The organism is Kitasatospora sp. GP82 (assembly GCF_029892105.1).
GTDB lineage: Bacteria > Actinomycetota > Actinomycetes > Streptomycetales > Streptomycetaceae > Kitasatospora.
Map to the genome: position 1 here is coordinate 1 of NZ_JARZAJ010000038.1, position 56,877 is coordinate 56,877.

The 56,877-nt window shown below is 71.5% G+C and carries 48 protein-coding genes and 2 pseudogenes; 27 read left to right on the top strand and 23 right to left on the bottom strand.

Annotated elements, in window-relative coordinates; translation table 11 throughout:
* Both P3T39_RS28870 and P3T39_RS28875 read right to left on the bottom strand, forming a co-directional pair.
* Nucleotides 1-1,128, bottom strand: a pseudogene (locus P3T39_RS28870) (hypothetical protein); the annotation flags it as partial.
* A 142-nt stretch (nt 1,129-1,270) separates the two neighbouring features.
* The gene (locus tag P3T39_RS28875; RefSeq protein ID WP_280702189.1) at nt 1,271-1,873 is read right to left on the bottom strand and encodes an AAA family ATPase; all 603 of its coding nucleotides are present in this window, start codon (nt 1,871-1,873) and stop codon (nt 1,271-1,273) included.
* Between the two features lie 520 nt (nt 1,874-2,393).
* Here P3T39_RS28875 and P3T39_RS28880 point away from each other — a divergent pair.
* Nucleotides 2,394-3,278: a hypothetical protein gene (locus P3T39_RS28880; RefSeq protein WP_280702142.1), complete on the top strand. Its 885-nt coding sequence runs from the start codon at nt 2,394-2,396 to the stop codon at nt 3,276-3,278.
* Nucleotides 3,275-4,102, top strand: coding sequence for an alpha-L-glutamate ligase (locus P3T39_RS28885; RefSeq protein WP_280702144.1), 828 nt, complete (start codon nt 3,275-3,277; stop codon nt 4,100-4,102). Before P3T39_RS28880 ends, P3T39_RS28885 begins: the two co-directional genes overlap by 4 nt.
* Before the next feature lie 94 nt (nt 4,103-4,196).
* On the opposite strand, the gene P3T39_RS28890 is transcribed toward P3T39_RS28885, so the two are convergent.
* From P3T39_RS28890 to P3T39_RS28900, 3 genes are all read right to left on the bottom strand, one after another.
* The gene (locus tag P3T39_RS28890) at nt 4,197-4,436 is read right to left on the bottom strand and encodes a ferredoxin (RefSeq protein ID WP_280702146.1); all 240 of its coding nucleotides are present in this window, start codon (nt 4,434-4,436) and stop codon (nt 4,197-4,199) included.
* Nucleotides 4,433-5,641: a cytochrome P450 gene (locus tag P3T39_RS28895; RefSeq protein WP_280702147.1), complete on the bottom strand. Its 1,209-nt coding sequence runs from the start codon at nt 5,639-5,641 to the stop codon at nt 4,433-4,435. The genes P3T39_RS28890 and P3T39_RS28895 overlap by 4 nt, the downstream gene beginning before the upstream one ends.
* 200 nt (nt 5,642-5,841) lie before the next feature.
* Nucleotides 5,842-7,209 carry a DUF2252 domain-containing protein gene (locus tag P3T39_RS28900; protein ID WP_280702190.1) on the bottom strand — a complete coding sequence of 456 codons (1,368 nt, stop codon included), beginning with the start codon at nt 7,207-7,209 and terminating at the stop codon, nt 5,842-5,844.
* A gap of 233 nt (nt 7,210-7,442) precedes the next feature.
* On the opposite strand from P3T39_RS28900, the gene P3T39_RS28905 reads away from it, so the two are divergent.
* Both P3T39_RS28905 and P3T39_RS28910 read left to right on the top strand, forming a co-directional pair.
* Nucleotides 7,443-7,844: a TIGR03618 family F420-dependent PPOX class oxidoreductase gene (locus tag P3T39_RS28905; protein ID WP_280702148.1), complete on the top strand. Its 402-nt coding sequence runs from the start codon at nt 7,443-7,445 to the stop codon at nt 7,842-7,844.
* Nucleotides 7,845-7,963: 119 nt separating this feature from the next.
* Entirely contained in the window at nt 7,964-8,122 is a 159-nt protein-coding gene (locus P3T39_RS28910; protein ID WP_280702149.1) for a hypothetical protein, read from the top strand.
* On the opposite strand, the gene P3T39_RS28915 is transcribed toward P3T39_RS28910, so the two are convergent.
* On the bottom strand, nt 8,094-8,606 hold the full coding sequence (locus P3T39_RS28915) for an FBP domain-containing protein (RefSeq protein ID WP_280702150.1): 513 nt from the start codon (nt 8,604-8,606) through the stop codon (nt 8,094-8,096). The two genes, P3T39_RS28910 and P3T39_RS28915, sit on opposite strands and share 29 nt — an antisense overlap.
* 202 nt (nt 8,607-8,808) lie before the next feature.
* Between P3T39_RS28915 and P3T39_RS28920 the strand changes: the two genes are divergently transcribed.
* The 5 genes from P3T39_RS28920 to P3T39_RS28940 all read left to right on the top strand — a co-directional run bounded on the left by P3T39_RS28920 (nt 8,809) and on the right by P3T39_RS28940 (nt 13,022).
* Nucleotides 8,809-9,645 carry an SDR family oxidoreductase gene (locus P3T39_RS28920; RefSeq protein ID WP_280702151.1) on the top strand — a complete coding sequence of 279 codons (837 nt, stop codon included), beginning with the start codon at nt 8,809-8,811 and terminating at the stop codon, nt 9,643-9,645.
* Between the two features lie 177 nt (nt 9,646-9,822).
* On the top strand, nt 9,823-11,088 hold the full coding sequence (locus tag P3T39_RS28925; RefSeq protein ID WP_280702152.1) for an aminotransferase class I/II-fold pyridoxal phosphate-dependent enzyme: 1,266 nt from the start codon (nt 9,823-9,825) through the stop codon (nt 11,086-11,088).
* 102 nt (nt 11,089-11,190) lie between these two features.
* Nucleotides 11,191-11,415 carry a hypothetical protein gene (locus P3T39_RS28930; RefSeq protein WP_280702153.1) on the top strand — a complete coding sequence of 75 codons (225 nt, stop codon included), beginning with the start codon at nt 11,191-11,193 and terminating at the stop codon, nt 11,413-11,415.
* A 162-nt stretch (nt 11,416-11,577) separates the two neighbouring features.
* Nucleotides 11,578-11,787 carry a tyrosine-protein phosphatase gene (locus P3T39_RS28935; protein WP_280702191.1) on the top strand — a complete coding sequence of 70 codons (210 nt, stop codon included), beginning with the start codon at nt 11,578-11,580 and terminating at the stop codon, nt 11,785-11,787.
* A gap of 260 nt (nt 11,788-12,047) precedes the next feature.
* Nucleotides 12,048-13,022: an AEC family transporter gene (locus tag P3T39_RS28940; protein WP_280702154.1), complete on the top strand. Its 975-nt coding sequence runs from the start codon at nt 12,048-12,050 to the stop codon at nt 13,020-13,022.
* Between the two features lie 27 nt (nt 13,023-13,049).
* On the opposite strand, the gene P3T39_RS28945 is transcribed toward P3T39_RS28940, so the two are convergent.
* Nucleotides 13,050-14,111 carry an NAD-dependent epimerase/dehydratase family protein gene (locus tag P3T39_RS28945; RefSeq protein WP_280702155.1) on the bottom strand — a complete coding sequence of 354 codons (1,062 nt, stop codon included), beginning with the start codon at nt 14,109-14,111 and terminating at the stop codon, nt 13,050-13,052.
* 175 nt (nt 14,112-14,286) lie between these two features.
* Nucleotides 14,287-14,922, bottom strand: coding sequence for a uridine kinase (locus P3T39_RS28950; protein ID WP_280702156.1), 636 nt, complete (start codon nt 14,920-14,922; stop codon nt 14,287-14,289).
* Nucleotides 14,923-15,012: 90 nt separating this feature from the next.
* Here P3T39_RS28950 and P3T39_RS28955 point away from each other — a divergent pair, with 90 nt between their 5' ends.
* The 3 genes from P3T39_RS28955 (at nt 15,013) to P3T39_RS28965 (ending at nt 16,158) form a co-directional block, all read left to right on the top strand.
* Nucleotides 15,013-15,540 (top strand): phosphohydrolase, encoded by a 528-nt coding sequence (locus P3T39_RS28955; RefSeq protein WP_280702192.1) that lies wholly within the window; start codon nt 15,013-15,015, stop codon nt 15,538-15,540.
* Nucleotides 15,541-15,661: 121 nt separating this feature from the next.
* Nucleotides 15,662-15,832 carry a hypothetical protein gene (locus P3T39_RS28960; protein ID WP_280702157.1) on the top strand — a complete coding sequence of 57 codons (171 nt, stop codon included), beginning with the start codon at nt 15,662-15,664 and terminating at the stop codon, nt 15,830-15,832.
* The gene (locus tag P3T39_RS28965; RefSeq protein WP_280702158.1) at nt 15,829-16,158 is read left to right on the top strand and encodes a dsRBD fold-containing protein; all 330 of its coding nucleotides are present in this window, start codon (nt 15,829-15,831) and stop codon (nt 16,156-16,158) included. The genes P3T39_RS28960 and P3T39_RS28965 overlap by 4 nt, the downstream gene beginning before the upstream one ends.
* A 74-nt stretch (nt 16,159-16,232) precedes the next feature.
* Here P3T39_RS28965 and P3T39_RS28970 read toward each other — a convergent pair whose 3' ends face one another.
* Entirely contained in the window at nt 16,233-16,376 is a 144-nt protein-coding gene (locus tag P3T39_RS28970) for a hypothetical protein (RefSeq protein ID WP_280702159.1), read from the bottom strand.
* A gap of 167 nt (nt 16,377-16,543) precedes the next feature.
* Complete coding sequence (locus P3T39_RS28975; RefSeq protein ID WP_348534397.1) at nt 16,544-19,780, bottom strand: BTAD domain-containing putative transcriptional regulator; 3,237 nt, start codon at nt 19,778-19,780, stop codon at nt 16,544-16,546.
* A gap of 68 nt (nt 19,781-19,848) precedes the next feature.
* On the opposite strand from P3T39_RS28975, the gene P3T39_RS28980 reads away from it, so the two are divergent.
* On the top strand, nt 19,849-20,859 hold the full coding sequence (locus P3T39_RS28980; protein ID WP_280702161.1) for a hypothetical protein: 1,011 nt from the start codon (nt 19,849-19,851) through the stop codon (nt 20,857-20,859).
* Between the two features lie 120 nt (nt 20,860-20,979).
* On the opposite strand, the gene P3T39_RS28985 is transcribed toward P3T39_RS28980, so the two are convergent.
* The 4 genes from P3T39_RS28985 to P3T39_RS29000 all read right to left on the bottom strand — a co-directional run bounded on the left by P3T39_RS28985 (nt 20,980) and on the right by P3T39_RS29000 (nt 25,339).
* The gene (locus P3T39_RS28985; protein ID WP_280702162.1) at nt 20,980-21,483 is read right to left on the bottom strand and encodes a hypothetical protein; all 504 of its coding nucleotides are present in this window, start codon (nt 21,481-21,483) and stop codon (nt 20,980-20,982) included.
* Complete coding sequence (locus tag P3T39_RS28990; protein ID WP_280702163.1) at nt 21,471-22,709, bottom strand: hypothetical protein; 1,239 nt, start codon at nt 22,707-22,709, stop codon at nt 21,471-21,473. Before P3T39_RS28990 ends, P3T39_RS28985 begins: the two co-directional genes overlap by 13 nt.
* A 289-nt stretch (nt 22,710-22,998) precedes the next feature.
* Nucleotides 22,999-24,621 (bottom strand): D-alanyl-D-alanine carboxypeptidase/D-alanyl-D-alanine-endopeptidase, encoded by a 1,623-nt coding sequence (gene dacB, locus P3T39_RS28995; RefSeq protein ID WP_280702164.1) that lies wholly within the window; start codon nt 24,619-24,621, stop codon nt 22,999-23,001.
* Nucleotides 24,622-25,030: 409 nt separating this feature from the next.
* On the bottom strand, nt 25,031-25,339 hold the full coding sequence (locus P3T39_RS29000; RefSeq protein WP_280702165.1) for a hypothetical protein: 309 nt from the start codon (nt 25,337-25,339) through the stop codon (nt 25,031-25,033).
* A gap of 111 nt (nt 25,340-25,450) precedes the next feature.
* Between P3T39_RS29000 and P3T39_RS29005 the strand changes: the two genes are divergently transcribed.
* From P3T39_RS29005 to P3T39_RS29015, 3 genes are all read left to right on the top strand, one after another.
* Entirely contained in the window at nt 25,451-27,796 is a 2,346-nt protein-coding gene (locus tag P3T39_RS29005; protein WP_280702166.1) for an FHA domain-containing protein, read from the top strand.
* Between the two features lie 12 nt (nt 27,797-27,808).
* A complete protein-coding gene (locus tag P3T39_RS29010; protein WP_280702167.1) occupies nt 27,809-28,345 on the top strand; it encodes a hypothetical protein in 537 nt (178 codons plus the stop codon).
* Between the two features lie 78 nt (nt 28,346-28,423).
* Nucleotides 28,424-29,386 (top strand): serine/threonine-protein kinase, encoded by a 963-nt coding sequence (locus P3T39_RS29015; RefSeq protein WP_280702168.1) that lies wholly within the window; start codon nt 28,424-28,426, stop codon nt 29,384-29,386.
* A gap of 22 nt (nt 29,387-29,408) precedes the next feature.
* Here the strand turns inward: P3T39_RS29015 and P3T39_RS29020 are convergent, their stop codons facing one another.
* On the bottom strand, nt 29,409-30,689 hold the full coding sequence (locus tag P3T39_RS29020) for a streptophobe family protein (RefSeq protein ID WP_280702169.1): 1,281 nt from the start codon (nt 30,687-30,689) through the stop codon (nt 29,409-29,411).
* A 1,406-nt stretch (nt 30,690-32,095) separates the two neighbouring features.
* On the bottom strand, nt 32,096-32,632 hold the full coding sequence (locus P3T39_RS29025) for a hypothetical protein (protein WP_280702170.1): 537 nt from the start codon (nt 32,630-32,632) through the stop codon (nt 32,096-32,098).
* A gap of 185 nt (nt 32,633-32,817) precedes the next feature.
* On the opposite strand from P3T39_RS29025, the gene P3T39_RS29030 reads away from it, so the two are divergent.
* A complete protein-coding gene (locus P3T39_RS29030; RefSeq protein WP_280702171.1) occupies nt 32,818-33,036 on the top strand; it encodes a DUF2277 domain-containing protein in 219 nt (72 codons plus the stop codon).
* A gap of 19 nt (nt 33,037-33,055) precedes the next feature.
* On the opposite strand, the gene P3T39_RS29035 is transcribed toward P3T39_RS29030, so the two are convergent.
* Nucleotides 33,056-33,814, bottom strand: a complete 759-nt coding sequence (locus tag P3T39_RS29035; RefSeq protein WP_280702172.1) for a GntR family transcriptional regulator — start codon at nt 33,812-33,814, stop codon at nt 33,056-33,058.
* Nucleotides 33,815-33,997: 183 nt separating this feature from the next.
* Between P3T39_RS29035 and P3T39_RS29040 the strand changes: the two genes are divergently transcribed.
* From P3T39_RS29040 to P3T39_RS29060, 5 genes are all read left to right on the top strand, one after another.
* Nucleotides 33,998-35,557 carry an amino acid permease gene (locus P3T39_RS29040; protein ID WP_280702173.1) on the top strand — a complete coding sequence of 520 codons (1,560 nt, stop codon included), beginning with the start codon at nt 33,998-34,000 and terminating at the stop codon, nt 35,555-35,557.
* Entirely contained in the window at nt 35,554-36,912 is a 1,359-nt protein-coding gene (locus P3T39_RS29045) for a glutamine synthetase family protein (RefSeq protein WP_280702174.1), read from the top strand. Before P3T39_RS29040 ends, P3T39_RS29045 begins: the two co-directional genes overlap by 4 nt.
* The gene (locus P3T39_RS29050; RefSeq protein ID WP_280702175.1) at nt 36,909-37,655 is read left to right on the top strand and encodes a gamma-glutamyl-gamma-aminobutyrate hydrolase family protein; all 747 of its coding nucleotides are present in this window, start codon (nt 36,909-36,911) and stop codon (nt 37,653-37,655) included. The genes P3T39_RS29045 and P3T39_RS29050 overlap by 4 nt, the downstream gene beginning before the upstream one ends.
* A 90-nt stretch (nt 37,656-37,745) precedes the next feature.
* A complete protein-coding gene (locus P3T39_RS29055) occupies nt 37,746-39,119 on the top strand; it encodes an aldehyde dehydrogenase family protein (RefSeq protein WP_280702176.1) in 1,374 nt (457 codons plus the stop codon).
* A gap of 5 nt (nt 39,120-39,124) precedes the next feature.
* Nucleotides 39,125-39,892 (top strand): 3-oxoacyl-ACP reductase, encoded by a 768-nt coding sequence (locus tag P3T39_RS29060; RefSeq protein WP_280702177.1) that lies wholly within the window; start codon nt 39,125-39,127, stop codon nt 39,890-39,892.
* Between the two features lie 100 nt (nt 39,893-39,992).
* On the opposite strand, the gene P3T39_RS29065 is transcribed toward P3T39_RS29060, so the two are convergent.
* The 3 genes from P3T39_RS29065 to P3T39_RS29075 form a co-directional block, all read right to left on the bottom strand.
* Nucleotides 39,993-43,622, bottom strand: a complete 3,630-nt coding sequence (locus P3T39_RS29065; RefSeq protein ID WP_280702178.1) for a SpoIIE family protein phosphatase — start codon at nt 43,620-43,622, stop codon at nt 39,993-39,995.
* 228 nt (nt 43,623-43,850) lie between these two features.
* Entirely contained in the window at nt 43,851-44,795 is a 945-nt protein-coding gene (locus P3T39_RS29070) for an ROK family protein (protein ID WP_280702179.1), read from the bottom strand.
* 107 nt (nt 44,796-44,902) lie between these two features.
* Nucleotides 44,903-45,346 (bottom strand): MarR family transcriptional regulator, encoded by a 444-nt coding sequence (locus P3T39_RS29075; RefSeq protein ID WP_280702180.1) that lies wholly within the window; start codon nt 45,344-45,346, stop codon nt 44,903-44,905.
* 193 nt (nt 45,347-45,539) lie between these two features.
* Between P3T39_RS29075 and P3T39_RS29080 the strand changes: the two are divergent.
* The 5 genes and pseudogenes from P3T39_RS29080 to P3T39_RS29100 form a co-directional block, all read left to right on the top strand.
* Nucleotides 45,540-46,232 (top strand): annotated as a pseudogene (locus P3T39_RS29080) (type 1 glutamine amidotransferase domain-containing protein); the annotation flags it as partial.
* On the top strand, nt 46,230-47,537 hold the full coding sequence (locus P3T39_RS29085; RefSeq protein ID WP_280702193.1) for an aldehyde dehydrogenase family protein: 1,308 nt from the start codon (nt 46,230-46,232) through the stop codon (nt 47,535-47,537). The pseudogene P3T39_RS29080 and the gene P3T39_RS29085, both read left to right, overlap by 3 nt.
* A 138-nt stretch (nt 47,538-47,675) precedes the next feature.
* Nucleotides 47,676-48,482 carry a maleylpyruvate isomerase family mycothiol-dependent enzyme gene (locus tag P3T39_RS29090; RefSeq protein ID WP_280702181.1) on the top strand — a complete coding sequence of 269 codons (807 nt, stop codon included), beginning with the start codon at nt 47,676-47,678 and terminating at the stop codon, nt 48,480-48,482.
* A 346-nt stretch (nt 48,483-48,828) separates the two neighbouring features.
* Nucleotides 48,829-49,731, top strand: coding sequence for a hypothetical protein (locus tag P3T39_RS29095; RefSeq protein ID WP_280702182.1), 903 nt, complete (start codon nt 48,829-48,831; stop codon nt 49,729-49,731).
* A 304-nt stretch (nt 49,732-50,035) separates the two neighbouring features.
* Nucleotides 50,036-50,986 carry a diiron oxygenase gene (locus P3T39_RS29100; RefSeq protein ID WP_280702183.1) on the top strand — a complete coding sequence of 317 codons (951 nt, stop codon included), beginning with the start codon at nt 50,036-50,038 and terminating at the stop codon, nt 50,984-50,986.
* A 77-nt stretch (nt 50,987-51,063) separates the two neighbouring features.
* Here P3T39_RS29100 and P3T39_RS29105 read toward each other — a convergent pair whose 3' ends face one another.
* The 3 genes from P3T39_RS29105 to P3T39_RS29115 form a co-directional block, all read right to left on the bottom strand.
* Entirely contained in the window at nt 51,064-51,513 is a 450-nt protein-coding gene (locus P3T39_RS29105; protein ID WP_280702184.1) for a hypothetical protein, read from the bottom strand.
* Nucleotides 51,514-51,581: 68 nt separating this feature from the next.
* Nucleotides 51,582-52,454 carry an NlpC/P60 family protein gene (locus tag P3T39_RS29110; protein WP_348534398.1) on the bottom strand — a complete coding sequence of 291 codons (873 nt, stop codon included), beginning with the start codon at nt 52,452-52,454 and terminating at the stop codon, nt 51,582-51,584.
* Nucleotides 52,455-52,763: 309 nt separating this feature from the next.
* A complete protein-coding gene (locus tag P3T39_RS29115) occupies nt 52,764-56,771 on the bottom strand; it encodes a helix-turn-helix domain-containing protein (RefSeq protein WP_280702185.1) in 4,008 nt (1,335 codons plus the stop codon).
* Between the last annotated feature and the right edge of the window lie 106 nt (nt 56,772-56,877).

Consider the following 56,877-nt stretch of genomic DNA (forward strand, 5'->3'; position numbering starts at 1 on the left):
GCCGTCGGGGAGGGCGGCGGCGGTGATGTTGTTGATGGTGCTGTTGTTGTCGATGTTCTTGGCGTGGGCTTGCCAGGTGCCGTCGGGGTTGCGGGTGCGGTCCCAGACGGTGCCGTTGGTGAGGGTGAGGACGTGGAGGGTGCCGTCGGGGAGGGCGGCGGCGGTGATGTTGTTGATGGTGCTGTTGTTGTCGATGTTCTTGGCGTGGGCTTGCCAGGTGCCGTCGGGGTTGCGGGCCCGGTCCCAGACGGTGCCGTTGGTCAGGGTGATGGCATGCAGGGTGTCATCGGGGAGGGCGGCAGCGGCAACACCGTTGAGGTTGTAGTTGGCATCGACGAGCCGCGCGTGGACCTGCCATGAACCGTTCGTGGAACGCTCCCGATGCCACAGGGCGCCGTGCCGCGGCGGTGGCGGAGGGGGCGGCGGTGGTGGCGGCGGTGCGTCGAGGATGTTGTCGTACCGGAAGGGCAGGAAGTTGTTCTGCGTCAGATAGTCGCGGCTGTACGTCGACTGCCGGGCGTTCGTGCCAGGGTGTGCCAACTCCAGGACCATGGCCCTGGTGTGGCCCGCATCAGCCCAATCCTTGAAGAGGACGACATGCTGATCAGTCTTGTCGATGATGTCGCCGGCCCGGAGATCGTCCAGACTGCCGAGACGCGTGGCGAAGTTCGGCAGCGTCCAGGTCGTCTCGCCCCAGTTGTCGGCGTCGCTCGACGGCAGGTTCCAGGCCATCGAGACATAGCCGGAACAGTCCGTTCGGTACGTGCCGTTGCTGTCCGTGTAGTACGCGGTCTGGCTGTACGGAACCCCCTGCGCGATCCAGCTCTCGGCCCTGGCGATCACCTCGTCGCGGGTGATCGGCTGACCGGCCTGGCCCAGCGGGTCGATGATCGGACCGGTCGGCAGGCCCGCCGCAGTGGCGCCCGCGGCGAGCTGTTCGGCCGTCGCGGTGTCCGGATTGGGGACCGTCGGCGTGAAGGGGGTGATGGTGCCCGAGGGCGAACGCCTGGGCTGTGGTAAGTCGGTTGTGGACCGGTCGGAGGCGGCGTACGAGGCGCTGGGCGTGCCCAGGCCGAGACAGACGGCGATGGCGACCGACAGGGTGGCGGCCTTACGGGGCGTGGGCATGCGCATAGGAATGGTCTCCATGACTCCCGATCGGAATCACGATGATCGGAGGAGGATGTGGTGGGCTCCGTCTGCCGCGCCGTTCGGCCGTCGATTCACCCTGCGCTTTGACCCGTACGAACGAAGGAGAGCTGATGCAACATCAGATCGGCGGCGGGAGCGACCGCCCCGGAGGGCCGCCGCTGAACTCGATCTCGCGCAGCCCGCGCGCCGCAGCGCGATCGAGCACCACCATGGACGCGCAGCCCTTGATCTGTGCCCCCGGCCTGCCGCCGAGCAGCCGGGCGTGCAGCCGAAGGGTGGCGCGGCGGTGCCGCGCGAAGGCATAGGCGGAGACCGTGCGGCCGCGGGCCTCCTGGCCCTGCCGAGCCTCGGCCGGGGTGCTGTCGAGCAGGATCAGGTGCAGCCGCCTGCCCTGGCGCCGGGCCGCCCGGGCCAGCCAGTTGCGCACCCAGGGGAGCGCCCCGCAGTCGTGCACCACCAGGGGGCCGCCGGCTAAGAGCGCCCGGCGCAGCCGACGGTAGTGGCGGAGCCGGACGAGCGGACGGTACAAGGCGTACGGCAGCCAGCGCGGGAGGAGGCGGGCGTAGTGCTCGCGGCTCGACTGGGAGTCGACGATCGGTGCGTGGGCGCAGCGCCGCATCAAGGTGCTCTTCCCGCTGCCGGGCAGGCCGGTGACGATCAGCAGATCGGCGGCCGGGTAGCTCAGTACGGCCGGACCGACGGGCGTGGCACCGCGGCGCAGGTCGTGCAGGCCGTGCGGGCGCAGGACGAGTGGCGAGCCGGCGACGGCCCGGGCCGATGCTGTGGGCCGGGTGCCGACGCGCACGACGGCGGGCCGGGTGGCGCCGACTCTGACGGTGTTTCGCACAGCCCCTCCTCGTCCTCCCGGTTCTGCTGCCCCTTGGGTGACTCACGCGTTCACCAAGAGATGGTAATGCCGGGGTCTGACAGTGGCGAGGGAGAAGGCCGCTGAGGCTGGGTCGGGGCGGCTTCCGGGCCCTCCTGTGACGTTCTACCGCCTTGCTGCGTTGATCGCCAGGAATGCGGGTGCGCGGAGATGGCGGATGGTCATGGGCGGGCGGCACGGGGTCGGTGGGCCGGCTCGTTGGACCCCGTCAGGTCCGTCTAAATCCTTCCGTGGCGGGCTTGTTGCCGTTTCATTACCATGCGGGTGATCTTGTGGGGGCAATTCATGGCATCCTGGGGCGCTATGGTCGGCCGAACCTGGTCGACCGGCAAACGGGGGGACAGGGGTAGTACGCATGAGAATCTGCTTCCTGGTGGAGGAGCAGTACCGCAACGACGGCATGCCGCTGGACGTCGTGTGCCGGTTGAGGGCCTGGGGCCACCGGGTGGACGTCCTGCGGCCGGGCAGTTCGCTGCTCGACCTCGGCGCGCTGATCCGGGGCGGCGACCACGACGCCTGGGTGCTCAAGACCGTCTCCGGCGGCCCCGGCCTCGGCCTCCTGGAGGCCGCCGCCGCCACCGGGCTGACCACGATCAACGACGCCCGAGCGATCCGCGGTGTGCGCGACAAGGCGCAGGCGGCGGTCCTGGCGGAGGTCGCCGGCCTGCCCGTCCCGGCCACCTGGGCGGCCGCCAGAACCGAGGACCTGGCCCGAATACCGGAAGACCGCTACCCGCTGGTGGTGAAGCCGGCCGACGGCAGCTCCGGCCGGGCCGTCCACCGGATCGACCGGCCCGAGCAGTTGGCCTCGCTGACGGGTCTGAGGGAGCACCCCGGGGGAGAGGGCCTGCTGCTTGCGCAGCCGTACGTACCCAATGCGGGCGTGGACCTGAAGGTCTACTGCGCCGCCGGTGAGCTGTTCGGGACCGAGCGGACCTCCCCGCTGGTCGCGGGCGGCGGGCCGGTGCGGGAGCGGCCCGTGAAGCTCGGCGCCGAGGTCGCGGCGATCGCGACGGCGGTCGGCGAGGTCTACGGACTCGACCTGTACGGGGTGGACATCCTGCTCGGCCCCGACGGCCCGGTGGTGGTGGACGTGAACGACTTCCCGAGCTTCCGGCAGGTCCCCGACGCCGTGGACAGGGTGTCACGGGCGATCCTCCGGCTGGCGCGGAACGGATCCTCCTGGCCGTCGGCCGTCCCGCGCGGGGTGCGGATCCCCGAGCAGGCGGCCGCCCTGTGAGGATCTGCCTGCTGACCGCGGCACCGGATCATCCGCTGCTTGCCGCAACCGCGGCCCTGCTGGCCGAAGACGGCCACATCGTCGAGCAGCTGACACCTGATCAGCAGGCCGATGCCTCCTCGCTCGCCGACGTCTATCTGCTCAAGTCCCGCACCCCCGCCGCGCTCGCGCTCGCCGGGCGGCTGGAGGCGCTCGGTGCACCGGTCGTCAACTCGGCAGCCTCGACCGGATTCTGCCAGGACCGGGTACGGATGGCCGGACTCGCCGATCGGGCCGGGCTTCCCTTCGTCGCCACCACCGAACTGCCCGATCTCGACGCCCTGTTGGCCCAAGGGCCGGTGAGGAGTCCGCTGGTGGTGAAGAGCCGCCACAGCCGGCGGGGCGACCTGGTCGCCCGCGTCGCCGACGAGGTGCGGCTGCGCGAACTCGCCGCCCGGTGGCCCGGTGAGCCGGTCGTCGTCCAGGATCTGGCGCCGGGTTCCGGCTGGGACCACAAGCTCTGGGTGGTCGCCGGTGAGGTCTTCGCCGAGCTGCGCCACTCCGAACTGGCCCCGGGGGAGCGGCTCCCGTCCCGTTCGATTGATGAACTTCCCCTCGGATGGGATGAGTTGGCACTGGACGTGGGCGAGGTCTTCGGGCTGGACGTGTACGGGGTGGACATCCTGGACATCGGTGGCGCACCGCTGATCGTGGACGTGAACGCCTTCCCGGGCATCCGGGGTCAGCGGGGAGCCACAACCGCCCTGGCCCGGCTGGCACTTGAGGCCGCCACCGGACGGCACCGGCCACGCGTGATCGTGCCGGAAGCCCGGACGGCAGGATGAGCGACGAGACGGGCAGTGCGGAGAGCCCACCCCGGTCGGAGTGACGGAGCGGGCTCTCCCGGGTACCGGCATGAAGGGTCGCAGGGTGGTGTTCTCAGTAGAGCGGGGCGACCTGTTCGCCGCTGTGGGCGAAGTGGACGGTGATGGCCTCGACCGGGCACATCTCCGCGGCCTCGGTGAGCTCGTCCCTGGCGGTGGATGCCGGACGCAGCGCTCTGGCCCGGCCGTCCGGGCCCAGTTCGAGATCGTCGGGCGCCGTGCCGGTGCAGGCGCCGGTCCCCACACAGCGGGTGCGGTCCACTGTGACGATCAGCTCCGGCTCGGCGGCGCTCACCAGGCCACCGACAGCGACGCCGGACTGCGGGTGAGCAGGCCCTCCCGCCAGTGGATCGCCTCGACCGGGTCGGTCAGCCGCAGGCCCGGCAGACGGTTGGCCAGCCGGTGCAGGCCCAGCTCCAGTTCCATCCGGGCCAGCCAGGCGCCGAGGCAGTGGTGCGGTCCGGCGCCGAAGGTGAGGCTGGGGGCGCCCAGAGGTGCGAAGTGGTCGAGGCGGCTCCCCGCCGGGTAGACCTCCGGGTCGTGGTTGGCGGCGCCGGTGTCGGCGGCCACCACGCTGCCGGCCGGGATCGTCACCCCGCCGATCTCCAGCTCGGCGACGGCGCGACGCAGCAGCCCGGGGAACACCTTGGAGTCGCCGAGCGGGACGGCCCGCAGGATCTGCTCGGTGGCGGCGGTCGCGCTCTGCGGGTCGGCGCCGATCCGGGCCCATGCCTGAGGGGCCTCGGAGAGCAGCTGGACCAGTGCGTTGCCGAACGAGGTCATCGTGGTCTCGTGTCCTGCCACCACCAAGCCGCAGACCAGTGCGGTGAGTTGCTTCTCGGTCACACCGTCGGTCTCGTCCGCCGCCTGGAGCAGGCTGCTGACCAGGTCGTCCCCCGGGTTCTTCCGCCGCTCGGCGATCAGCGCCTCGGAGAAGGCGTAGAATTCCCCCATCGCCTGTCGGACTTCATCGGCCGGGTAGGCGGTGGCCGACAGCGCGTGGTCGCTCCAGCGGCCGAGCCGCTCCAGGGCGAGGTCGCCCAGGTCCATCAGACGGCTGATCACCGCGACCGGCAGTGAACGGGTGAGCCCGGCAACCACGTCGACCGGCGAGCCCGCGGCCTCCAGATCGTCGATCAGCCGTTCTATCACCGAGGCCACCCACGGCCGCCAGCGGGCTATCGCCCTTGGCGTGAAGGCACGTTGGACGGTACGGCGCAGCCGCTGGTGCTCGGGGCCGTCGATGTTGAGCAGGCCGTCCGGGTCGTCCAGGATGTTCGGGGTGGTCGAGATCGGCGGGGCGTCCGGGGCGTAGAGGGTGGCCCGGTCCAGCCGTGGATCGGTGAGCACCTGGCGGACGTCCGTGTGCCGGGTCACCAGCCAGACCGGTGTGCCCGTGGGAAGTGCGGTGAGTCTGGGCGGACCGGGCTCCGCCTGGCGCAGGCAGTGCAGGGGGATCAGTGGTCCTTCGGTTGATGCCCCGCTGTACTCGACGGTCATCGCGTCCTCCTCGCGCTCGGAAGAGAGCACGCCGTGTCGACGCGCCGTTACCGACGGTATGTCGTCGAATCCCCGGCGAGAAGAGCATGAACCGGCCAATGGATCACCGAAAACGGGCCAACCGGCGGCGATACGACCGTTGTTCCGGGCCGCGGGGCCCGCCACCTGGGCGGCAGGCCCCGCTCGCCGGACGTTGTGCCTCAGACACCCGTCTCGGCGGGCAGCCGGCCGGAGCGCACGGCCGCCAGCAGTGCCGAGTGGTCGGCCTCGCTCCGGTCCGCGTACGCCACGGCGAAGGCGGCGATGGCCTCGTCCAGGGCCTCGCTCCTGCCGCAGTAGCCGGAGATCACGGCGGCGTCGGCGGTGTGCGCATGCGCCCGCGCGAGCAGTGCGCCCGTCATCCGGCCGTAGTCGTCCAGCTGGCCAGGCAGCAGTGCCGCCGGATCGACGCTGCCCTTGCGGTTGCGGAACTGCCGTACCTGGTAGGGGAGTCCGTCCACGGTCGTCCAGCCCATCAGAACATCGCTGACCACCTGCATCCGCTTCTGGCCGAGCACCACCCGCCGGCCCTCGTGCTCGACGGGAGGCACCGCATACCCGGCCCGCGCCAGGTGCGGCAGCAGCGCGGAGGGCCGGGCCTCCTTGACCTGAAGCACCAGCGGCTCCTGGCGCTGGTCGAGCAGGAGGACGACGTACGAACGAGTGCCGACGCTGCCGGTGCCGACCACCCGGAAGGCCACGTCGTGCACGCTGTAGCGGGACAGCAGCGGATGCAGCTCGGCAGGCACCGTCTCCAGGTACACCGCAAGGGAGTTGGCGACCGCCTGTGCCTGCCGGTCGGTCACCTCGCTCAGGACGGGCGGCGCTGCGGTGAACCGCCACTGGCCGTCGGAGCCCCGGACGGTGGACTTGGCGGCGAACTTGGCGCTGGTGTTGCGCAGCGCCTTCGCACCCACGCCACGCAGTACGTCGGTCAGCTCGTGGGCATCGGCGAAGGTGACCAACTGCCCGTCGGCGACGGCGTTCCAGGCGTCCTGCGCGGGCAACTTGGCCAGCAGGCGCATCGTCCGCCGGTACGAGCCGGCGGCGTCGAAGGCGGCCCGGCGGCAGGCGTCCTCGTCCGCACCGGACTGCCGGCCCGCCAGTACCAGGCTGGCGGCCAGCCGTTTCACGTCCCACTCCCAGGGGCCGGGAACGGTCTCGTCGAAGTCGTTGATGTCCATCACCAGCCGGCCTCTGGCATCGCCGTAGAGGCCGAAGTTGGCGGCATGGGCATCACCGCACAGCTGCGCGGTCACTCCGCAGGCGGGCCCTGCGGCCAGGTCGCAGGCCATCAGAGCGGCGGAGCCGCGCAGGAAGGCGAAGGGGGAGGCGGACATCCGGCCGATCCTGATCGGTATGAGACCGGCGAGCCGTCCGGTATTGGCGCCCTCGACGGCCTGTACGACGCTCGGGCGGTCGTCGGGGAGGACGAGGTGCGCCTGCGACTCGCGGGGTACCCGCTCGCGCAGTCGTTTTCCGCGCCGCCGCTCACCTCCGGGCGGTGGCCAGGGTGCGAAGCCCGCCACGGCGAAGCTGCGGCCGCCCTCGTGCCCGGCCTGTCCCTCGGTCCCCGTTCTCGGCTCGACCAACCCCGCCACTGCCGGACTCCGTTCCGTCATGCGTCATCAGCTGACGCCGCCACAGGTAGGAACGCTACCTGTTGTGGCCGGTGGGCGGGTGTGAGAGCGCTCGGAACGGCAGGGGCGGGGGTTGTGCACGGGACGTCCGGTGAGCGGAGTCGAGGTCGTAGCATTCCGGTATGGCTCATGACCCGCGTGCATTGGACGAGACGTTTCTCAGCTTCTGGCGCGAGTACCACCTGTGTACTCTCACCACCCTCCGGCCGGACGGCACCCCGCACGTCGTCCCGGTCGGCGCGACCTTCGACGCGGCCACCGGCATAGCGCGGGTGATCAGCGGCCGCCACAGCCACAAGGTCCGCAACGTGCTGGCCGCCGGTGGGGACGGCCTGCGGGTGGCGCTCTGCCAGGTGGACCGGGCACGGTGGTGCACCCTGGAGGGCATCGCGATGGTGCGCGACGAGCCGGAGCGGGTCGCCGATGCGGTGCGACGGTACGCCGAGCGCTACCGGCAGCCGAGGGAGAACCCCGAGCGCGTGGCCATCGAGATCACGGTGGACCGGGTCCTCGGCCGGGCCTGAGGTCGCAGGGCAGGCCGCAGCGGGGGCTGTTACTGATCGTTTATCGGCCGTTGACGGCCGGACGCGAGCATGGCGGAGTCAGTCCACCTCACCCGCACTGCCAGGAGAGCCCCCGCACCATGCCGTCCACCGACTCCGCCGCCGCCCTCGACCCCGCAGATGTCGACATCGATGCCGATGTCGAGAACTTCCGTACGCTGCTGAGCAGGCTCGTCAGCTCCCTGGAGGCCGACCGGCGGGAACTTGCCCTCAACCCTCTTGCAGCACCTGGTCGATGAAGGCGTCGAGGTTGACCTGGGTGCGGAGAATCTGCTCCTCAAGAGTCAGCGACTCGGTCACCCGCTCCGCCAGCTGCGAGCGCTTCTTCCCCCGGACATACAGCGAGCAGGCGAGGTCGGCGCAGATGTACGTGCCCACCGTGCTGCCCTCCCGCCCGGCCAGACCTGCTCGGCGCGCCGCCAGCAGCGCTACACCGGAGCCGGAGTGCGAGGTGATGCAGATGGAGCAGAGGTTGCTCCTGAGAAGGCTGCGCCGGATCCCGGTCGTGGCGCGCAGGGTGATGCCGATCAGCCCGTCGGGGCGATCGGGCCGCTCGGCGACCAGATAGGCACGGTCGGGGGCACCCGGGTCGCGCCAGCCGAGAAAGTCCAAGTCCTCCCACGCCAAGTGGGCCAGCCCCCGCGGCAGGTTGAGCCTGCGGGCCTCCCCTTTGGTGCAGTTCGCGAAGGAAGCACGGATTTGTTCGTCGGTGACCGGTTTCATGTGATCGGAAGCTAGCACGGTGGCCTGTCGGCGTCTCCTGGTTTTCTTCGGAGCTATCGCTATGCTCATGCCGATGCGATGATCAGTCGTCCTTGGACCCACTCCCGATTGCCGGAGGGTCTTGACCGAACTGCCCGTCCGGGCAGGCGGATCTCGCTGCGTGCCTGCTCCGCGCGGACCGCAGCCGAGCCCGAGGGGGCGTATGGAACAGCGGAATGTCCTGATCACCGGCGGCTCGGCCGGCATCGGACGCGCGTGCGTGGAACGGTTCGCCGCCGACGGCGACCGGGTCTGGTTCACCTACCACTCGGGGCACGAGCGGGCCGCCGCCCTCGCCGAGGAGCTGAACCGGAAGCGGCCTGGGGCCGTCCAGGCCTTCCCCTTCCGGCAGGGCGAGTGGGAGGACCACGAGCGCCTGGTGCGCGAACTCCCCGGCCCGGTCGACATCCTGGTCAACAACGCCGGCGCGGGCTCCGCCACCGTCGGGCGCTACGCCGACGGGCCCGAGCACGAGCAGGACGCCGCGCTGCTGCGGATCAACGCGGTCGGACCGCTCTGGCTGATCCAGCAACTGCTGCCCGGCATGCTGGAACGCGGCTTCGGCAAGATCGTCAATGTCTCCAGCGTCGGCGGCGGAGTCTCCCAGTTCCCGGGCTTCCGGCTGGCCGACGGAATGAGCAAGGCCGCCATCGGCCACCTCACCCGGCAGCTCGCCGCCGAACTCGCCCACGAGAACGTGGATGTCTTCGCGATCTGCCCCGGGGCCACCGCGACAGGCATGTTCGAGGCAAGTACCCTGACCGGCCTGTCGGTCGACGAGCGCGCCGGGCTGCTCGCCCGGCTGCCGCGCGGACGGCTCATCGAACCGGCCGAGGTCGCCGAGCTCGTGCGGTGGCTGGCCGGGCCGCAGTCCGCGCTGCTGCACGGCGCGGTCATCGACGCCTCGATGGGTCTGGGCGTCCACCCCGGTCTGATCACCGGAACGCCGGCCGCGCCACCCGCCTCCGGGTCGCAGGCCGCACCCACCGCCGGGGCCTGAGTCCCAGGACCCGACCGCAGAGCATCCCCGGGCCCTCGGTCCACGGTGGTTTCCAGTGCCTGACCCGGAGCGACCCGACGGAGCCGGCTCCGGATCCGCACCGCCCCTCTTCGCAGCCGACCCCGCTGCCGCCGCACCTCCCGACCCCGCTGTCACCTCTACTCCCGGAGACCGCTGATGGTGTCACCGACCGCCGCCGCCCTCGTCGCCGCCTCACCGGCCATCGCCGACGCCCACTTCCGCGCCGAGGCGTACCCCTACCACCCCGAGCTGCGCCCGGACGGCTACCTCAACCTCGGCACCGCCGAGAACCGCCTGGTCGGCGACCTCATCACCGAGCGGCTGAGCCGACCGCACGTCTTCACCGAGGCCGAAACCCGCTACGCCGAGCTGCACGGCACCCCGGTGCTGCGTGAGCGGGTCGCCGAACTCCTCACCCGCACCGGCAACTCCCCGGTCGACCCGGAGAACCTGGTGGTGGTCAGCGGCGCAACGGCCGCCCTGGACATCATCGCCAGTGTGCTCTGCCACCGGGGCGATGCCATAGTCGTACCCGCCCCCTACTACGCGGCCTTCGACACCGACCTCGGCGGACGCTCCGGGGCCCGGGTGGTGCCCGCGCCGATGGACGCCTCGAACGGCTTCGCGCTCTGTGCGCAGGCGGTGGACCGTACGATCACCGGGCTGACCCGACAGGGCGTCACCGTCCGGGCCGTCGCACTCGCCTCGCCCTCCAACCCGCTCGGCCAGGTGCACAGCGCCGAGCAGCTGCGCGAACTCGCCGAGGTCGCGGCGGCCCATGACGTCGACCTGATCGGTGATGAGCTCTACTCGCATTCGGTGTTCGGCCCGACCCCGTACACCAGCCTGCGCGACCCGGCCGTGGGCCGGGCCAGGGCAGGCCGGACCCACACCATCTGGGGCTTCGCCAAGGACTTCGGCCTACCCGGGTTCAAGACCGGTGTACTGCATGTGACAGATCCTCAGGTCCGCGAGGCGGCCCGCACGCTCGCCTACTTCGCCCCGGTCTCCACCGGCACCCAGGCGCTCCTGGCGGACCTGCTGGCCGAACCGGAGTGGACGGCGGACTACCTCGCCGAGAGCCGCCGCCGGCAGGCCGCCTCCTACGAGGCGACCGCCAGCGCACTGGCACAGCACGGCATCCGGCATCTGCCGGCCGAGGCGGGCTGTTCCCTCTGGCTGGACCTGCGCGAACACCTCCCCGAGCCCACCTACGACGGTGAGCGCCGACTCTGGCAGACCATCCTCTCCGAGGCCAGGGTCAGCATCATCCCGGGCGAGGTGTTCCACCCCGACGGCCCCGGCTGGTTCCGCCTCTGCCACACCCAGGACCAGGCGGTGGTGGCCGAAGCAGTGGCCCGGCTCGGCAAGTTGCTCGGCTCGGGGCCGACGGCGGGACCGTCCCGCGAAGTCCCGGCGTGAGCAGAGTCGGCCCGTCCCCGGTGGTGTCGGCCCGGTGATCCCAGGGGTGTCGGCCTGCCCGGGTGGGTAGAGTGCGGGGAGGCCGACATACCAGGGGGCGGGATGGCTGGGCGAGAGGGCCAGATCGAGGCGCTGCTGGCGGGGATTGTGGCCGCGGTGCCGGCCCTGGTCGTGCGGGCCGTGCTGTCCGGGGTGTACGCGAGCCTGGTGGGCCATCCCACCACGCAGAAGCTGCTCGACGTATCGGTGCTGAGCGTCTGGGCGGCGGGCGCCGCAGTGATGTACCTCCGGATCCGGCCGAAGCCGCCGATCCGGCAGCACCGGTAGCCCGACCCGAGCGGCATCGCACCGAGGCCCCGACGAGGGCCGGGACTTCCGTGTCCGGAGGCGGGCAGGGGCTGCGACTGCCGGACGTCGTGTCTTCTACGGTGAGCCGATGATCCGGCACATCGAGTCCGACGGCTCCACAACTTCCGTGACCTCGGCGGCCTGCGCACCGAGCACGGCCGCACCGTCCGCCCGGGAAGGGTCTACCGGTCCGACTCGCTGGCGAAGTCGGCGGGCGAGTCGGACCGTGAGCGCCTTCTGGGCCTCGGCATCCGTACCGTGATCGACCTGCGCCACCCGTGGGAGATCGAGGCCAACGGACGGGTGCCCGAGGACCTGACGCGCGGTACGGATCCGCGTCCGGCTACGTAGGCGAAGTGCTCGGCCTCGGACGGGAGTTCACCGCAGCGCTGCGGGGCCGGCTGCTCACGGAGTAGGTCCTGTCCGGCAGTACGGCGAGGCGGGGGTGGGGGCGGATGGCGCAGCGGAAGGGGGGCCGCCGGCCCTCGGGGGACGCCTGATTGACTGCGGAGGGGCCCAAGACCCCGGGCCCAGGACGCCGACCGGGGAGATCGACCAGATCGACCAGGTGTCGGTGGCGTCCATCGGATCGACCGGATCAACGAGGAATCATGCACGCCCTGCACCCCCTGCTCGCCGCCTTCGTCCCGATCTGGGCCCTCACCGCCGGTGGTTACCTCGTTGCCCGCGCCGGCCTGCTGGGTGCTCAGGCGGAGGCCGTCCTCGGCCGGTTCGTCTTCCATGTGGCCATGCCCGCCGCTCTGTTCACCATGATCGCCAGGACACCGCTGGACACCTTCGTGAACGCGTCGATGCTCGCCTTCGCGGCCGGCACGGCTGTGGCCTCGCTGCTCGGGTTCGCCCTCGCCCGATGGTGCTTCGGCCGGGACCTGGCCGACCAGGCCATCGGCGGTATGGCAGCCGGGTACGTCAACTCCGCGAACCTGGGTATCCCGGTGGCGGTACAGGTCCTCGGGGACGCGTCCTTCATAGCGCCGGTGCTGATCTTCCAGGTACTGGTGGTCACCCCGCTGATCCTCGCCCTGCTGGACGCCGGTACCGGAAAGCGAACCGGGGGAGGAGGGGCCGACGGGCGGTCCCGCAGCGGCGGTACGGCCCGTCGGATGCTGCTGCTGCCCCTGCGCAATCCGATCGTCCTGGCTTCGGCCCTCGGCAGCCTGGTCTCCGCCACCGGATGGCACCTCCCCGCCACCCTCGGGCACTCCTGCGAACTGCTGGGCAACGCCGGGGTGCCGACCGCACTGATCACCCTCGGCATCTCGCTGCACGCCCGCCGGCCCGTCACCGGCCCGGCCCAGCGCGCCGAGGTCGGGGCCGCCGTCGTCATCAAGACCCTGATACAGCCGCTGGTCGCGCTGGCCGTCGGCAGTCTGGTCCTGCATCTGCCCGCGCACCAACTCCTCGCGGTGGTGGTCTGCTCCGCACTGCCCACCGCCCAGAACGTCTTCATCTACGCGCGCGAGTACGGCCTGAGCACGACCCTGGCCCGCGACTCGGTGATGTTCTCCACACTGGTGTCGATGGGCACGCTCTCGCTGGCGGGCTGGGTGCTCGGACGTCAGTAGTACCACGGCGTCAGTACTACGGCGTCACTACGGCCCCGGCCGCAGTGACGCCGCCGCGAACTGCGCCATCCCGTCGGCGAAACCGACCACCGGCCGCCAGCCGAGCTCCTTCCGAAGGCGGCTCGAATCCGCCGTCACATGCCGGACGTCGCCGAGCCGGTACTCGCCCGTCACCAGCGGACGCGGGCCCCCGTGCGCCTCGGCCAGCGCCTCGGCCATCTCACCGACGGTGTGAACCGTGCCGCTGCCGACGTTGAACACCCGTGCGCTCCCCGCGGGGCGCTCGCCGACCGCCGCCAGCGCCGCCAGGTTCGCCGAGGCCACATCGGCGACATGGACGAAGTCGCGCCGCTGCGCCCCGTCCTCGAACACCCGGGGCGCCTCACCCCGTGCCAAGGCCGAACGGAACAGCGACGCCACCCCCGCGTACGGAGTGTCGCGCGGCATCCCCGGCCCGTACACATTGTGGTACCGCAGCGTCAGAAGCCGCCCTCCGCAGGCCCGCGCCCAGGCGGAGGCCAGGTGCTCCTGCGCCAGCTTGGTCGCCGCGTACACATTGCGCGGATCCGCCGGCGCCTCCTCGCCCACCAGGCCGGGTACCAGCGGTTCGCCGCAGTGCGGACACGGCGGCTCGAACCGTCCCGCATCCAGATCGGCGATCCGGCGCGGCCCCGGTACCACGTCCCCGTGCTCGGCGCAGCGGTACCGCCCCTCGCCGTACACCACCATCGAGCCGGCCAGCACCAGACTCCCTACGCCGCTCCGCGCCATTGCCGCCAGCAGTACCGAGGTCCCCAGGTCGTTGCACCCCACATACTCGGGGGCGTCGTCGAGATCGAGACCCAGCCCCACCATCGCCGCCTGGTGACACACCGCGTCCACGCCGTGCAGCACCCGCTCCACCACCGCCCGGTCCCGGACATCGCCCCGGACGAACTCGATGCCGGGCGCCGGCTCCGGTGCCCGCCCGGCCGGATGAACGGCCGGGAGCAGCGCATCCAGCACCCGCACCCCGTGCCCCGCCTCGGCCAGCTGCGCCGCCACCGCCGACCCGATGAACCCGGCACCGCCGGTGACCAGAATCTCCATACCCGCGAAGCTAGCCGGTCCGCCCGCCGCTGTGACCTCTCCCCGACGAGCCGTCAGCACCTCGTAATACGCGTGGCGGACGGGATGGGCGTGGCGGACGGGCGCGGACGTGCCAGCCCGCCTCCGGGTGAACCGGTGCACCTCATCGGCGCCGGGTGCCGTCCCGGCCGCCGGGTCAGTGCAGCACCAGCGCCGGGTGGCGCGGATCGTCCGACCGTACCGTGAGGTCGGCGAGCGAGGTCGGGTCGGTCTCGGCCTCGTAGCGGGCGAAGGCCGGGAGCGTCCACTGCTCGTCGGGGGGAGTGCGGCGGGCCAGGGCGCCGGGACTTAGTGCGAGATGCACCGTCAGCTCGAACGGCAGCCAACGCCCGAGCAGCAGTGCGCCGTCCAGCAACAGGACGCCACCGGGCGGGAGTTCGGCGTACGGCGCGCGCGTGGCCCGGTCGGCGGCGGCATCCCAGAGGGAGGGCAGCACCCGTCCGCTCCCGCCCGGTTCGAGGGGGTCGAGCACCTCGCGGAGCAGCGCGCCGTCGTCCAGCCAGGTGTCGTAGTAGGCGTCCGGGTCGTGTCGGCCGTACTCGAGGCGCAGCGAGGCCGGGCGCAGAAAGTCCGCCGCGGACACCCGGAGCACCGGGCGTCCGCGCAGGCGCAGCGGCTCGACCAGGGCGTCGGCGAGTTCGGCGGGGCGGGCGGCCGCTGCTCCGTCGATGGCGACCCGCAGCCGTCGGCTGCTGTCCCCGGCCGGGAGGGCGTCGATCCGCTCGGTCAGCATCGCGGTCAGGCGTTCGGGAGAGATCGGGTTCACCTGCAAGACCAGGCGGTTCCTTTCCTGATCGTCAACTCGACTATATTGCAAGACAACTGATCATCACTTGCCTTTCCTTGGAGGGCCGTTGTGCCTGTGCTGACCCTTGCCGACGTCGACGCCCTCGCGGCCGGCGCGCACGCCGGCCAGCTGGACAAGATCGGTGAACCGTATATCGGTCACCTGCGCGCGGTGTCGGCGGGGCTCGCCCCGTTCGGCGTGGGCCTGCAGATGGCTGGGCTGCTGCACGACGTCCTGGAGGACACCGAACTCGGCGCGGACGACCTGTTGCGGGCCGGGGTCCCGCTCGGTGTGGTGGCGACCGTCCGCCGGGTGACCAAGGAACCCGGAGTGGCGTACCGGGCCATGCTTCAGCAGATCACCACCGACCATTCGGCCACCCTACTCAAGATCGCCGACAACGCCCACAACTCGCTCCCGGCTCGCGCCGCCCGCCTCGCGGCCCCGGAACGCGAGCGCCTCGCCGCCCGTTACCGCGCGGCCCGCGAGCTCCTGTGGCCGGCCGCCTCCCCGGCGGACGTCCGGGCGATCGTCGAGATCGTCAACCCGTCCCTGCTCGTCGAGCTCACCGGGCTGGACGCAGCCGTCGACCTGGACGGATGACTGGCCCGGGCGGCGCGTTGGGGGCAGGCTGGAGGCAGAGCAGGAACGTGCTGCCCGGTCGGTCGCGCGCATCGGTGTCGCGCCGAGGGGGTGCCGGGTACCCGAGCAGAGGGAGCCCGCGATGTCGGACATGCAGCAGAAGTTCGTGGACAAGGCCGGGGAGGACCGCGAGGACATCCGGGCGGCGGACCCGGAGGAGGGTGTCACCTCGTTCCAGAACATCAGCGCTCAGAACGAATCCCCGGCCGAGGGCGAGCGCCTCGACGAGCCGACGGAGAACACCGCACGGTGAACGCCGACGGAGGACACGGCACGGTGAACGGGAACGACGGGAACATGGCACAGGCACAGCCGCCCCACAGCACCGAGTGGACGATGAGGCTCCGGCTGACGGAGGAGGGTGATCTCACCCAGGCCCACCTCGAACTGGACACCGGGCAGAACATCCTGGAATCGGACGCCCAGGCCCGCCGCAGCCCGCACGATCCACCCGCCACCGTCATCGGCGACGAGCTCGCCGCCGGGCGCGCACTGATCGAGCTGGGCCACCGCCTGGTCCACGCCGGTTCGGTCGCCGCCGAGGCTGCGGAGTCGGCCCGCCGTCGCGACGGGGAGTGAGGCCCGGGAAGCCGCCGGGCCCCGGTGTGACTGCCTTCGCCCCCGCGCAGGGGCGAAGGCAGCGGCTGTTCGGATCAGGCACACCGGCCGAACATGATGTAGACGTCCGAGGTGGCGGTGCACGGCTTCGCCGTCCGGGGGGAGGCCGCCAGGGCCTGAGTCGGAACGAAGAACATCAGGGAGCCGACGATAGCGGCCAGAACCAGGGTCCTACGCATGGGCTTTTGCGCCTTATGGTGTTCGGGTTGCAGCCACCCAATGCGGTGATCACCATAGGGTGGGTAAATGTGCCTGGATAACTCGCGATCGGGCTGGGGGTCCATGTGACGCCCCGCCATTGGGTTATGGGCGGAAATCCGCTGGTGGGTCCGATTGGAAATATCGGTCAGGTATTCGAGGTTCGGAAACTCTCGCCGTATTGTTCGACCACCGAGTCGAGTGTTTCCCGGGCGCGGGACTCATCGACGGGGGAGCGGATCAGCCGGGCCAGATTGACGGCCTCGGCCAGTAGCTTCACGGCGCGGGCGGGATCGCCGAGTGCGGCCGCGGCCTTGCCGATTCCGTGCAGGGCGGTGGCCTCCTCGTGGGCTGCGCCGATGGTTCTCGCGAGCTCGCGGGCTTCGGTGTAGTACTCGTGGGCTTCGTCGTGCCGGGCGGAGCCGGCGCATGCGTGGCCGAGGGCGATCAGTGCGTTGGCCTCGTTTCGGCGGTCCCCGAGTCGGCGGCAGGTCGCGAGGGCCGACCGGCAGAGGCCGAGTGCCCTGGGGAGTTCCTCCGGGAATATCAGCGTACTGGCCAGATTCATCTGGATGGCGGCCCGGTGGGCGTCCGGACTGACGAGTGAGGCGAGGGCCAGGGATTCCTCGAACGACCTCCGTGCCGATTCCAGGTCGCCCATCTCCTGCTGAAGCTGTCCGATGTTGCTCAGACTTCCGGCCACCAGTCGGGAGTCGCCGATATGACGCAGCTCCGACAGCGCCTTGGTGAAGGCGGCAAGGGCTGCCGCCTGCTTCCCGAGATGTGACAGGGACACCGCCGTGTTGTTGAGGATCCGTGCCCGGTTCCAGCGGCTTCCGCTGCCGGCGTGCACACGCAGGACGTGTCGTTGGATCAGCAGCGCGGCATCGAACTCGCTGACGGCCCAGTGGAGGGTCGCGAGCAGAAGGTAGGACTCGATGAGACCGTCCAGGTCGTCCGCGGACTTGGCGAGGGTGAGGGCAAGCTGGCCGGCGTCGTACGCGGGGGTGTAGCGCGAGCGGCGCTCCAGGGTCGCGCAGAGGTTGAGGAGGGCGCGGGCCCGGGCCCGGGTGTCGCCGACCGCCTCCCAGTGGGTGGCGGCGGCTCGGTGCATGGTCTCTGCTGCCGCGAAGTGGCCCTCCACGTGGAGGAATTCCCCCAGGACATGGGCCAGCCAGGCGGCCTCGGCGGGATGCCCCTGCCGCCGGGCGAGGCATTCGACGGAGACCAGGGTGCCGGTGGACTCGACGAGCCAGGCATGGGCTTCGGCCTCGTCGGCCCACTGCGGCTGCGGGGACTGGACGTCCATGCGCGGGACGGTCAGTCGCGCTCGGCGCGGATACAGCAGCCGGTCGGCCCGGTCGGCGGCGAGCAGGCAGAAGGCGATCAGCCGGTACAGCGCCTGCTCCCGCTCCTTGGGGGGTTCGTCGCGGGCGGCCAGCAGGGCGGCGTAGTCGGCGAGGAGGTCGTGTGCGCGAAAGCGGTCCGGGGCCGGCTCTTCGAGGAGGTGGCAGTCCAGGAGGCTTTCGAGAATGCGTTCGGTGGTGTCGAGGTTCAGTCCGAAGAGCGCGGCGGCGTCGTGCGGGCCGAAATCGGGGCCGGGGTGCAGACCGAGTCTTCGGAAGGCCGTCTGCTGGTCGGGCGTCAGCGAGAGATACGACATCGCGAAGGTGCCGGCAATCTCGTCGTACCGGTGCCGGGTCTCGCCCAGGCGCCCGGACTCGCGGGTGAGCCGTTGCGCCAGGTGGTGCAGCGACCAGGTGGGATGGGCCTTGAAGCGACTGGCCACCATGGTGACGGCGAGCGGCAGGTATCCGCAGCGCTCGACGATCGCGCGGATCAGGTCCGCGTCGTCCGCGCGATCGGGGCCGACGAGGTGGCGGAACAGCGCAACGGCATCGTCCGCGGACAGGACCTGTACGAAGACGGGTGCGGTTCCTGGAAGTTCGGCCAGGCGATGGCGGCTGGTGACGAGGACGAGCGAGGGTGACTTCTCGGGGAGCAGGGGACGGACTTGGTCGGGGTCGGCGGCGTCATCGAGGATGATCACCGCGCGGCGGGAGGCGAGTTGCCGCTGCCAGAGCGCGCCGAGCTCCTCCAGTGTCTCGGGGATGGACTGGGGAGGCACACGGAGCGCGCGGAGCAGGGTACTGAGAGCCGCCTCCGGAGTGAGCGCCTCCTGTGCGGGGGAGTGCGCGCGGAGGTTGAGATAGAGCTGAGCGTCGGGGAAGTGCTCCCGAAGCATCTCGGCAGCGTGGACGGCAAGTGTGGTCTTGCCGATGCCGCCCATCCCCGAGATCGCCTCGATCCGGATCACACCACCGTGCCCTGCCGCGCCACGCACGTCGGTGAGGCGGGCCAACTCCTCTCTTCTGCCCACGAGACGGGTGGTGGGAGGCAGTGTCGAAGGACCTTGGACAGTGCCCGGGCCGGGGCGGGCGGTGCGGAACCGGTCGGAGAGCAGCTCGGCGGGTGGGGCGCCCTGGAGGACCTGCCGGTGGATGCGTGCGAGCTGCTCGCCGGGCTCTGCGCCGAGTGTCTTCAGCAGTCGGGTTCTGGTGCGCTGGTAGACGTCGAGCGCATCGCCCTGGCGGCCGCACCCGTACAGGGCGATGATCAGCTGACTGGCCAGGGCCTCGTTGTCGGGGCTCAGTTCGAACAGGCGGGAGAGTTCGGGCACGAGATCCGTGAACCGGCCGAGCCGCAGTTCGATCGCGAATCGGGCGAGGGTGGCGGCGAGTCGCTGGTTGTCCATACCGAGTCTGGCGGTATGGGCCCAGATACCGGGAAGGCCGGCAAGGGCCTCGCCCTGCCACAGGCTGTCGGCCTGCCTGAACGCGTGAAGGGCCCGGAGGTCGTCACCGGCCTCCGCGAGCGAACGAGCCCGGCCGACCGCGCGCATGAAGAACTGCCAGTCCACCGACTCCGGTTCGGCCTCCAGCCGGTAGGTGTGCGCGACTCGGGTGATTTCGGGAGCCGGCCTCCCGGAGCTCGACGCCTCGATCGTCGACGCGGTGCGCAGCACGCGGCGGACCTTGGAGAGATGAGCCTGCAGGGTGGCATAGGCGGTGGCCGGCGGATCGTCGTCCCAGATCCGTTCGGCGAGCGTCTCCCTGGAGACCGGACGGCCGAGATCATGGGCCAGGGAGGCGAGCACCCCGCGTTCCCGGTCGGACCCCAGCCGGAGTATCTGATCATGTGCCTGAATGTCGACGGTGCCAAGCAAGCGGACTTTAACCATACTTATTCCCCCCGGGCGGGGTCTGGCTGGTTCATTGTCGCTACTCCGTGTGGGAGCATGACACGATGCTGACGACTGTGCCATAGCATTCAGGGATTGAATGGTGCACTCATTGCCGGAAAACATCATCCGACTGCGATTCATGTGCTAGCGGCGGGACGGTAGAGGCCAATCGGCTCCAGACAGGCGGCTGTGAACGGGGGAAACGGCCTATGGAACCACTGACGATCGCCTCGCTGGTGTCCGCCCTGGGTGCGGCCGATCCGGCGCAGTGGTCAGTTCTCCGTGACCGACTCCACGGTGAGTTGGAGGGAAGCGGCGAGTTGTCGGGGATCTTCCGACTGGCCGAAGCGGAATCGGCAGGTCCGGGACAGCACACAGAACTGGCCACCTTGCTGATAGCGAAATTCGCCACGGCCGCGGCGCTGAGGCTGCGCCTTCTCGACTGGATTTCCATGGTCAACCGGGAAGCCGGAAAGGCGGAGATCGCCCAGCCCCCGAATCCGGCCGGCCGGCACGGAAATCTGATCACCGGTTCCGCGCAATTCGCCGGGACGACCGTCCAGGCCCGCGACATCCAGGGCGGAATCCACCTCCATGCGCCTGCCGCGCAGCTGCCGGTGCCGCATCAACTGCTACCCGCCCCGGCCTACTTCACCGGCCGTCGCCAGCCGGTGTCCGTCACGGCCGCCGCGCTGGCTCGGGAGTCCGAACGGCTCTCAGTACTGAGGCTGGAGGGGGACAACGCGGTGCAGAGTGCCCTGGAAGCCTCGTACCAGGGGCTGCCGGTCGATGCGGCACGCCTGTACCGGCTGCTCGGCCAGCTGCCGTTCACGTCCTTCTCCGTGGGTCTGGCGGCGGCCACGGCCGAACTGGACCTCGCCGAAGCGGAGTTGCTGCTGGACGCGCTGGCCGAGGTGAACCTGCTGGAGGAGGAGGGGCTGGAGCGTTACCGTTTCCACGACCTCGTCCGGCTGCACGCCCATGCGGCGGAGGCCGACAGGACGGCTGCCGAGGGGGTCGTCCGGCGGGCCGTGAGCTGGTACCTGGCGGTGGCGACCGCCACCGAGGCGATCATCTCGCCTGCTCCGTGCTCGCGGCGATCTGCTTGCGCTGCCCGATCGCTACGAGGCGGCTCGCGCCCTCGCGATGCTGGGCCGAGCCTCCGGCGCGCTGGGCCGCCACCGGCTCGCCGAGAGCCGGCTCGGCGAAGCCGTCGGTGAGTTCCAGGCGTGCGGTTCGCTGCCCTGGGAGGCCCGGGTGCTCGGCTGGCTCGGTGAGTCGGCGCAGGCGCAGGGCCGCTCGAAGGCCGCCCGGGAGCGGTACGAGCGCGCCCTGCAGATCTACCGGTCGATCCCGGGCCCGGACATGCTACGGATCGCGGAGCGGATCGCGGCTCTTCCGGGTGGGTCGCCCCAGGAGAGGGAGAGCAGCTGACCGGCCCCGGCCTGCTCGGCCGTGAGTGTCAGGTCCGACGGTATCGTCACCCCCGAGGCGAGCCAGGTGTGCAGCAGGGAGCCGACCACGTGGGCGAAGTGGGGGATGGCGACGAGGTGCAGCGTACGGGCGGCCGTCGCGGCGAGCACCGCCCCCTCGGCCGTCCTCACGGTGGCGACCCGGCAGCCCGGGTGACGGCGCAGTTCCCACCGCGCACGGCTGACCGACTCCTCGACGCCGGCCGGGCGTTCGCTGTGCAGCACATCGGCGAGTGGCCGCCACCGGCTCGCCTCCGGGCTGTCGAGGTCGACACTGAGGTGCTCCTCGACCAGCCGTGCTGCGGGGGACACGCCGGGAAGGTGGAGGGCAACCCGTACGAAGGCGGCCTGACGTCCGGTCAGCTCGCCCATGGCCGCACCCGCTCCGCACCGAGGTCCGCCAGCCTCCCGAGCAGCGGAAGGGGTTCGGTGGCCGGGTGGTACGCGGGCTCGCCGAGCCCCAGCTGCCGGTAGAGGAGTCGACGGACCTTGCGGTTGAACCGGCCGGGCTCGGAGGAGATCCGGGCCGCGATCCGGGCGTAGGGCTCGGGCCGGTAGCTGTGCCGGGCGTAGGCGAGCTGGTCGGTCAGCGAGTGGCCGGCCGAGAGGGCGGGCGCGGTGCGGGCCAGCCAGGCGGCGGGCGAGTTCGGGTTGACGTCCTGGAACGGGAAGCGGGCGAGCAGCACCGGCACCCCGGTCATCGCGCCGTACAGGGTCACCGAACCGTGGTCGCCGATCACGGCGTCGGCCGCGACGAGCAGGGCCCGCCAGTCGGCCTCTGGCGGCACCAGGTGGATGCGCCGCCGGGCGTGTCCGAAGAGCCATGCCTCGATCTGCCAACGTCCGTGCCAGGACCAGACGTTCGGGTGCAGCAGCAGGGCGGTGCGGTGGCTCTCGGGCGGGAGCTCGGTCAGCAGGCGCGGCAGCAGGGCGTCCAGTCGGTTGAAGGAGGAGCCGAGCCCCCAGGTGGAGGCGACCAGGACGAAGGACTCCCCGTCGCCGATCCCCAACTCGCGGCGGTACTCGGCACGGTGCGGGAGGCTGGCAGCGATCCGGTCGTAGCAGGCGTCGCCGACGACCTCCGCGAACGGCAGTGCCTCGGGGCACCAGCGGCGCAGCTCGTCCAGGTCCTCGTGGTGGGCCAGGGCGACGGCGGTGGGCACTACCTGTCCGGCCCAGGTGAGGTAGTCGCGGCCGAGCCCGCCGACGGTGCGCCGATCGCCGTCGGCGGACCGGGAGAGCTTGATGTGCCCGGCGCCGTGCGGCAGTCGGACCACCGGCCCCCGGATCTGTTCGATGCCCTGCGAGCCGGCCGCCAGGGCGAGGTCGAACTCGGTGTGCACTGCCTCCCGCCAGGGCAGCACCGGGGCGCCGAGGGCGCGCAGGAAGGCGTCCACGCCCGGGTTGAAGGCGTGCGGTGCGACGGTGAAGACGACCTGGATCCGCAGGTCGGCGCGGAGCAGCTCGAAGATGTCCTGGAGCCGTTGGCCGTACACCAGGGTGTGGACGACGACCAGGATCCGCTTGCAGCCGTCGATCGTGACCCACTGGCCGGGGTCGCGGTGGACCGGTGGGCGCCCCTCACTCTTCGATGGCATGGTGCATCCCCCTTGATCGGTGAGATCGACTGTCCGGCCGCACCGACTCCAGGTCGCTGCGGCCCTGTCGGGGGAATGCCCGGAGGGCCTGGCGAAAGGCATGCCGGACGCTTGCGGAAACCTTGCGGGCCCGAGACCGACCGGCAACGGGGACCGGCCGGCAACGGGCCGGGCCCTGCCAACGAGTGTCAGCAGGGCCCGGTTCCGGGGTTACGGATTCAGCGTGTAAATCACTGGATCGGGTTATGCGGTTGACGGTCGGTATGCCGACCGCAGGGGTGACCCGGTGTCAGCAGCGGCCGAGCGTCTCGCACTCCTCCCACCGCGTGGGGGGCACCTCGGCCGACTGGCCCGACGGGCCCATCAGAGCGGACTCGGGCGCGCTGCGCTGCGCGGGCACTGCACCCGAGGTCTTGCCGGAGGTGCTCTTGGCCGGTCCGGAGGCGAGGCGGACGGCGATCGCGTCCAGTGCGGCGCGCGGCCGCGAACCCGCGTAGTTGTTCACCATCACGGTGAACGCCAGCCGGCGGCCGTCCGGTGCGGTCGCGTAGCCGGAGAGGTTGTCCACGCCGCCCATCGAGCCGCTCTTGGCGTGCACGTTGTTGGCGGCGGGCGTGCCCTGCATCCGGGTCGCCAGGGTGCCGCCGACCATCCGGGCCGGGTTGCCCGCGATCGGCAGCGCCTCGTACCAGGTCTTGAACCAGGGCTTGTTGGCGGCGACCTTCAGCAGGCCGGTCATCTTGCCCGCGGTGACCAGGTCGTAGCGGGACAGGCCGGAGCCGTCCACCTGGCGGCCCGCCGGGGCGGCCAGGCCGTTGGCGTTCAGGAAGCCGCCGATCTGGGCCACGCCGGCGGTCCAACTGCCCTGCCCGCCCTTGACCTTGCCCATCTCCTTGGTCAGGTGCTCGGCGATGCCGTTGTTGCTGAGCTTCAGCAGCGGGGGGAGCAGCTCGGAGAGCGGACGCGAGTCGTGCCCGGCCAGCGACTGGGAGGTCTCACGGCCGGTGGCCGCGGTCACGCCCTTGCCCACGGTGACGCCGTGCCGGGCGAGGGCACCGGCGAAGACCTGGCCGGTGTAGCGGGTCGGGTCCTCGATGGTCGACACGAAGCTGACCGGGGCGCCGCCCGCCGGGATGCTGCCGGTGAGCGCCAGGACGTTGACGCCGGGCCGGCGCTCCGCGTTGGCGCTCGGCGCGCTCCCGGCCGCACCGGTGGTGATCTGCCCGTCGAACTTGAGCGGCGCCTCGGCCGGGAACAGCGAGACCTTGGCGGCCTCGCCCTCCTTGCCGGGCGTCACCGTGATCTTGACGGTGTCCATCACGTACTCGGCGTCGGTGGCCACGGTCAGCCCCGAGATCTGCGGGCTGTACGAGTACGGCTGGTCGTCCCAGGCCCAGCCGGGCCCGAACGGCACGTTGTCGTAGCGGCTGCCGTCGGCCAGCACCCGGCCGTTGACCTTGGTGATCCCGGCGGCGGCCACCTTGGCGGCCAGGTCGTCCAGGTCCTGCGGCAGCAGGCTCGGGTCGCCGCCGCCGCGCAGCACCAGGTCGCCGTTGAGCACGGCGCCCTTGCGGGCCCCGGTCGTCCGTACCTCGGTGGTGAACTTGTAGTCCGGGCCGAGCAGGTCGAGGGCGGCCGCCGAGGTGATCGTCTTCATGGTGGACGCCGGGGTGAGGTAGGCGTCGGCCTGGTGCTGGTAGACGACCTTGCCGGTGCCGAGGTCGACGATCTCGACACCGGACTCGGCGCCCGCGAGCACCGGGTTGGCGAGGATCGTGTCGATGTCGGCGGCCAGAGTCGGGTCGGCCGGGGACGGCGAGTCCGCCTGGGCGGAACCGGCCAGCACGGAGGTGGCGAGCGCAACGGCGGCGAGGGGCAGCGTGCGGCGGTGCAGGCGCGCGGGCAGATGCAAGATCGCTCCATACGTCGGGTACGGCGGGGCGCAGTCACGCCCCACCGCACCGAAGCAGGGAGAGGCTTGTCGAAGGCCCCCGCAGCCCGATGCGGATCGGCCGAAAGCCCCCGCTTGTCGTCAGGCGCAAACTATCATCCGACAGGATGTCAGATGATCGCTGGATCTGATGGTCAGGTCGGATGCCTGAATGTGCAGGCATCAACGACCTATGTGCCCCGCCCCGCGCAGAGGTCTCACGCTCTTCGGAGGATTCTTTCGAGCCAGAGCTCCACCGCAGCCCCCTCACCGCCGCCGTCATCGACTCCGTCACAGCCACAGCCACAGCCACAGCCACAGCCACAGCCACAGCCACAGCCACCGTCGAAGCCACAGCCACAGCCACCGTCGAAGCCCTCACCAGGCCCGCTCACTGCGGTGCCTGCGCGCCGCCCCCGGCTTTCGCCGCGTTGACCATCGCCTGGTGGATGTTGCGGGCCGTCGGCTCGTCCACGGCCGGCACCGGACTGCCCTGCACCGTGAACCAGTCCTGCGCGCCCGAGTACTGCACCGTCAACCGCGCCTCGCCGTCGATCCACATCGTGTGCACCGTGAGATCCCCGCTGATCGCGCCGATCTCCTCCGTCAGCACCCCACCGCGCCCCGAGAGGATCCCCTGTGTGGTCCAGGTGGCCCAGGTGCGGTCCGGCGCCGATTTGCCCTGCTGCTCGTCGCTCATGGGGCCTATCTTCCCCCGCTGCGCCACCGCCCACCCCGCAGCGACACCCCCGGCTGCGGTACCCGAACTGCCCAGCGGCAGCCACCCCGAGGGGGGTCTAGCATCGTGGATATGGGAGAGCGACCCGTCGCGCCCAGCGCGCCGCAACTGGTACTGGAGACCGACGGCGACTCACAGGTCATGAGCCCGAGCCGCGAGTACCACGTAGGACGTGACCCCACCGGGGAGATCGTCCTCACCGACCCCCGGGTCTCCTGGCACCACGCCGTGCTCCACACCGACGACGGCCACTGGACGCTGGACGACACCGACAGCACCAACGGCACCTGGCGGGAAGGCCGCCGGGTCCGCCATCTGGACGTCGGCCCCGGCACCACCGTGCGCTTCGGCAGCCCCGAGGACGGCCCGACCGCCACCCTGCGTGCCGTGCACGCACCGACCGCCGTCGCCCCCGCCGTCCCCGGCACCTCCGCGCTCGCCTCGATCACGGGATCGCGCCGTCCGCCCACCACCGTCCGGCCGCTGCCGGCCAGGATCGTGCGGATCGGCCGGGCCACCGACAACGACCTGGTCATCCCCGACCTGTCGGTCTCCCGCCACCACGCCGAGCTGCGCGCCGTCCCCGACGGCCACTACGAGATCGCCGACATCGGCAGCCACAACGGCACCTACCTCAACGGCCAGCCCGTCCTACAGGCCCGGGTCGGGCCCGGCGACCTGGTCGGCATCGGCCCCGCCATGCTCTGCCTGGTCGGCGACGAACTCCAGGAGTTCGTCGACACCGGAGACATCGACCTGGACGTCGAGGACCTGGTGGTCACCGTCGCCGAAGGCCGCCGGCTGCTCGACCACATCACCTTCCCGGTCGGCCAGAAGTGCCTGCTGGCCGTCGCCGGGCCCAGCGGATCGGGAAAGTCCACCCTCCTCAACGCGCTCACCGGGCTGCGCCCCGCCGACGAGGGCACCGTCCGCTACGACGGCCGTGACCTCTACCGCGACTACGCCGAACTGTGCCGCCGGATCGGCCTCGTCCCGCAGGACGACATCCTGCACACCCAGCTCACCGTCCGCCGCGCCCTGGGCTACGCCGCCGAACTGCGCTTCCCCGGAGACACCGCCCCCGCCGAACGCGCCGCCCGGGTCGAGGAGGTGATCGGCGAACTCGGCCTCGGCCAGCGGGCCGACCAGGTCATCGCCACCCTCTCCGGCGGCCAGCGCAAACGCGTCAGCGTCGCCCTGGAACTCCTCACCAAACCGTCGCTGCTCTTCCTCGACGAGCCCACCTCGGGACTCGACCCCGGCATGGACCGCTCGGTCATGCTGATGCTGCGTACCCTCGCCGACGACGGGCGCACCGTCGTCGTCGTCACCCACAGTGTGCTCAGCCTCGACCTCTGCGACCGCCTACTGCTGCTCGCCCCCGGTGGGAGGATCGCCTACTACGGCCCGCCCGGCGAAGCCCTCGAATTCGTCGGCTACAGCCAGTGGCCCGAAGCCTTCGAAGCCTTCGAGAACGACGCCGGGCGCGACTGGGCGGGGCAGTACCGCAACTCCACGCTCCACAGCCGCTACATCGCCTCCGCGAACCGGGGCGCCCGCGAGGCCCCGCCGCCCACCGCACCGCCCGTCGCACCGTCGCCGCCGCAGGGCTGGTGGTCCCAACTCGGCACCCTGGTACGCCGCTACACCGCCGCGCTCGCCACCGACCGGACCTTCCTCGCCGTCATGATCGCCCTACCGTTCGTGATGGGCGCAATGGCCCGGGCCCTCGCCGGGCGCAGTCTCGACCAGAACACCGCCGTCAACGCCCTGCTCATCCTGTGCGTCGGCGCCGTGCTCACCGGCGCCGCCAACGCGGTGCGCGAGCTCGTCAAGGAACGCGTCATCTACCAGCGCGAACGCGCTGTAGGTCTGTCCAGATCGGCCTACCTCTGCTCGAAGATCGTCGTCCTCGGCACGGTCACCGTCCTCCAGTCCGTGGTGCTCACCCTGGTCGCCCTCACCGGAGTACGGCTGCGCCCGCAGGGCGGCAGCGGCGTCCTCCTGCCACCGCTGCTGGAGATCACCCTCGCGGTCGCCCTGCTCGCCTTCACCGCCATGATGCTCGGGCTGCTCGTCTCCGCCCTGGTCAAGAAGGAGGAGGTGACCATGCCGCTGCTGGTGCTGCTCGCCATCGTCCAGGTGGTCTTCTGCGGCGCCCTGCTCCAGCTCTACACCGTTCCCGTGCTCGACCAGTTCTCCTGGCTGGTGCCTTCCCGCTGGGGCCTCGGCGCCATGTCCGCCACCCTCGACCTGCACAAGATCATGCCCGAAGCGGCCACCGCCGACCCCTTCTTCGCTCACCGGCAGGGCATCTGGCTGCTCGACATGGGCATGTTGATCGTGCTCTCGGTCCTCTGCGGCATCCTGGTCCTCCGACTGCTGCGGCGGCACGAACCCGCCATCATGCGCAGGTAGCAGGAAGCCCCGATGAGCAGTCCCAACGCCGGACCGCACGGCAGCGTGTACGAGTTCCGGCCCACCCACGTCGTCCCCGTGGACGGCCTGCCGAGCTGGGCCGGACCCGACCCGTCCCGGCCGAGTGCCCACCTGGACCCGCTGCTCCCCGTCCAACTCGCCGAGACCAGCGGCGACTGGGCCCGCATCGTCTGCGCCAACGGCTGGAGTGCCTGGGTGGACGGCCGGCTCCTCATCGCCCTCCCGCAGCACCCGCCCAGGACCAACGGGATCCTCGGCACCGCCGACGACCCCCGGCCGCTGCTCGCCGCTCTGGAACGGGCCCTGGCCGCCTACCGCGAGCTGATGGAGCAACTCGCCGCCGGAAGCATCGACTTGGACACCTTCCGTCGCCGTACCGGTGCGCTGCGGATCGGTGCGGTGATCGACGGCCCGTCCGCCTGGCTGCTCGACCCCGACCAGGGCCGCTGGTACTTCTGCGACGGCACCGGCCTCCAGACGTACGCCACCGTCGAACCGTCGGCGACCTTCACCCGGGACACCGGGTGAGCGGATGAGCGGATGAGCGAGCGAGCCGGAAGGTGTGTGTTGGGCACGGGTACCGACGAAGTGGAGTGAGGAGGGTGCGTGAGTACCGCCGCGTACGAGGATCTGACCGGGCACCGACTGGCCGGTTACCAGCTCGGGACCATGATCGGCCGGGGTGGGATGGCCGTCGTCTACCAGGCCGAGGACCTGAGGCTCGGCCGCACGGTGGCCATCAAGCTGCTCGCGCCGGAACTGGCCCGCAACGACATCTTCCGACAGCGCTTCGCGCGTGAGTCCAGGGCCGCCGCCGCCATCGACCACCCGCACATCGTCCCCGTCTACGAGGCGGGCGAGGCGGACGGTGTGCTCTACATCGCCATGCGCTACGTCGCCGGACGGGACCTGCGCGCCCTGCTAGACCGTCAGGGCCCGCTCTCCGTCGACCAGACGGTCCGGATCATCGCCCAGGTCGCCTCCGCGCTGGACGCCGCTCACGCCCACGACCTGGTCCACCGGGACGTCAAACCCGGCAACATCCTGATCGCCGAAGGAGCCGACGCCGAACACCCCGAGCACGCCTACCTCACCGACTTCGGCCTGACCAAGAAGTCCCTGTCACTGAGCGGACTGACCACGGTCGGCCACTTCGTCGGCACCCTCGACTACGTTGCCCCCGAGCAGATCAACGGTCGCCCGGTGGACGGCCGTTGCGACCTCTACAGCCTGGCCTGCGTGGTCTTCGAGGCCTTCACCGGTCTGCCTCCGTTCCACCGCGACGACGATCTCTCCCTGCTCTGGGCCCACATCCAGGACCCGCCTCCGCTGCTCACCGACCAGCGTCCGGAGCTGCCCGCCGCCCTGGATCCGGTGCTCACCAGAGCACTCGCCAAGACGCCGGAGGAGCGCTACGACAGCTGCCTCGGTTTCGTGGCCGCCCTGAGGGAGGCCGGCCGGCTGAAAGTGCCACCGAAAGTGCCGCCGAAAGTGCCGCCGAAAAGGCCGGCGATACCCGAACCGCCCGCGTGGGCGTGGCCGATCTTCCGGAACGGCCCGCCGGACTAGGAGCTCTGTACTACCCGCCGGACTAGGAGCTCTGCCCGCCGCTCCTGGGCGAGTTCCGTCCGCCGCCCTTGGGCGCGAGGAAGCCGCCGAGGAGGCCGACGGCCGCTCCCCAGAGGGCGCCGAGCGGGACGGAGAGCAGCAGGTCGGGGCTGAGGTGGAGGCTGCCCGCGCCGCTGTTCAGGCCGAGGAGGGAGAGCCCGAACTCGGCCGAGATGCCGGTGAGCAGCCCGGTGACCAGCATGGCGAGGGCCATCGCGACGGCGAGGTGCAGGGCGTGGCGCCACAGCGGGAGACGGCCGGGGGAGTGCCACGCCGCGCCGATCCCCGTGAGCACCAGGAGAAGGGCTGCCAGGACGAGCAGCAGCCAGCTGCGGCCGTCCTGCTGGCCGAGCGAGGAGAGGTCGAGGGTGACGTCCCTGGTGCGCGACGCCTGGAGCACGGAGGCGAGCGGCTCCGGGATCGGCAGGCCGATGCTGCCCGCCGAGTGACCGTGCCAGGAGCCTCCGAGGCCGATACCGAGAGCGATCCAGGAGAGGTTGGGCAGGGCGAGCAGGAGCACGGCAAGGGTGTCACGAGGGTGCCCGTCCGTGGCGGCGGACACCAGCCCGGCGATCAGGCCCAGTACGACGTACACCATGAGCAGCGTCAGTACGGCGTGCCCGGCGGGTCTGACGGTTGCGTGGATGCGCAGCAGGCGCGCGGGCAGCGGCGCGCGCCGGGCGATCAGGAAGGTGAGCAGCAGGACCCCGCAGAGCCAGAGCAGCCCGATGCCCACGGTCGGCAGTGCAGCGGCCCGGAAGCCCACGGTGGGCGCGGCGCCGAAGATGTTGCCGAGCTGGTCCAGGAGCGAGTCACCGGTCGGGACGGTGAAGGTGTGCTGGGCGAACTGCCGGACGAGCAGCAGGAGAAGGAGCCAGAACAGCGCCGTACGGGCGGCGCGTCCGGCTAGCTCGGCGGGCCGTACCAGAGCGTGCCGGCGCAACGGGTGGACGAAGACGGCACCCATCACCAGCGCGCCGACCAAGGTCACCGACAGCGGCAGGGCGGTGATACCGCCCTGGGCCTCGGCGACGAAGGCGGCGCTGCCGGTGAGGTCGAGCGGCACACCGACGGCCAGCAGCACGGTCGCGGCTAGGACGTACGGGAAGGCACCCTCGGGTAAGGAGGCGGCCCCGGCAGCCCAGAGGCCGAGCGCGGCGACGGCGGTCATCACCGCGAGCGGGGCGACCGCCGTGGCGAGGGCATGCCCCCAGAGGCGGAGTCGGCTACCCGGGGCGGTCCGGGTCTGGTCACTCGGATGCACGCTGCCTCCCGCGAGCGTGAGCCCCCTGTTGTGGTCTGCGTTGTCCTCTGCCCCCGTCGCGGTCTCGCCCGGGACGGGAAGGATCGCACCTCCAGCTTCGGCCACTTGGCGGGCTTCGGCGAGCGCGCGGTGCGATCCCGGGGCCCGACGGGTCCGACCTGTGGCGGGTGGGCGGGTGGTTGTGCCTGCAGCGGTTGCGAGGCGCTGCGGAGGGCGGCAGAGAATGAGACAGGGGGATTTTGCAGGGGGGAGGCTCTGCAGGGGGAGTGCGGGGGACACCAGTCCTGGAGGTGATCCGTGACTTCCCACCCGCCGCCGCCCCCTGATCGCCCGAACGGGCAGCCCCACGAGCCGGAGGCCGGTCCGCCGACCGAGTCGTCGCGCGGTCCGTCCGGCGCGCCGCAGCAGCCGCCGGGCGAACCGCCTCATGAGCCGACACTGGCGGGGCCGTTCGGTCCACCGGACGCGCGGCCGGGAGCCGGGGCGGACTCCGGGGTCGGGCCGCCGCCCTCGGATCATCCTCCCGGGTCGCCCTCCATCCCGCCGGAAGGGCCGCCCGTCGGCCCGCTCGGCAGGTCGGGGCCCCACGGAACAACGGGGCCGCCTCCTGAGCCGCCGCCCGGTGGGTCCGGGGCGACCGGTGGGGCGGGGACGACGGGCGGGGACTCGGGCGGCGGAGGGGACCACGGCGGCAAGCCCGTGCCATGGTGGCGCAGCGTCCGGATGATCGCGCTGCTGGCCGGCGTGGTGGTGGTCCTGGGCGGGGTGACCTTCGCGCTGACCAATCGCTCCACCGGGGGGCATGCCAACGCCTCACAGGTGCTTCTGCAACCCGTGAGTGCCGCCGGTCCCGACCCGTTCACGGGTTCGGTCGCGATGCAACCGGTTGCCCCGTCCTCGACCTCGATGGCGACGGCCACCGCTTCGGTGGGGACGAGTGCCGGGCAGTCGGTGCAGGGCACACAGGCGGGGCTCTACGGCGGAAGCCTGTCCGTGGACAGCTGCGATGTGCCCAAGCTTTCCGCTTTCCTGGCCTCCGACGAGGCCAAGGCCCGTGCCTGGGCCAAGGTCGAAGGGATCGACCCGAAGACGATCGGCTCGTATCTTCAGGCGCTGACGCCGGTCGTACTGCGGGCCGACACCCATGTCACCAACCACGGCTACAGCAACGGCGCGGCGACGGAGTTCCAGTCCGTGTTGCAGTCGGGCACCGCCGTGCTGGTCGATGCACATGGGCTGCCCAGGGTCCGGTGCGCCTGCGGAAACCCCCTGCTGCCGCCCGCGCTGACGGCGGCGCCCGCCTACCTGGGAACGCCCTGGTCGTCCTTCCGGGCGGAGACGGTCGTGGTGGTGCTGCCGGCGTCCAGCCCGGTGCCCAAGGTCGTCGTGGTGGACCCCACCAGCGGTCAGTCGTTCGCCAAACCCGTCGGCCCTACGGGCACGGTGAGCACTGGAACCGGTACGAGTACGGCCACAGGTCCGACGGCAAACCCGAGTTCGGGTTCCAGCCCGGGTAGCGGGACGCGTCCAGGAACCGGGACGACGACCGCGACCGGGACGACGACCGCGACCGGGACGACGACCGCGACCGGGACGACGACCGCGACCGGGTCGGAGACCAGTAGTAGCACCAGCGCGAGCCCGAGTACCAGCCCCAGCGCAAGCCTCAGCGGGAGCCCGAGTACCAGCGCCAGCCCGAGTACCAGCCCAAGCACCAGTCCGAGCGCGAGCCCCAGCCTCAGTGCGAGCCCCAGCGCCAGCACCAGCGCGAGCCCGAGTCCTGCGACAGGTTCCGGGACGGCCTCGCCCTCGGTGACCACCTCGTACCTGCCCCCGTCCTCGCGGTCGGTCTCTGCTCCGACCTCGCCCCCGACCTCCGCCGCCGCCGGAACCCCCACGACTGCCACGACTGCTACGACTGCCATGACCGCCATGACCGCCATGACTGCTACGACGACCGAAACGTCCGTGTCGTCCGGCTACGCGCCGACGTCTCTGCCCACCTCTCTGCCTACAGCCGTGCCCACAGCCGTACCCACGGCTGTGCCGACGTCGGCACCCGCGTCCGCCGCGACGCCGAAATCCGGTTCGGGGACCGGATAGCGGGCCGTTGGGGGACACTGGTGGCATGTGCCGGAGTATCAAGACCCTGCGGGCTCCCGTGATGCCCGAGGTCACCGAAGAGGACATCCGCGCTGCGGCGTTGCAGTACGTGCGGAAGGTCTCCGGGTTCCGGGCTCCCGCCGCGCACAACCGGGAGGCGTTCGACCGGGCGGTGGCGACAGTGGCCGAGGCCACCCGGGAGTTGCTCGCCGATCTGGTGGTACGCGGCGCGCACGCCGGCTGACCAGGGGCAGCAGCGCAGGTCAGCCCAGGAAGCCCCGGAGCAGCGAGGCCGTGGCCTCCAGGTGTTCCTCCGTGGCCCGGCGGGCGCGCTCGGTGTCGCCCTCCAGGATCGCCTCGGCCATCGCGCGGTGCTGCGCGGAAGCGTTCTCGATGTTGCGTTCCAGGATCGGGATCGCGTTCAGCAGGTCGTTGAGTCGCATCCGGATCTCGGCGACACCGGCGGCCAGCGAGTGTGAGCCGGTGAGTTCGGCGATGGCGAGGTGGAAGCGCGAGTCGAGCTGCCGGTACGCCCCCGGGGTGGCCTGTTCGAGGTCGGACAGCCGTTCGCGGAGATGCTCTCGCTGATCCGCCGTCAGTGCGGCCGCCAGGGCGCGCCTCGCCGCCTGCTCGGCGGCTCCGGTCTCCAGGACCATCCGGTAGGTCAGTGCGTCCTCCAGCTCGGCGCCCATGTGGCGTACGGCACGGCGGAGTTCGCCGAGATCAGGCGGTGGCTGACGGTATGTCACAAAGGTGCCGCCGTAGCGGCCACGGCGGGATTCGACGCAGCCGGCCTGCTGGAGCGAGCGGATCGCCTCGCGCAGGGTCTCGCGGCTGATGTTGAGCCTGGTGGCGAGCTCGCGTTCGGCGGGAAGCCGGTCACCGTGCTCGAAGACTCCCAGCTTGATGGCCTCCATCAGTCGCTGGACCGTCTCCTCGAACGCGTTGCCGGTCCGGACGGGACGGAAGATGGCGCCGCCCTGCCAGTCCGTCCGTATGCCGCCTCTGTCTGCCTCGTCCACGGTGGAATCGTACCGAGGTGTGCTTCGGAAGGGCTCCTGCACGTCCTCTGTATGCCCTCTTGACGCGGCAGTGGCGCAGGGTGAAACATGCGCACTACGCCAATGGTCTGTTTCCGGGCCATTGACCGCCACAGTGCCGTGGGCGCACGTTTCGGATCCCCCACCGAACCCCCAGGGGTGCGCATGTCTCCCGACCACTCACCGCAACCACCACACCCGCCCGCCGAGCAGGCCGAGGCCCTGTCGGCGGACGAGCGCCGGCTCCGAGAGCTCGGCTACACCCAGGAGTTGGCCCGCTCGCTGTCGGGTTTCTCCAACTTCGCCGTCTCCTTCTCGATCGTCTCCATCCTCTCCGGCTGCCTGACCCTCTACGGTTTCGGCATGACCACCGGCGGGCCCGCTCTGATCACCTGGGGCTGGCCGCTGGTGGGCCTGATGACGATGTGCGTCGCGCTCGCCATGGCCGAGATCTGCTCCAGTTACCCGACGGCGGGCGGACTCTACTACTGGGCGGCCAAGCTGGCGCCCTCACGCGGGCCCGCGTGGGCCTGGTTCGCCGGGTACTTCAACTTCCTCGGCCAGGTCGCCGTCACCGCAGGCGTGGACTTCGGGGCCGCGTTCTTCACCAACGCCTTCCTCGAACTCCAGTGGGGCCTCAGCGTCACCCCCGCGCACACGGTGCTCATCTTCGCGGTCATCCTGCTCCTGCACGGTCTGCTCAACACCCGCGGCGTCCGGCTGGTGGCCGTTCTGAACAACGTCAGCGTCTGGTGGCACCTGTTCGGCGTGCTGGTCATCGTCGGCGCGCTGGCCCTGCTGCCCGCTCACCACGCCTCCGCCTCCTTCGTGTTCACGCATTTCGTCAACGGCACCGGTTTCCACAGCTCGTTCTACGTCGCCATGCTCGGTCTGCTGCTCGCCCAGTACACCCTCACCGGGTACGACGCCTCCGCCCATATGACCGAGGAGACCCAGGACGCCGCCCGGTCGGGCCCCAAGGGCATCGTCAACTCCGTGCTGGTGTCGCTGGTCGCCGGCTGGATCCTGCTGCTCGGGATCACCTTCGCGATCCAGGACTACAGCGGTGCGGTCGACAGCCCCACCGGAGTGCCGCCCGCGCAGATCTTCCTGGACGCCCTGGGCGGGAGTGGCGCCAAGCTGCTCCTGCTGATCGTGATCGGTGCCCAGTTCTTCTGCGGGATGGCCTCGGTGACCGCCAACTCCCGTATGATCTACGCCTTCTCGCGTGACGGAGCACTGCCCGGATCCCGGATCTGGCACCGGATCGACCCGCGTACCCAGACGCCCACCAACGCCGTCTGGCTCGCCACCGGCGGCGCCTTCCTGCTCGGCGTCCAGGACCTGTGGAACGCCACCGCGTACGCCGCCGTCACCTCGGTCTCCGTCATCGGGATGTACATCGCGTACGTCATCCCGGTCTATCTGAGGCTCCGTCAGGGTGACGCCTTCGAACGCGGTCCCTGGCATCTGGGCCGGTGGAGCAGGCCCATCGGTACCCTGGCGGTCGGCTGGACAGTGCTGATCAGCGTGCTGTTCATGCTGCCCACCGTCAGCCCGATCACTGTCACCAGCTTCAACTACACCCCCGTCGCGGTCGCCGTGGTCCTCGGCTCGGCCGGGATCTGGTGGCTGGTCTCGGCCCGGCACTGGTTCACCGGGCCCAGGATTCAGGGCAATCCTGCCGAACCGTTGGACCGGACAAGCGAATTGGAGATCCGATGAGCGGCTCACGACTTACCCTCGACCGACTGCGCACGCTCGTCGCCGCAGGATCCGTGGACACCGTCGTCCTCGCCATGACCGATATGCAGGGCCGACTGCAGGGCAAACGGATCGCCGCCGACTACTTCCTCTCCGATGTCGTCCCCAACTCCGCCGAGGGCTGCGGCTATCTGCTCGCCGTCGACATCGACATGAACACCGTGGACGGCTACGAGATCTCCTCCTGGGAGAAGGGCTACGGCGACTTCGTCCTCGTCCCCGACTTCGACACCCTTCGCATGGTTCCCTGGCACCCCGCCACCGCCATGGTCCAGTGCGACGTCACCCACCACGACGGCACCCCCGTCCCGGTCTCTCCCCGGCAGGTGCTGCGCCGCCAGCTGGAGCGCCTGGCCGGCTACGGCTGGCGGGCGTATGTCGGAACGGAGTTGGAGTTCATCGTCTTCCGCGACACCTACGAGCAGGCCTGGGACAAGGACTACCAGCGGCTCACCCCCGCCAATCAGTACAACGCGGACTATTCCATCCTCGGCACTGCGAAGGTCGAGCCCTTGCTGCGCCGCCTGCGCAACGAGATGGCCGGTGCCGGGCTCACCGTCGAATCCGCCAAGGGCGAGTGCAACCTCGGCCAGCACGAGATCGCCTTCAAGTACGCCGAGGCGCTGACCACCTGCGACGACCACTCCGTCTACAAGACCGGCGCCAAGGAGATCGCCGGACAGGAGGACTACAGCCTCACCTTCATGGCCAAGTACAACGAGCGCGAGGGCAACTCCTGTCACATCCATTTCAGCCTGCGCGACGAGGGCGGCGCGCCGGTGATGGCCGGTGACGAGCCGCACGGCTTCTCCCGGGTGATGCAGCACTTCCTGGCGGGACAACTCGCCTGCCTGGCCGAGTTCTCCCTGCTGCTCGCCCCGACCGTCAACTCCTACAAACGGTATGTGCCGGGCAGTTTCGCGCCCACGGCCATCGCCTGGGGGCGGGACAACCGCAGCTGCGCGCTGCGGGTGGTCGGCCACGGCTCCTCGCTGCGCTTCGAGAACCGGGTGCCCGGCGGAGACGTCAACCCCTACCTCGCGGTCGCCGCGCTGATCGCCGCAGGACTGCACGGAATCGAGCACCAGCTGGAGCTGGAAGCCGAGTTCACCGGCAACGCATACACCTCCGACGCTCCGCACGTCCCCGCCACCCTGCGCGACGCCGTCGCCGCCTTCGAGCAGAGCGAGGCCGCGGCCCTCGCCTTCGGCAAGGACGTCGTCCGCCACTACACCCACGCCGGCCGGGTCGAACTGGCCGACTTCGACGCGGCCGTGACCGACTGGGAGCGCCGCCGAGGATTCGAGCGACTGTGACCGATCGTCAATCATCAACCGTCCAGCCCCTGGTGGGGATCACCAGCTACCTCGACACGGCCGCCTGGGGTGTCTGGCGCCAGCCCGCTGCGCTCATCCCGCAGTGGTACGTGGACGCCGTCACCCGGGCGGGCGGCACCGCCGTACTGCTTCCGCCGCAGGCCGCGGACACCGGAAGGCTGTTGGAACGGCTCGACGGGCTACTGCTCTCCGGCGGCCCCGACATCGCCCCCGACCGCTACGCCGCCGACCCGCACCCGAGCAGCGGACCGTTCCACGAGGAGCGCGACGACTGGGAGCTCGAGCTGCTGAACGGCGCACTGGAGCTGGACCTTCCGGTCCTCGGCATCTGCCGGGGCATGCAGCTGCTCAATGTCGCCCACGGCGGAGACCTCATCCAGCACCTGCCCGAGAAGGTCGGCGACGACGGGCACCGGATCGCCCCCGCGACCTTCCACCAGCAGGCTGTGGAGATCCAGCCCGACAGCCGGCTCGGCGAGATCCTCGGCCGCACCGCCAAGGTGCCCTGCTACCACCACCAGGCCGTCGGACGGCTCGGCACCGGACTGCGCGCCACCGCATGGAGCGCGGACCGCAGCGTCGAGGCGCTGGAACGGCCCGACCGCCGGTTCGCCCTGGGTGTGCAGTGGCACCCGGAGGCCGATCCGGCCGACCCCCGGCTCTTCGAAGCATTCGTCCAGGCCGCAGGACGAGGCCACCAGGGCCCGTCCGGTTGGTCGTGACCGCGTGCTCAGGCGGACCGCCGTGGCCCTGCGAAGGGCACGGCCGACCGGCTACCAAGCTCGTCCAGTCGTCGTCAGGGAGATCTCAGCATGACCGAACCCGACCTCTTCCAGGTGGTCAACCCGGCCACCGAGGAGGTGATCGAGACCGTCGCGATGGCCACAGTCGCCGAGACCGACGCGGCGATCGCCCGCGCCAAGGCCGCCTTCGACAGCTGGCGGAGGGTCGCCCCCGCCGATCGCGCCCGGCTGCTGCGGGCCTTCGCCGCCGCCGTCGACAGTGACCTGGAGAACCTCGCCCAGCTCGAAATCGCCAACGCCGGGCACACCGTGGGCAATGCCCGCTGGGAGGCGGGCAACGCCCGTGACGTCATCGAGTACTACGCCGCCGCGCCGGAACGCCTCTTCGGCCGCCAGATCCCGGTCGCCGGAGGCATCGACGTCACCTTCCAGGAGCCGCTCGGGGTCGTCGGCATCATCGTGCCGTGGAACTTCCCGATGCCCATTGCCGCCTGGGGCTTCGCCCCCGCACTCGCCGCCGGGAACACGGTCGTCCTCAAGCCCGCCGAGCTGACCCCGCTGACCGCCCTGCGGCTGGCCGAACTCGCCCGGATCGCGGGCATCCCGGACGGCGTGTTCCAGGTGCTGCCCGGACGCGGCCCGGTGGTCGGCCAGCGGTTCGTGACCCACCCGGACGTGCGCAAGGTGGTCTTCACCGGCTCGACCCGGGTGGGCAGGGCGGTGGCGGCCGGGTGCGCCGAGCAGGTCAAGCAGGTCACCCTGGAGCTGGGCGGCAAGAACGCCAACATCGTCTTCGCCGATGCCGAGCTGGCGAGGGCCGCCGCCACCGCGCCCTACGCGGTCTTCGACAACGCGGGGCAGGACTGCTGCGCCCGCTCGCGCATCCTGGTGCAGGAGTCGGTGTTCGAGGAGTTCATGGCGCTGCTGGAACCGGCGGTGCTGGGCGTACGGGTCGGCGACCCGCGCGACGAGAAGACCGAGATGGGCCCGCTGATCTCCGCCGCGCAGCGGGACCGGGTCGCCTCCTTCGTCCCGGACGGCGCACCGGTCGCCGTGCAGGGACTGACGCCGGAGGGCCGGGGTTTCTGGTTCCCGCCGACCGTGCTCTCCCCGGTGGACCAGGACTCGCCCGCGTTCACCGAGGAGATCTTCGGCCCGGTCGTCGCGGTGGTGCCGTTCCGCGACGAGGACGACGCGCTGCGGATCGCCAACCGGACGGAGTACGGGCTCTCCGGCTCGATCTGGACCAGGGACGTGGGCCGAGCGCTGCGCGTCGCCCGAGGGGTGGAGGCGGGGAACCTCTCCGTCAACTCCCACTCCTCGGTGCGGTACTCGACACCGTTCGGCGGCTTCAAGCAGTCGGGTCTGGGGCGCGAGCTCGGGCCTGACGCTCTCTCCGCCTTCACCGAAACCAAGAACGTCTTCATCTCGACCGAGGAGTGAACAGTATGACCAAGCGACTGACCGGCCGGGTGGCGGTCATCACCGGCGCAGGCAGCGGCATCGGGCTGGCCACCGCCAGGAGGTTCGCGGCGGAGGGCGCGAAGGTGGTCTGCGTCGACATGAACGAGGACAGTGGGAAGAAGGCCGCCGCAGAGGTGGACGGTCTGTTCATCCAGGCGGACGTGACGGACGAGGACGCCGTCAGGGAGATGTACGAGAGGGCCGTGCGCGAGTACGGCAGTCTGGACATCGCCTTCAACAACGCGGGCATCTCGCCGCCGGAGGACGACTCGATCCTCACCACCGGCCTGGAGGCGTGGAAGCGCGTCCAGGAGGTCAACCTGACGAGTGTGTACCTGTGCTGCAAGTACGCGATCCCGCACATGCAGCGGCAGAAGAAGGGGTCGATCATCAACACCGCGTCCTTCGTGGCGGTGATGGGCGCGGCGACCTCGCAGATCTCCTACAGCGCCTCCAAGGGCGGAGTGCTGTCGATGTCACGGGAGCTGGGCGTCCAGTTCGCGCGGGAGGGGATCCGGGTCAACGCGCTCTGCCCCGGGCCGGTCAACACCCCGCTGCTCCAGGAGCTCTTCGCGAAGGACCCCGAGCGGGCGGCCCGCCGTCTGGTCCACATTCCGCTCGGGCGCTTCGCCGAGCCGGAGGAGATCGCCGCCGCGGTGGCCTTCCTGGCGAGTGACGACTCCTCGTTCATGACGGCGAACACCTTCCTGGTGGACGGTGGCATCTCCGGTGCGTACGTGACACCGCAGTGAGGCGGGCTCCGGCAGGTCCGACCGGTCGGCCGGGCCTGCCGGAGGTCAGTGGTGCCGGTCATCCCTGCGGCCGGGCCGCGCTCCCTATGGCCGGTCGGTCTCAGTGCGGGCCGCCGGGTGGGAGCTCCAGCTCGAACCAGACGACCTTGCCGGCGGCGGTGCTGCGGCTGCCCCAGCGGTGGGCGAGCTCGTTGACCAGGTGCATGCCCCGGCCGCCCTCGTCGGACTCCCGGGCGCGGCGGATCTTCGGTGCGTGGCTGTCGATGTCGGCGACCTCCACCGTCAGCACCGTGCTGCGGAAGATCCGTACCTCGGTCGGTGCACCCGCGTGCACCAGCGCGTTGGTGATCAGCTCGCTGGTCAGCAGCTCGGCCAGGTCGGTCAGAGCGCGCAGATTCCAGGACCGCAGCGTGCGGCGGAGGAAGCGGCGGGCGTGGCCGACCATCGCAGGGTCGCCCGCCAGCGGCAGTACGGCCAGCCTGTCCGTCCCCACCGGACGGGCATGCGCCATGATCACGGCGATGTCGTCGCCCTGTACGGACTGCGCGGTCAGCGTCGTGAGCACGGCGTCGCAGGTCAGCTCCAGGGTGCTCTGCCGGTCCGCCACCGTTCGGCGCAGCAGCTCCAGGCCCTCGTCCAGGTCCTGGTCCCGGCGCTCCACCAGACCGTCGGTGTAGAGGACCAGGATGCCGTCCTCGGGCAGCGTGAAGCGCACCGACTCGAAGGGCACCCCGCCGACCCCCAGCGGCGCGCCCGGCGGCAGCTCCAGCAGATACGCCGAACCTGAGGAATCGGCCACCACCGGCGGCAGATGACCGGCACTGGCGGCTGTGCAGTTCCGGTTCAGCGGATCGAAGACCACACAGATGCAGGTCGCGAACTGGCCCTCGCCGACCGCCGCCGCAGCGTCGTCCAGTCGTCTCAGCACCCGGGCCGGGTCCACGTCCAGAGTGATCAGTGTCCGTGCCACCGTGCGGAGTTGGCCCATCGTCGCGGCGGCCCTGATGCCGTGGCCCATCACATCGCCGACGATCAGCGCAACCCGCCCGCCGGAGAGCGGCACCACATCGAACCAGTCCCCGCCCACCTCGCTGATCACGCTGCTCGGCAGATAGCGGTACGCGATCTCCAGACCGAGCGTGCTGTGCACCTCCTGCGGCAGCAGACTGCGCTGGAGGGTCAGCGCGGTGTCCCGCTCGCGCCGGTAGAGCCGGGCGTTGTCGATGCAGACCGCCGCCCGCGCCGCCAACTCCTCGGCCAGCGCCACATCCTCGGCACCGAACGGCTCCGGATTGACCGTCCGGATGAACTCCGCCCCGCCGAGCACCACACCACGGGCCAGCAACGGCACCATCAGATACGAGTGCACGCCCGCCTCCAGGCTCGGCGCCACCCGATCCGGAGAGGCCACGATCCGGTGCAGCGCCGCCGCGTCCACCTCGGGCACCATGATGGACCGGCCGGTGCGAAGGCTCACCGCGTACAGGTCGGCCGACTGCGACACACCGCCGACCGGGTCCGTCGCTCCCGCCAGCAGGTTGGAGTCGCCCACCTCGCCGACCGCCACCGCCCGCATCAGCAGCGGCCCGTCCAGCGGCAGTGCCGTCGGCTCCTCACCCTCCAGCACCGACTCCAGCAGATCCACCGTGACGAAGTCGGCGAACCGCGGGACCACCGCCTCCACCAGCTCGCGCGCCGTACGGTGCAGATCGAGCGTGGTCCCGATCCGGGTGCTCGCCTCGTTCAGCAGTGCAAGGCGCTGCTGCGCCGCATGGGCCTCCTCCAGCGCCTGCTGGCGCAGCCGGGCCGCATCCCGCTCCCGGGTGTACAGCAGGGCGTTGTCGATGCACACCGCCGCCCGCGACGCCAACTCCCCGGCCAGCGCCAGGTCCTGCTCGTTGAACGGCTGCTCGGTCCGGTTCCGGTAGAAGGCCGCCACGCCGACCGCCGTACCCCTGGCGATCAGCGGCACCACCATCATCGAGCGCACGTTCTCCTGCGTTGCGGCGGCCCGGCGCTTGGGGTCGTCGGCGAACCAGCTCAGCGCGGCCTCGTCCAGCTTCGCGACCAGCACCGGACGGCGGTGCGCCAGCGCCCAGGCATACGGAGTGGACGGGGGGAAGCGGTGCACGTCGCCGAGCGGTGCGACGGCCTGTGCCCCCGAACCCGGCACGCTGTGGAAGGCCATCCGGCGCATCACCGCCGAGCGGTCCGCCGGGCTCGGGGTCTTTGCCTCCTCGCCGCGCACCAGCGCGTCCAGTACCTCCACCACCACGCTGTCCGCCAGTGTGGGCGTGGCCACCTCGGCCAACTCCCGTGCGGTCTGCGACAGATCAAGGGTGGTGCCGATCCGGGCCGAGGCCGTGTTCACCAGTGCCAGGCGCCCCTGCGCCGCCTTCGCCTCGCGCAGCGCCTGCGCCCTGGCCAGCGCCGTCTCGTGCTGCCGTTGGTAGAGCCGGGCGTTGTCGACCGCCACGGCCGCCCGCGCCACCAGCTCGTCGGCGAGCCTGATGTCCTCCTCGTCGAAGGACTCCCGCTCGCCGTGTCGCGCGTACATCAGCATGCCCAGCACGGTGCCCCGCGCAACCAGCGGGGTGATCCGCACAGAACGGGAGCGTCTGCCCCGGTAGGCCGCCAGCTGGTCGCTGGGCATGTCGTCGGTGAGCAACGGCAGCTCCCATGACGGGACCACCACCGTCCGGCCCGTGGACATCGCCTCGGCGTACCCGGAGTCCGGCGGAATCCGGTACACCGCCTCGATGGGCAGGTACTCGAAGGGGAAGTCCGGGGCCGTCGCGGCCACCGCCAGCCTGCGCACCTGCTGCCCACTCTCCTCCTCCTGCTGCCCCTGCTCGGGGCCCGACACCAGCCGCTCCAGCGCGAACACCCCGCAGGCGTCCGCCACCCGGGGCACCATCGCCTCGGCCAGCTCCCGTGCGGTGCGCCGCAGATCGAGGGTGGTGCCGATCGTCTCGCCCGCCGCCACCAGCACCGCCAACCGCTCCTGCGCCCGCGCCGCGCGGGACTCGGCCCGGTAGCGCGCCGTCACATCGACGATGGTGGAACTCACCCCGAGCACCTCGCCGTCGGGCCGCTCCAACCGGAAGTACGACGCCGACCAGGCACGATCGTGCTCAGGGTCACCCGGCGTCCGGCCGTGCGAGCGGGAATCGACCACCGGCCCCGCGCCCGCGATCACCCGCCGCATCGTCGCCTCGACCTCGGCGGCGTTGACCCCCGGCAGCACCTCCGTCACCCGGCGGCCCAGATGCTCCTCCACCGGCAGCCCGTTCGCCCGTGCGAGCGCCTCGTTGAGCCGGAGGTAGCGCAACTCGGTGTCGTAGACCGCCATCCCGACCGGGGACTGGTTGAAGAAGCCGTCCAGCACCGCGAGGTCGGCCTGCAACCGCCGCAGTGCGGTCACGTCCGAGGCGACCGCGAGGACCAGTGGCTGACCGTCGGGGCCCACGAACGGATGAGTGCGGAACTCCAGGTCCACATAGTGGCCCTCGCGGTGCCGGACCGGGAACACCCCGGACCAGGGCCGCCCGCTCAGAATGCTCTCGAACAGGCCCATCACCTCGGGCCGCCGCTCGTCGGCGACCAGCAGATCGGCGGCGAACCGGCCGAGGGCCTCCTCGGTGGAGAAGCCGAGCAGCGCCGCCGCATCCGAGCTCCAGTGCAGGATCCGGCCGTCGGAGCCGACCAGCGCGGTCGCGATCGGGAGCATCAGCAGGCCGTCATGCTCCTGCTCCCCACCCGTCGTCCGTCGGTGGGGCGCCGTACCAGGTCCCTGCTCGTCGGTTTGCATGATCACGCAACCGCCCGGGGGTCAGTCGTCAGCCCTGCCATACTCCCATGGGCTCAGGCACTCCATCCAGGCGAGCCCGGCCGTGCGCCGTGCGCGCGAGCCCGGTCGGCGCCAGGGTCTTGCGGGCCCGCCCCGGGCCCGGCGCGGTCAGTGGGACAGCGCGTGGGCGGCCACGGCCGCCGCACCGACCAGACCGGCGTCGGTGCCGAGCTCGGCCCGGTGGACGGCGATCCCGGCGGCGAAGGGCAGCGCGGCGTACGTCCGCAGGTGGTCCCGCAGCGGGTCGAGCAGCAGCGCGCCGACCTGGGCCACACCGCCGCCGATCACCACCGCGTCCAGCTCGACCAGCGTCGCGGTGGCGGCGATCCCGGCGGCCAGCGCCCGCGCCGCCCGATGGTACGCGGCCAGCGCGATCGGGTCCCCGGCGCGTGCGGCAGCCGCCACGGCAACGGCCGAGGCGTCCTCGGCGGCCGGACGCCAACCGGAGCGCAGTGCGTACCGGGCGATGGCGGTGCCGCTGGCCAGCTGCTCCACGCAGCCCCGGCTGCCGCACGGGCAGGGATCGCCGTCGAGATCGACGGTGATATGGCCGATGTGGCCCGCGTTGCCCGTGGTGCCGGTGTGCAGTTCGCCGTTCAGGACCAGCCCGCCGCCGACACCCGTGGACACCACCATGCACAGCACGTTGTCGTACGGCCGTGCCGCGCCGAAGCGGTGCTCGGCGGCCGCGATCGCGATCCCGTCCCCGGCCAGCACCACCGGCAGCCCCTTCACCGCCGGGTGGCCCGAGAGCCGATCGACAATCGGAAACCCGCGCCAGCCGGGGATGTTGACCGGGCTGACGGTGCCTCGGCTGATGTCCACCGGGCCGGCACTGCCCACGCCGAGCGCGCGCACCTCGGACCAGCCGGGCGCTGCGGCCAGCTCGTCCAGTGCATCGACCACCGCGCCGAGCACGGAGTCCTCGTCCAGGGCGGCGGGAGTGGGCCGCTGCGTACGGGCCAGCAGGGTGCCGTCGCCGTCCACCAGCGCCGCCGCGATCTTGGTGCCGCCGATGTCGATGGCCGCGAGCGGGGCCGCGTAGGTGTCCACGTGTGTCTCCTCCCGAGGGCGGCCGGGCGCCGCGCTGTGCAGATTCTGGCATCCCTCCGGCCGGGCGGCCGAAGCGCAGCCGACGGCCCAGCCGCCCAGCAGCCGCCTCAGTCGGTCGGTTCGGGGAAGACCCGGCTCAGCAGGTTCTGGAAGCCTTGCCGTTCCTCGTCGCTGAGCTGCTCCAGCGTGGTGAGGTTGGACATCAGCTCCGCGCGGATCAGGCGGACGGTCTCCTCGCCCTCCTCGGTGAGCATCACGTTCTTGATCCGCCGGTCGGCGGGGTCGACCTCGCGACGGACCAGCCCGCGCGCCTGAAGCCGGTCGACGATCCCGGTGACGTTGGAGGCGTCACAGGCGAGCAGGTCGGCAAGGGTGCGCATGGGCCTCGGCTCCCGCAGGAGGCTGAGCATCTTGCCCTGCATGAGCGTGAGACCGCGCTCCGCCGCCACCGCGGCGAAGTGCCGGTAGTAGCCTGCCGCGGCCCGCGCGAGTTGGTCCATGAGCTGGACGGGCGTGGGGACGGCCGTGCGCGGCGTGGCGGACTGAGTCATGGGTCAAGTGTAGGCAAGATTGCTTGACATCCTCAACCATTGAGGATTACTTTCATGCTATTGCTTGAAGACATCAACCATATATGCCTTCAATTGCCGGGCCCCGGAGCCCGTGCGCAGCCCAACTCCTCACCGGTACAGCGCTGTTCAGCGGCACCTTACGTTCAAGCCCCCTGCCACCTGGAGCACCACCATGACCTCCGCTCTGTTCGTCGTCACCGGCGCCACCCACTGGACCCTGGCCGACGGCACCCAGCACCCGACGGGGTTCTGGGCCGAGGAACTCGCTGAGCCGCACCGGATCTTCCGCGAGGCGGGCTACGAGATCACCGTGGCCACACCCGGTGGTGTCGCCGCGACCGTCGACCGGGGCAGCCTGAGTGCCGCGGCCAACGGTGGCCAGGAGCGAGCCGACGGCCTGGGCGCGTACCTCGACTCCATCGGTGCAGCCCTCAAGAGCCCGGCCAGGCTGGAGGACATCGACCCCGACGCGTACGACCTGGTCTTCTACCCGGGGGGACACGGACCGATGGAGGACCTCGCCCTCGATGCCGCCTCCGGCCGGATCCTCACCCGCGCCCTCGACTCGGGCAAGCCGCTCGGCGTGGTGTGCCACGCACCCGCCGCGCTGCTCGCCGCCCGTCGCGAGGACGGCAGTTGGCCGTTCGCCGGCTACCGGATGACCGCTTTCACCAACGCCGAGGAGACCGCGGTCGGCCTCGCCGCGGGCGCCAGGTGGCTGCTCCAGGACCGCCTCACCGAACTCGGCGCCGACTTCGTCGAGGGCGCCCCGTTCGAGCCGCACACCGTCATCGACCGCAACCTCTACACCGGCCAGAACCCGAGCTCCTCCGCCGCGCTGGCCCGTACGCTCGTCGAGGCCCTGTCCACCGACGCGGGCACCGTGGCGGCACGGCTGAGGGCCACCTTCGACACCGGCCGTACCAAGCCGCTCGCCTGGAGGCTCACCCGGCTGCGGGCTCTGCGCGCACTGCTCACCGAGCAGTCCGAGGTCTTCCTGGCGGCCCTCCGAGCCGACCTGGGCAAGAGCGCGACCGAGGCGTACCACGGCGAGGTCGGATTCACCCTGAACGAGATCGACCACACCCTGACGCACCTGGAGGAGTGGCTGCGCCCCAGGCCGGCCGCCGTTCCGGGCGCGTTCCTGCCCGCGGAGGCACGCGTGGTCCGCGACCCGCTCGGCGTCGTGCTGGTCATCGCACCCTGGAACTACCCGCTCCAGCTCGCCCTCGCCCCGCTGGTGGGCGCCCTGGCGGCGGGGAACACCGCCGTGATCAAGCCCAGCGAGCTCGCCCCGGCCACCTCGGCGGCGATGGCCCGCCTGCTCCCGCGCTACCTCGACCGGGAGGCCGTCGCCGTCGTCGAGGGTGCCGTGCCGGAGACCACGGCACTGCTGGAAGAGCGCTTCGACCACATCTTCTACACCGGCAACGGCACGGTCGGACGGATCGTCATGGCGGCCGCCGCCAGGCACCTCACCCCCGTCACCCTGGAACTCGGCGGCAAGAGCCCCGTCGTGGTCGAACCCGGTGCGGACCTGGCGGTCACCGCGCAGCGGATCGCCCGTGGCAAGTTCCAGAACGCCGGCCAGACCTGCGTCGCCCCCGACTACATCCTCGCCGTCGGCGACACCGCCCCCGAGCTCGAAACGCACCTGGCGGCTGCGGTCCACGCGCTGTACGGGGACGACCCGGCGCTCAGCCCCGAGTACGGGCGGATCGTCAACGAGCGGCACTTCGACCGGCTCGCGGCGCTGCTGGAGGACGGACGTGTCGTCACCGGTGGGGGACACGACCGCGCGAACCGCTACCTCGCTCCCACCGTCCTCGCCGACGTGTCCGAGAACGCGCCCGTGATGCAGGCGGAGATCTTCGGTCCCGTTCTGCCGATCATCGCCGTGCCCGACCTCGACGCGGCGATCGCCTTCATCAACAACCGGGACAAGCCGCTCGCCCTCTACGCCTTCACCGAGTCGGAGCGGACCAAGCAGCGGCTGGCGGAGGAGACCTCCTCCGGCGCTCTCGTCTTCGGTCTGCCCGTCTCCTACCTGGCGGTGCCCGAGCTGCCGTTCGGCGGCGTGGGCGAGAGCGGCATGGGCCGCTACCACGGCGAGTACTCCATCGACACCTTCAGCCACCTCAAGGCCGTCCTCGACAAGCCCCTCGGCTGACCCGGCCCGCGAGGAGCCGGCCCGGCCCGTGAGAAGCCGACGCGGCCCGCGGGAAGCCGGCCCGGTGCACGAGAAGATGGCGGTCCCCGGCAGCCGGCCGGGGACCGTCCCACCGTCAAAACCCAGGAGGGCACGAGCATGAGCACATCGAACACACCGGACCGGCCGGACCGCGGACCGGCCCCGGTCGACCACCAGGCGGCAGTCGCGGCGGAGAGCGCCAGACTCGTCACCGTGGCCAGGGAGGCCGACCTCGCGACCGCGATCCCCACCTGTCCCGGCTGGACGCTCGCCGACCTGGTCAGGCACACCGGCACCGTGCACCGCTGGTTCACCAACCTGCTGCGCCAGCGGGTCCAGGAGCGGCCGCTCAGCCGCGAGGTCGACCTGCGGCTGCCGGAGCAGCACGACGGCTATGTCGACTGGCTGGCTGCCGGTGCGGCCGAGGCCGCCGACGTGTTCGCGACCATCGACCCCGACTCGCCGATGTGGGCCTGGGGTGCCGATCAGCACGCCAGGTTCTGGATCCGCCGGATGCTGTTCGAGACCCTGGTGCACCGGATCGACGCGGAGCTCGCGCTGGGAGTCCGACCGGCGATCGACCGCGCGCTCGCGGTGGACGGCGTGGACGAGTTCCTGGTCAACCTCCCCTTCGCCGCATCCTTCGCCCCCAAGACCGCCCAGCTGCGCGGCGCCGACCGGGCCATCCGCTTCAGCTGCACCGACGGGGACGGCGACTGGCTGGTCCGCCTGCGTCCCGACGGCTTCGGGATCGAGGTGGACCGTACGGGGCCGAAGGCCACCACCCCGGATGCGACGGTCCGGGGAACCGCAGCGGATCTGCTGCTGCTCGTCTACGGCCGTCTGGACCACGCGGCGGGCGGCTTCGAGCTGCTCGGGGACAAGGAGCTGCTCGCGCACTGGTTCGCCAACTCCGAGTTCTGAGACGCCAGTCGGCCTGAACAGCGGCCGGTCGGACGACGGAGGCGCACCGCGCCTCCGAGCGCCGCAGACGCCGGGTCCCGGGCCGCGGATGCGCGCCCGGGTCCGTCCCGTCCGGACCCGGGCGCGACGGCGGCCGCGCACTCTCCACGGCGTTGCGCGCCTGGACAGTGCACGGCCGCCGTCTGCCGAACGATCGGACGGACAGGGCCGAAGCTCCGTGTGTGACCGGAGGCCCTGCCCGTGCGATGCCGGGGGGCGTCTGCACCGTTGCCACGCGGTCGGGCAGAGGAGTGACGGGTCGGGACGGTGAGGCGTGCCGGGGTGGTGGGGCGGGTAGGCGCTGAGCATGGGAGCGTCCTTCCGAAGGTTTCGCCGGGCCCGCCGGGGCGCGGCGCCGACCCCCGACCGCCCGAAGAGTGCTGGGCGGCCGGAGCCCGAGGAGGCCGTCGAGGAACTGGCCGCGCTCAGCGCGGACATGGAGCGGCGGCCCCCGGGCGCGACCCCGGAGGCCCGCGAGCGCTGGTACCGGCGCACGGGCAGCGAGCGCGCCACGGTACTGGTCCGCACCCTGGCCGGGCTGCTCGGACGCGGGAGCGTGGCGGCGGCGAAAGGCGCGGGCGTCGGCGGACGGGCGCTGGCCGATCGGCTCGTGCAGGCCGCGCCGCGCATCCCGGTGCGGGACCTGGCGACGCTGCGTGCCCACCACCCGGACGTCGCCGGTCCGGAGGACCTCGCCGACCAGCTGGTCGCCGGGGCCTGCCGGGCGTCGAGCGCGGTCGGCGCGAGCGTCGGTGCGGCGGCCATGCTGCCGGTGCCGCCCGCGATGGCGGTGGAGATCGCGGCCGAGACTCTCGCCGTCGCGGCGGTGGAGATCAAACTGATCGCCGAACTCCACCAGGTCTACGGTCAGCCCGCTGCCGGCACCGCCGCCCAGCGGGCCACCGCGTACGTCGTGGCCTGGGCGAACCAGCGGGGCATCGACCCGACGTCCCTGGTCGGCCCGGCGGGCTTCGCGGTGGTGGCTGTCGGTTCGGAGGTGCGGCAGAAACTGCGCAGGCGGCTGACCCGGAGTACTCTGCGCAGGCTGCCGTCGCTGACACCACTGCTGGTCGGCGCGGGGTTCGGCGCCACCGTGAATCGGCGCGACACCCGCAAGCTGGCCGACAAGGTCAGGGCCGACCTGCGCCACCGCCCGCCGGTCGATCCCGTCTACTGGTCCGACGCCGCCCCCGGCGGCCCGGCGCAGTGACGGCCGGCGCCCTCGCTCCTGTCCGGGTGCCCGGCACCCGCCGGCGGCCGAGTCCACGCCGGGTGCAGGTCCGCGCTGGCGATCCTGCTCGGGTCGGCGATGAACGCTGGCTCATGGCCGAAGCCCGACTGCTCCGGGCCACTGGCAGCTCCTGCCGCCGCTGACGGTCGGTGAACTCCCGCTCGTGCCCGTCCGCGCCGCTTCCTGTGACCACTATTGACGGGAAGTCTAATAGTCTCTAGCTTCTCGAAAGGAGGGGCCCGTCAGGCCGGCCGCCCCTCGGCGACCCGAGGAGGAGTTGTCCATGACCACGACCCAGCGCAGCAGCGACAGCAAGGGTGGCAGCGGGGCCGGCGCCCGGCCAGGCGCCGAGCGGTTGGTCAGGGACCGCCGACGCACGGCCGAGCGGCTGCTCGCCTCCTCCGCGAAGCTCTCCTTCGACCCGCTCAAGGACGTCGACTGGGCCGCCGAGCCGCTCCCCGGCCGCTACTACTCGCCGCCCCGGCAGCTGTCCCTCTACGGGACCGAACTCTGGGAGCAGTTGACGGAGGACCAGCGGATCGAGCTCAGCAAGCACGAGGTGGCGAGCATCGCCAGCGTGGGCATCTGGTTCGAGGAGATCCTGATGCAGATGCTGCTGCGCCACGCCTTCGACCGCGACCCGACCACCGCGCACGTGCAGTACGCGCTGACCGAGATCGCGGACGAGTGCCGGCACTCGGTGATGTTCGCGAAGATGATCTCCTGGATGGGCGTGCCCGCCTACGGTCCCGGACGGCTCTCGCACGAACTGGGGCGCTTCTTCAAGGCCACCTCGACCCACAGCCAGACCTTCGGCGGCACCATGTACGTCGAGGAGATCCTGGACGCCTTCCAGCGCGAGCTGATGAACGACGAGTCGCTGCAACCGCTGACCCGTCAGGTCTCCCGAATCCATGTGATCGAGGAGTCGCGGCACATCAGCTATGCCCGCGAGGAGCTTCAGCGGGGGCGTCTGGGCCCGGTCCGCCGCCGCTGGGAACAGCTGTTCATCGGACTGATCATCCTCCGGTCGACCAGGAGCCTGATCAACCCCCGGGTCTACGCCGCAGTCGGCATAGACCCGCGGGTGGGCCGCGAGGCCGCCCGCCGCAACCCGCACTGGCGGGCCGTCAAGACGGAGATGGCTGCCAAGGTGATCGGCGTCCTGGACCGGTCGGGTCTGGTCGGGTGCACCAACCGCTGGCTGCTGCGCAAGGCCGGTGTGATCGCCTGAGATCCCAAGTTCCGTAAGCCAAAGGCCGGTTGGGGGCGGCCCCCCGTGACCGTCCCCAACCGGCAGCTCAGAACTCCCTACCACCAGTTGGTGCAGGTGATCACACCGTCCGCGGTGAGAGCGCAGGCCCGGAACCGGTAGTTCGGGTCACTGCTGGTGGCCTTGGCGGCGGAGGTCTTCGAGCTGCCGTTGCCGTGGTCCACCTGGAAGGGGCCGCACTGGAGCCAGGTCCGCCCGCCGTCGCGCGTCCAGTCCATCCAGACGCTCTCGGACGAGGTGGTGGCGCCTTCGAGCTTCGCGAAGCCACGGCCGCCCGCGGACTGCAGCGAGATGGTGTCGCCGTCGTGGAAGGACGAACGCTGCACGGTGCCGGAGGCGTTGTCGGAGACGTCGACGAAGCCGTTGGCACCGCCGGAGCAGTCGGCGGCGGAGGCCAGCGCCGGGCCGGCCGCCGGGCCGACGATCAGCAGACCGGCGCCGAGCGCGAGCGCGGCAGTGGTGGCACCGATGGCACGGGTGATGAACATGACGATCCTCCTGGGTTGGTGTGACGGTGTGCTGCACGTCGGTGTGACGGTGTGCTGCGCGACGGGACTCAGCTGCAGGCCGGAACCCCGTCGAGCCAAGCGCCGCCCTGGACGTAGATGTTGGTGACCCACGCCCGGTAGTCCGGCAGGAACGACCAGGCGTCGTTGGTGATGCCCTCGGCCGTCACGCTCTGGGCGTGCTTCTGACAGCCGACCCGCACGGTGGCCGGGCCGGGGAAGGCGTGGACCCGGGCGCTGTCCATCGCGGGCTGGGTGTGCGACCACACGCCGGTGCCCCAGGTGCTGAACACCTGCCCCTGCACCGGGCCCGGGTTGATCCGCACCACCCCGAACAGATCGCCGCCGAGGCGGACGTCGTTCACCATGATGTGCGTTCCCGACTCCCGCGCCTCGACCATCTTCCCGGCGCCCAGGTAGACGGCGATGTGGTGGAGGTCGGCCGCGTTGCCGTAGGCGATCAGGTCACCGGGCAGCAGCGGACCGAGGCCCTGGTCGGGAGTGAAACGCTGCGCCGCGTGGACGGTGTAGAACTGGTCGTCGGCGGAGCCGCCCAGGATGTCCTGGCCCACGGCCTGGGCGTACGCGTACCTGACCAGCCCGGAGCAGTCGAAGCCGAGCCGTTCCGCGTCGTGGTCGCTCGCCGGGTCCACCCCGTCCGGGTGGCCGTACGTCGCGCCCGGCTGGTCGCCGTGACCACCGCCCCAGGTGTACCAGACGCCGATCTGTGAGCAGGCCGCCCGCACCGCGTTCTCGGCGGCGGCCGAGGCGCCGGGGGCGAGGACCGCGCAGTCACCGTCGGCGGTGGACCCGGGGAAAGCGGCACTGATGGCAAGGGCCTCGCCGGTGCTGTCGGGCATCGGACCGATCGCGAAGGCGAGACCTGCGGCGGCGGCCGCAGCGGCGGTGATTCGGATTCTCATGGTGGGTGCTCCACTCCTCGGAAGTTCCCGGCCGGTTCCCTGACGCGCCCTCGGGGTCTGCCGGCCCGGTGGCCGCCGGTCTCTCCCGACGCGGTCTTCTGACGCGGTGTCCCCCCGACGCGGTTGGACGGTCGGCTGGGTCGGCCCGACGGAGCGCGGCGGAGCCGGCGGAGCCCCTGCGAGCTCCGGCGGGCCGATGACTTGAGCCTTCCTCACCGAGCAGCCGAAAACTACGAGGCAGCCGTCTCCCACGGCGGCAGGAGACGGGAAACGATCGGGAAACCTCCCGTGACCTGCGGTGACGTCATCTCAGGACCCGGCGCACCCGGCGTCGTACGGCTGATCCGGCAGCAGCTGCGCCCACCGCCCCCGGTCCACGGGACCGACCAGGGTGCAGACCGCCGCCGCCTGCCGTCCCGGATCCGCGTCCCACAGCCTGACGGTGCCGTCGTTCCCGCTGCTTGCCAGCGTCGCTCCGTCCGGGCTGAAGGCGACGCCCCATACCGCGCTGGTGTGTCCGGTGAGGACGGCGATGCTCCCGTGAGTGCCGGTGTCCCAGAGGCGTACGGTGGCGTCGTTCCCGCTGCTGGCCAGGGTGTGCCCGTCGCGCTCGAAGGCCAGGCCCCGGACCGAACCCGTGTGTCCGGTGAGGACGGCGATGCTCCCGTGAGTGCCGGTGTCCCAGAGGCGTACGGTGGCGTCGTTGCCGCTGCTCGCCAGGATGCGCCCGTCGGGGCCGTACGCCAGCCCCCTGACCGAACCCGTGTGTCCGGTGAGCGTGCCGGTGAGCCGTCCGCCGGCCACCTCCCACAGAGCGATCGTCAGATCATCACTGCCGCTGGCCAGGGTCTGGCCATCGGGGCTGAACGCCAGGGCATTGACGAAATCGGTGTGCCCGTTGAGCACCGCCACCACCCGCTGGTCCCTGACGTCCCAGAGCCGCACCGTGCGGTCCTCACCCGCCGAGGCGAGCAGCCGCCCGTCCGGACTGAAGGCCACCGCGAGCACCGAACCCTGATGACCAGTCAACGTTGCCACCGGGAGTCCGCGGTCGATGTCCCACAGCCTGACCGTCCGGTCGGCGCCGCCGGTGGCGGCCAGCGAGCCGTCCGGGCTGCACGCCACCGCGAACACCGAACCCTCGTGGCCGGTCAAGGAGTGCAGCACCCGGTGCGACCCGGCATCCCAGACTCCCACCGTGTGATCGGCCCCGGCCGTGACCAGCCGCCGTCCGTCCGGGCCGAAGGCCACCTTCCACACCTCGGTGAACGGGCGCGGGACCAGCGCCGCCGTTCCCGGATCCCAGAGCACCACCGACTGGTCGAAGCCCGCGGTGGCCACCTGGCCGTGCGAACTCACCGCCACGCCCTGCACATAGTCCGTGTGACCGGCGAGCGTGGCGACCGTCCGCAGGCTCGGCACGTCCCACAGCCGCGCCGTGCCGTCGCCGCTCGCGCTGACCACCGTGCTGCCGTCCGGGGTGAAGGCGACCGCGTTGATGTCGTCGGTGTGGCCGGTGAGTGTGGCGGTGTTCTCGTGGCTGGTGGTGTCCCAGAGGCGCAGGGTGCGGTCGGCGCTCCCGGAGGCGATGGTCCGCCCGTCCGGGCTGAAGGTGAGGCCGAGGACATCGTCGGTGTGGCCGGTCAGCACCGCGACACTCTGCCGGCCGGCGGTGTCCCAGAGGCGCACGGTCCGGTCCGCGCCGGCGGAGGCGATCGTCCGCCCGTCCGGGCTGAAGGCGACCGCGTCGACCTCCTCGGTGTGACCGGTGAGAACGGCGACGGCCTGGTGGCTGGCGGTGTCCCAGAGCCGGACGGTGTGATCCGCACCCGCCGAGGCGAGCAGCCGACCGTCGGGGCTGAACGCCACCGCGCGGGCGGCGTCACCGTGGCCCGTCATCACGGCTCTCTCGCGGTGGGCGGCCACGTCCCACAGCCGCACCGTGCCGTCCGAGGCGGCCGAGGCCACCGAAGAGCCGTCCGGGCTGAAGGCCACCGACCGCACCCGCCCCCGATGGCCCGTCAGCGTGGCGATCAGGGTGCGCTCCGAGGTGTCCCACAGCTTCACCGCTTCATCCGAACCGGCCGACGCCAGCAGGCGGCCGTCCGGCGCGAAGGCGACCGCGTTGACCGGCCCGCCGTGGCCGAGCAGTCGGCCCTGGAACGGCTGCGCCTGCGTACTCAGCAGCGCACCACGAGCCTCCACGGTCGGCGAACTCCGGTACGCCGCACGGGCCAGCAGCATCGCCGCCTCCGGCCGCCCGACCGCCAGCGCCGCCGCACGGGCCGCCATCGCCCGTGACTGGGCCTCGCGCCGTTGGGCGAGTGCCCCGGACCGCTGCTGCAACGCCAGGGCCCCGGCCAGCAGGGTCAGCGCCAGCAGGGCGGCGAGCGTGGCCACCATCCGCCGCTGGCGGCTGGACTGCCGCTCGGCCGCCTGCCGCTGGGCCTCCTCGGCGGCCACGCTCGCCGACAGGAAAGCCGCCTCGCCGCTGCCGAGTTCAGAGCGCCGACCGCCGTCCTCGGCCCACTCCCGGGCCGCCGCCAGCTTGGTGCCCCGATACAGCAGAGCGGGGTCCTGGCCTTCGCGCTGCCACTCCGCCGTGGCCTCCGCCAGCTGCTGACGGCCCAGCAGCGCCGTACGGTCTACCTGGATCCAGCGCCGCAGGCGGGGCCAGGCCCGCAGCAGTGCCTCATGGGTGATCTCCACCGCCTCGCGGTCCGCCGTGACCAGCCGGGCCCGGACGAAGGCGTCCAGCACCGCCGCCGCGCCGTCGGGGTCGGACGACTGCCGCAGCAGCCGGTCGCGTTCCGCGCGCGAGCGGGTCTCCTCGCCGCCCTCCCGCAGATGCACGAGCCGCACCAGCAGGCGGCGTGCGAGCCGCTGTTCGGCGGGGGTGAGCCGGGTGAAGACGTCCTCGGCGGTCCGGGCGACCGCGCCGTGGATTCCTCCGCTGTGCAGATACCCCTCCACGGTCATGACCCGGCCCTGGCGCTGGTGCCAGGTGGCGCGCAGCGCGTGTGAGAGCAGCGGGAGCGCCCCGGCTGGCGGTCCGGCCCCCACGGCGCCGCCGGGCAGGTCGTCCGGGCTGCCGAGGTCGCGCAGCAACAGCTCCACCAGGCCGGGTTCCAGGACCAGTTGGGCCTGTTCCGCAGGGCGGGTGATCGAGGCGCGCAGCTCGGCGGCGTTCATCGGCGGCAGCGCGAGCGAGCCGTGGGTGAAGACCGGGGCGAGTTCGGGGTGCTCAAGACATCGCCCGCAGAAGTCGGCCCGGACACCCAGCAGGACGGCCACCGGCAGCCGGGCCGTGGCCGCGTCGGAGGGGGCGGTGGACTGCGGGGGAGCGGCGAGGCCGTGCAGAAAGCGGATGAAGGCGCGCTGTTCGGCCTCGTCCGTACAGAGGGTGAAGGTCTCCTCGAACTGGTCCACCACCAGCACCAGACCACCGGGTGCGCCGCTGCCGGCGGGCCGGGAGGGCTGGATTCCCGGTTCGACCCCGGGTTCGGTCCCGGGCTCGGGTCCCGCGCCGACGCCCGGCGCGGCGGCGGGCAGCTGCCAGGCGCGGCCGAGCGCTGCCCGGAACTCCTCGGCCGCCTCCTGGGGGGAGCCGAGCAGTTGAGTGACCGTCAGACAAGGCGCCACGCCGCCCAGCGTCGACTCCAGTGCTCTGAGCAGCGCGGCGAGCGGTCGGCCGGTCGGGGTGCCGACCACGACGGGCCAGTCCGCGCAGTCGGCCACCGGCGGTGCCCCGTCCTGCGACGGCCGGTCCGGGAAGCGGCCGTCGCGGAGCGCGGGCAGCAGTCCCGCCATCAGCAGCGAGGACTTGCCCGCGCCGGAGGGGGCCACCAGCGCGACCGGGCCGCGGCCGATCCGCTCGGCCAGCCGGTCGAGCAGCGCGGTGCAGGTCGCCTCACGGCCGAAGAACCACCGGGCCTCGCGCGAGCCGAAGGCCGCCAGTCCCGGGTACGGACACTCGGGACGGGTCGCGTCCGCGGCGTGCGGTTGGCCCTCGCCCGGTGGTTGCGCCGGTGCCGGGACGGCCGTGCGCGCCTGTTCCGTACCGACCAGCCGCAGCAGCAGTCCACCGGCCTGAAGGGCTTCGTCGCAGCGGCGGGCCACATCGGGCGTGGCCGGCTTGGTGCCGTTCTCGATCTTGCTGAGATAGCCCTTGCTGTAGTGGATCAGCCGGGCGAGTTCGCTCAGCGACATCCGCCGGGCTGCCCGCAACTCCCGTAGCCGTACGCCGAACTGGCTCTCCGCCCCCTCCGGCCCGGCCTGTGCCGCGCCGCTCCCGCCCGCCTTCGGTCCCCGGTCCATACGTACCCCTGCGGTCCTCGCCCGGACCCGCTCCGCCGATCGGGTCCTCGGTGTGGCACCGTCAGGTTACGTTCCGTAGCAGCCCTCGCGAGGGCCGTACAGGGGC

Coding starts and splice junctions, on each gene's coding strand:
- P3T39_RS28880 (WP_280702142.1), top strand. CDS start 2,394: ATGAGAATCTGCTTCCTGGTGGAGGAGCAGTACCGCAACGACGGCATG.
- P3T39_RS28895 (WP_280702147.1), bottom strand. CDS start 5,641: ATGACCGTCGAGTACAGCGGGGCATCAACCGAAGGACCACTGATCCCC.
- P3T39_RS28905 (WP_280702148.1), top strand. CDS start 7,443: ATGGCTCATGACCCGCGTGCATTGGACGAGACGTTTCTCAGCTTCTGG.
- P3T39_RS28910 (WP_280702149.1), top strand. CDS start 7,964: ATGCCGTCCACCGACTCCGCCGCCGCCCTCGACCCCGCAGATGTCGAC.
- P3T39_RS28915 (WP_280702150.1), bottom strand. CDS start 8,606: ATGAAACCGGTCACCGACGAACAAATCCGTGCTTCCTTCGCGAACTGC.
- P3T39_RS28920 (WP_280702151.1), top strand. CDS start 8,809: ATGGAACAGCGGAATGTCCTGATCACCGGCGGCTCGGCCGGCATCGGA.
- P3T39_RS28925 (WP_280702152.1), top strand. CDS start 9,823: ATGGTGTCACCGACCGCCGCCGCCCTCGTCGCCGCCTCACCGGCCATC.
- P3T39_RS28930 (WP_280702153.1), top strand. CDS start 11,191: ATGGCTGGGCGAGAGGGCCAGATCGAGGCGCTGCTGGCGGGGATTGTG.
- P3T39_RS28940 (WP_280702154.1), top strand. CDS start 12,048: ATGCACGCCCTGCACCCCCTGCTCGCCGCCTTCGTCCCGATCTGGGCC.
- P3T39_RS28945 (WP_280702155.1), bottom strand. CDS start 14,111: ATGGAGATTCTGGTCACCGGCGGTGCCGGGTTCATCGGGTCGGCGGTG.
- P3T39_RS28960 (WP_280702157.1), top strand. CDS start 15,662: ATGTCGGACATGCAGCAGAAGTTCGTGGACAAGGCCGGGGAGGACCGC.
- P3T39_RS28970 (WP_280702159.1), bottom strand. CDS start 16,376: ATGCGTAGGACCCTGGTTCTGGCCGCTATCGTCGGCTCCCTGATGTTC.
- P3T39_RS28975 (WP_348534397.1), bottom strand. CDS start 19,780: ATGAATCGCAGTCGGATGATGTTTTCCGGCAATGAGTGCACCATTCAA.
- P3T39_RS28980 (WP_280702161.1), top strand. CDS start 19,849: ATGGAACCACTGACGATCGCCTCGCTGGTGTCCGCCCTGGGTGCGGCC.
- P3T39_RS28985 (WP_280702162.1), bottom strand. CDS start 21,483: ATGGGCGAGCTGACCGGACGTCAGGCCGCCTTCGTACGGGTTGCCCTC.
- P3T39_RS28990 (WP_280702163.1), bottom strand. CDS start 22,709: ATGCCATCGAAGAGTGAGGGGCGCCCACCGGTCCACCGCGACCCCGGC.
- P3T39_RS29000 (WP_280702165.1), bottom strand. CDS start 25,339: ATGAGCGACGAGCAGCAGGGCAAATCGGCGCCGGACCGCACCTGGGCC.
- P3T39_RS29005 (WP_280702166.1), top strand. CDS start 25,451: ATGGGAGAGCGACCCGTCGCGCCCAGCGCGCCGCAACTGGTACTGGAG.
- P3T39_RS29010 (WP_280702167.1), top strand. CDS start 27,809: ATGAGCAGTCCCAACGCCGGACCGCACGGCAGCGTGTACGAGTTCCGG.
- P3T39_RS29025 (WP_280702170.1), bottom strand. CDS start 32,632: ATGGCGGTCATGGCGGTCATGGCAGTCGTAGCAGTCGTGGCAGTCGTG.
- P3T39_RS29030 (WP_280702171.1), top strand. CDS start 32,818: ATGTGCCGGAGTATCAAGACCCTGCGGGCTCCCGTGATGCCCGAGGTC.
- P3T39_RS29040 (WP_280702173.1), top strand. CDS start 33,998: ATGTCTCCCGACCACTCACCGCAACCACCACACCCGCCCGCCGAGCAG.
- P3T39_RS29045 (WP_280702174.1), top strand. CDS start 35,554: ATGAGCGGCTCACGACTTACCCTCGACCGACTGCGCACGCTCGTCGCC.
- P3T39_RS29055 (WP_280702176.1), top strand. CDS start 37,746: ATGACCGAACCCGACCTCTTCCAGGTGGTCAACCCGGCCACCGAGGAG.
- P3T39_RS29060 (WP_280702177.1), top strand. CDS start 39,125: ATGACCAAGCGACTGACCGGCCGGGTGGCGGTCATCACCGGCGCAGGC.
- P3T39_RS29065 (WP_280702178.1), bottom strand. CDS start 43,622: ATGCTCCCGATCGCGACCGCGCTGGTCGGCTCCGACGGCCGGATCCTG.
- P3T39_RS29075 (WP_280702180.1), bottom strand. CDS start 45,346: ATGACTCAGTCCGCCACGCCGCGCACGGCCGTCCCCACGCCCGTCCAG.
- P3T39_RS29090 (WP_280702181.1), top strand. CDS start 47,676: ATGAGCACATCGAACACACCGGACCGGCCGGACCGCGGACCGGCCCCG.
- P3T39_RS29095 (WP_280702182.1), top strand. CDS start 48,829: ATGGGAGCGTCCTTCCGAAGGTTTCGCCGGGCCCGCCGGGGCGCGGCG.
- P3T39_RS29100 (WP_280702183.1), top strand. CDS start 50,036: ATGACCACGACCCAGCGCAGCAGCGACAGCAAGGGTGGCAGCGGGGCC.
- P3T39_RS29105 (WP_280702184.1), bottom strand. CDS start 51,513: ATGTTCATCACCCGTGCCATCGGTGCCACCACTGCCGCGCTCGCGCTC.
- P3T39_RS29110 (WP_348534398.1), bottom strand. CDS start 52,454: ATGAGAATCCGAATCACCGCCGCTGCGGCCGCCGCCGCAGGTCTCGCC.
- P3T39_RS29115 (WP_280702185.1), bottom strand. CDS start 56,771: ATGGACCGGGGACCGAAGGCGGGCGGGAGCGGCGCGGCACAGGCCGGG.